At 38.5% G+C, this 57671-nt stretch carries 46 protein-coding genes (1 of these 46 cut by a window edge); 28 read left to right on the top strand and 18 right to left on the bottom strand.

Going from position 1 to position 57671, the window contains the following annotated elements; translation table 11 throughout:
* The 6 genes from FJR11_RS23310 to FJR11_RS08520 form a co-directional block, all read left to right on the top strand.
* Positions 1-233, top strand: partial view of a DUF4347 domain-containing protein gene (locus FJR11_RS23310; RefSeq protein WP_174762981.1) — the final stretch only. Its footprint begins 9340 nt before the window's first position; the window shows 233 of its 9573 coding nt (coding positions 9341-9573); the start codon falls outside the window, past its left edge; its stop codon occupies positions 231-233.
* A 130-nt stretch (positions 234-363) separates the two neighbouring features.
* Positions 364-3624, top strand: coding sequence for a 5'-nucleotidase C-terminal domain-containing protein (locus FJR11_RS23305; protein WP_174762980.1), 3261 nt, complete (start codon positions 364-366; stop codon positions 3622-3624).
* Between the two features lie 381 nt (positions 3625-4005).
* Positions 4006-5364, top strand: a complete 1359-nt coding sequence (locus FJR11_RS08535) for an NAD(P)/FAD-dependent oxidoreductase (RefSeq protein ID WP_168503280.1) — start codon at positions 4006-4008, stop codon at positions 5362-5364.
* 134 nt (positions 5365-5498) lie between these two features.
* The gene (locus tag FJR11_RS08530) at positions 5499-6032 is read left to right on the top strand and encodes a transposase (protein ID WP_168503279.1); all 534 of its coding nucleotides are present in this window, start codon (positions 5499-5501) and stop codon (positions 6030-6032) included.
* A gap of 84 nt (positions 6033-6116) precedes the next feature.
* Positions 6117-6962, top strand: coding sequence for a pentapeptide repeat-containing protein (locus tag FJR11_RS08525; protein WP_168503360.1), 846 nt, complete (start codon positions 6117-6119; stop codon positions 6960-6962).
* A gap of 144 nt (positions 6963-7106) precedes the next feature.
* Positions 7107-7874, top strand: a complete 768-nt coding sequence (locus tag FJR11_RS08520) for a Uma2 family endonuclease (RefSeq protein WP_168503278.1) — start codon at positions 7107-7109, stop codon at positions 7872-7874.
* 56 nt (positions 7875-7930) lie between these two features.
* On the opposite strand, the gene FJR11_RS08515 is transcribed toward FJR11_RS08520, so the two are convergent.
* Together FJR11_RS08515 and FJR11_RS08510 are read right to left on the bottom strand one after the other, a co-directional pair.
* Positions 7931-11098, bottom strand: coding sequence for an efflux RND transporter permease subunit (locus FJR11_RS08515; RefSeq protein ID WP_168503277.1), 3168 nt, complete (start codon positions 11096-11098; stop codon positions 7931-7933).
* A gap of 107 nt (positions 11099-11205) precedes the next feature.
* Complete coding sequence (locus FJR11_RS08510; RefSeq protein WP_168503276.1) at positions 11206-12510, bottom strand: efflux RND transporter periplasmic adaptor subunit; 1305 nt, start codon at positions 12508-12510, stop codon at positions 11206-11208.
* 281 nt (positions 12511-12791) lie between these two features.
* On the opposite strand from FJR11_RS08510, the gene FJR11_RS08505 reads away from it, so the two are divergent.
* Together FJR11_RS08505 and FJR11_RS08500 are read left to right on the top strand one after the other, a co-directional pair.
* Positions 12792-14078, top strand: a complete 1287-nt coding sequence (locus FJR11_RS08505; RefSeq protein WP_168503275.1) for an FAD-binding oxidoreductase — start codon at positions 12792-12794, stop codon at positions 14076-14078.
* A gap of 61 nt (positions 14079-14139) precedes the next feature.
* Positions 14140-15492 (top strand): (Fe-S)-binding protein, encoded by a 1353-nt coding sequence (locus FJR11_RS08500; RefSeq protein ID WP_168503274.1) that lies wholly within the window; start codon positions 14140-14142, stop codon positions 15490-15492.
* Positions 15493-15760: 268 nt separating this feature from the next.
* Here FJR11_RS08500 and FJR11_RS08495 read toward each other — a convergent pair whose 3' ends face one another.
* The 4 genes from FJR11_RS08495 to FJR11_RS23535 form a co-directional block, all read right to left on the bottom strand.
* Positions 15761-16186, bottom strand: coding sequence for a DUF29 family protein (locus tag FJR11_RS08495; protein ID WP_168503273.1), 426 nt, complete (start codon positions 16184-16186; stop codon positions 15761-15763).
* A 13-nt stretch (positions 16187-16199) separates the two neighbouring features.
* The gene (locus FJR11_RS08490; protein ID WP_168503272.1) at positions 16200-16862 is read right to left on the bottom strand and encodes a class I SAM-dependent methyltransferase; all 663 of its coding nucleotides are present in this window, start codon (positions 16860-16862) and stop codon (positions 16200-16202) included.
* 848 nt (positions 16863-17710) lie between these two features.
* Positions 17711-18676 carry a formylglycine-generating enzyme family protein gene (locus FJR11_RS23540; RefSeq protein WP_371417489.1) on the bottom strand — a complete coding sequence of 322 codons (966 nt, stop codon included), beginning with the start codon at positions 18674-18676 and terminating at the stop codon, positions 17711-17713.
* Positions 18666-19427, bottom strand: coding sequence for a serine/threonine-protein kinase (locus FJR11_RS23535; RefSeq protein WP_254444719.1), 762 nt, complete (start codon positions 19425-19427; stop codon positions 18666-18668). The genes FJR11_RS23540 and FJR11_RS23535 overlap by 11 nt, the downstream gene beginning before the upstream one ends.
* Positions 19428-19872: 445 nt before the next feature.
* Here FJR11_RS23535 and FJR11_RS08480 point away from each other — a divergent pair, with 445 nt between their 5' ends.
* The gene (locus FJR11_RS08480; protein WP_168503271.1) at positions 19873-20811 is read left to right on the top strand and encodes a phosphoribulokinase; all 939 of its coding nucleotides are present in this window, start codon (positions 19873-19875) and stop codon (positions 20809-20811) included.
* A 147-nt stretch (positions 20812-20958) separates the two neighbouring features.
* Complete coding sequence (radC, locus tag FJR11_RS08475) at positions 20959-21690, top strand: DNA repair protein RadC (RefSeq protein ID WP_168503270.1); 732 nt, start codon at positions 20959-20961, stop codon at positions 21688-21690.
* A gap of 5 nt (positions 21691-21695) precedes the next feature.
* Here the strand turns inward: radC and FJR11_RS08470 are convergent, their stop codons facing one another.
* Positions 21696-21908, bottom strand: coding sequence for a hypothetical protein (locus tag FJR11_RS08470; RefSeq protein WP_168503269.1), 213 nt, complete (start codon positions 21906-21908; stop codon positions 21696-21698).
* 218 nt (positions 21909-22126) lie between these two features.
* Here FJR11_RS08470 and FJR11_RS08465 point away from each other — a divergent pair, with 218 nt between their 5' ends.
* The 5 genes from FJR11_RS08465 (at position 22127) to FJR11_RS08445 (ending at position 26441) form a co-directional block, all read left to right on the top strand.
* A complete protein-coding gene (locus FJR11_RS08465; RefSeq protein ID WP_168503268.1) occupies positions 22127-22381 on the top strand; it encodes a SemiSWEET transporter in 255 nt (84 codons plus the stop codon).
* A gap of 16 nt (positions 22382-22397) precedes the next feature.
* A complete protein-coding gene (locus tag FJR11_RS08460; RefSeq protein WP_168503267.1) occupies positions 22398-24020 on the top strand; it encodes a radical SAM protein in 1623 nt (540 codons plus the stop codon).
* Positions 24020-24856, top strand: a complete 837-nt coding sequence (locus FJR11_RS08455; protein WP_168503266.1) for a DUF2887 domain-containing protein — start codon at positions 24020-24022, stop codon at positions 24854-24856. Before FJR11_RS08460 ends, FJR11_RS08455 begins: the two co-directional genes overlap by 1 nt.
* Positions 24857-24885: 29 nt before the next feature.
* Positions 24886-25686, top strand: a complete 801-nt coding sequence (locus FJR11_RS08450) for a PhzF family phenazine biosynthesis protein (protein ID WP_168503265.1) — start codon at positions 24886-24888, stop codon at positions 25684-25686.
* 314 nt (positions 25687-26000) lie between these two features.
* Entirely contained in the window at positions 26001-26441 is a 441-nt protein-coding gene (locus tag FJR11_RS08445; protein WP_168503264.1) for a DUF4332 domain-containing protein, read from the top strand.
* Positions 26442-26482: 41 nt separating this feature from the next.
* On the opposite strand, the gene FJR11_RS08440 is transcribed toward FJR11_RS08445, so the two are convergent.
* Positions 26483-27097 (bottom strand): TetR/AcrR family transcriptional regulator, encoded by a 615-nt coding sequence (locus FJR11_RS08440; protein ID WP_168503263.1) that lies wholly within the window; start codon positions 27095-27097, stop codon positions 26483-26485.
* 151 nt (positions 27098-27248) lie between these two features.
* Between FJR11_RS08440 and FJR11_RS08435 the strand changes: the two genes are divergently transcribed.
* Entirely contained in the window at positions 27249-28826 is a 1578-nt protein-coding gene (locus FJR11_RS08435; RefSeq protein WP_254444718.1) for a pitrilysin family protein, read from the top strand.
* A gap of 170 nt (positions 28827-28996) precedes the next feature.
* Complete coding sequence (locus FJR11_RS08430; protein ID WP_168503262.1) at positions 28997-30499, top strand: pitrilysin family protein; 1503 nt, start codon at positions 28997-28999, stop codon at positions 30497-30499.
* A 95-nt stretch (positions 30500-30594) separates the two neighbouring features.
* On the opposite strand, the gene FJR11_RS08425 is transcribed toward FJR11_RS08430, so the two are convergent.
* Positions 30595-32052 carry an ammonium transporter gene (locus FJR11_RS08425; RefSeq protein ID WP_168503261.1) on the bottom strand — a complete coding sequence of 486 codons (1458 nt, stop codon included), beginning with the start codon at positions 32050-32052 and terminating at the stop codon, positions 30595-30597.
* Positions 32053-32861: 809 nt separating this feature from the next.
* Between FJR11_RS08425 and FJR11_RS08420 the strand changes: the two genes are divergently transcribed.
* Positions 32862-34982 (top strand): cation:proton antiporter, encoded by a 2121-nt coding sequence (locus FJR11_RS08420; protein ID WP_168503260.1) that lies wholly within the window; start codon positions 32862-32864, stop codon positions 34980-34982.
* 9 nt (positions 34983-34991) lie between these two features.
* Here FJR11_RS08420 and FJR11_RS08415 read toward each other — a convergent pair whose 3' ends face one another.
* From FJR11_RS08415 to FJR11_RS08395, 5 genes are all read right to left on the bottom strand, one after another.
* Entirely contained in the window at positions 34992-35342 is a 351-nt protein-coding gene (locus tag FJR11_RS08415; RefSeq protein WP_168503259.1) for a hypothetical protein, read from the bottom strand.
* A 14-nt stretch (positions 35343-35356) separates the two neighbouring features.
* Positions 35357-36856, bottom strand: coding sequence for an EH signature domain-containing protein (locus tag FJR11_RS08410; protein WP_168503258.1), 1500 nt, complete (start codon positions 36854-36856; stop codon positions 35357-35359).
* Positions 36857-36862: 6 nt separating this feature from the next.
* A complete protein-coding gene (locus FJR11_RS08405; RefSeq protein WP_168503257.1) occupies positions 36863-37519 on the bottom strand; it encodes an OmpA family protein in 657 nt (218 codons plus the stop codon).
* A 41-nt stretch (positions 37520-37560) separates the two neighbouring features.
* Positions 37561-39558, bottom strand: coding sequence for a hypothetical protein (locus tag FJR11_RS08400; RefSeq protein WP_168503256.1), 1998 nt, complete (start codon positions 39556-39558; stop codon positions 37561-37563).
* A 379-nt stretch (positions 39559-39937) separates the two neighbouring features.
* Positions 39938-41026 carry a DNA polymerase beta superfamily protein gene (locus FJR11_RS08395; protein ID WP_168503255.1) on the bottom strand — a complete coding sequence of 363 codons (1089 nt, stop codon included), beginning with the start codon at positions 41024-41026 and terminating at the stop codon, positions 39938-39940.
* A gap of 446 nt (positions 41027-41472) precedes the next feature.
* Between FJR11_RS08395 and rplU the strand changes: the two genes are divergently transcribed.
* Positions 41473-41895 carry a 50S ribosomal protein L21 gene (gene rplU / locus FJR11_RS08390; RefSeq protein WP_168503254.1) on the top strand — a complete coding sequence of 141 codons (423 nt, stop codon included), beginning with the start codon at positions 41473-41475 and terminating at the stop codon, positions 41893-41895.
* Positions 41896-42057: 162 nt separating this feature from the next.
* Positions 42058-42342, top strand: coding sequence for a 50S ribosomal protein L27 (gene rpmA / locus FJR11_RS08385; protein WP_027403157.1), 285 nt, complete (start codon positions 42058-42060; stop codon positions 42340-42342).
* Positions 42343-42399: 57 nt separating this feature from the next.
* On the opposite strand, the gene FJR11_RS08380 is transcribed toward rpmA, so the two are convergent.
* Positions 42400-42825, bottom strand: coding sequence for a hypothetical protein (locus FJR11_RS08380; RefSeq protein WP_168503253.1), 426 nt, complete (start codon positions 42823-42825; stop codon positions 42400-42402).
* A 320-nt stretch (positions 42826-43145) separates the two neighbouring features.
* Between FJR11_RS08380 and cruF the strand changes: the two genes are divergently transcribed.
* The 4 genes from cruF (at position 43146) to ebsA (ending at position 47270) form a co-directional block, all read left to right on the top strand.
* The gene (gene cruF, locus FJR11_RS08375) at positions 43146-44057 is read left to right on the top strand and encodes a gamma-carotene 1'-hydroxylase CruF (protein ID WP_168503252.1); all 912 of its coding nucleotides are present in this window, start codon (positions 43146-43148) and stop codon (positions 44055-44057) included.
* 151 nt (positions 44058-44208) lie between these two features.
* Complete coding sequence (gene cruG / locus FJR11_RS08370) at positions 44209-45390, top strand: 2'-O-glycosyltransferase CruG (RefSeq protein WP_168503251.1); 1182 nt, start codon at positions 44209-44211, stop codon at positions 45388-45390.
* Positions 45391-45498: 108 nt separating this feature from the next.
* Positions 45499-46650, top strand: a complete 1152-nt coding sequence (locus tag FJR11_RS08365; RefSeq protein ID WP_168503250.1) for an alanine--glyoxylate aminotransferase family protein — start codon at positions 45499-45501, stop codon at positions 46648-46650.
* A gap of 233 nt (positions 46651-46883) precedes the next feature.
* Positions 46884-47270, top strand: coding sequence for a type IV pilus biogenesis protein EbsA (ebsA, locus tag FJR11_RS08360; protein WP_168503249.1), 387 nt, complete (start codon positions 46884-46886; stop codon positions 47268-47270).
* Between the two features lie 293 nt (positions 47271-47563).
* Here the strand turns inward: ebsA and dnaX are convergent, their stop codons facing one another.
* Complete coding sequence (dnaX, locus tag FJR11_RS08355; protein ID WP_168503248.1) at positions 47564-49918, bottom strand: DNA polymerase III subunit gamma/tau; 2355 nt, start codon at positions 49916-49918, stop codon at positions 47564-47566.
* Between the two features lie 216 nt (positions 49919-50134).
* On the opposite strand from dnaX, the gene FJR11_RS08350 reads away from it, so the two are divergent.
* Entirely contained in the window at positions 50135-50794 is a 660-nt protein-coding gene (locus tag FJR11_RS08350) for a hypothetical protein (RefSeq protein WP_254444717.1), read from the top strand.
* 201 nt (positions 50795-50995) lie between these two features.
* The gene (locus tag FJR11_RS08345) at positions 50996-53893 is read left to right on the top strand and encodes a tetratricopeptide repeat protein (RefSeq protein ID WP_371417487.1); all 2898 of its coding nucleotides are present in this window, start codon (positions 50996-50998) and stop codon (positions 53891-53893) included.
* Between the two features lie 30 nt (positions 53894-53923).
* Here FJR11_RS08345 and FJR11_RS08340 read toward each other — a convergent pair whose 3' ends face one another.
* Both FJR11_RS08340 and FJR11_RS08335 read right to left on the bottom strand, forming a co-directional pair.
* Entirely contained in the window at positions 53924-54682 is a 759-nt protein-coding gene (locus tag FJR11_RS08340; protein WP_174762979.1) for a cobalt-precorrin-6A reductase, read from the bottom strand.
* A 25-nt stretch (positions 54683-54707) separates the two neighbouring features.
* Positions 54708-55310 (bottom strand): hypothetical protein, encoded by a 603-nt coding sequence (locus FJR11_RS08335; protein ID WP_168503246.1) that lies wholly within the window; start codon positions 55308-55310, stop codon positions 54708-54710.
* 240 nt (positions 55311-55550) lie between these two features.
* Between FJR11_RS08335 and FJR11_RS08330 the strand changes: the two genes are divergently transcribed.
* Entirely contained in the window at positions 55551-56900 is a 1350-nt protein-coding gene (locus FJR11_RS08330) for an N-acetylmuramoyl-L-alanine amidase (protein ID WP_168503245.1), read from the top strand.
* Between the two features lie 110 nt (positions 56901-57010).
* A complete protein-coding gene (locus tag FJR11_RS08325) occupies positions 57011-57670 on the top strand; it encodes a rhomboid family intramembrane serine protease (protein WP_168503244.1) in 660 nt (219 codons plus the stop codon).
* The last annotated feature ends 1 nt before the right edge of the window (position 57671 follow it).

Genomic DNA, 57671 nt, shown 5'->3' with positions numbered 1-57671 from the left:
AATTCCGCTTTGATAGATCAAATGGAGGAATCGACCGGATCAAAGACTTTAATCGCTCAGAAGGGGACAAAATTCTAATTAATGATGTGGCTTTTGGTACAGGCGTGACTTTACAACAGTTCAGCTTCAACTACAGCACCCAATCTTTGTTCTTCAACAGTCAACAGATTGCCTTTGTAGAGAACGTCAACAGCAGTAACTTTTCTGTCACTCAAGATATCACTTTGATCTGACCTTTTTAGATTAGGACTTACACCTGAAATTAATGGGGCTACCACGCTACTGTTAATTTCAGGTTTTTAAATTGGCATGAACTACACCCTCTACATAAACCCAATTCCAATCAATCAATAAATATTAATTATGGCTGACAACATTGCTTACACCCTGCAAATTCTTCACGCTTCCAGCTTAGAAGGCGGTACTAACACTTTTCAAGAAGCTATTAATTTTACTGCCCTTGTTGATGGCTTAGAAGAGCAAATTCTCAATAGTATTACCCTATCTACAGGTGATAACTTCCTCCCCGGTCCTGTATTCTTTGCAGCCGAAGACCTGGCAATGCGGGAAGCATTGATATCAGTCTATCAACAACTGACAGGCAACGAGTTAAGCTCCCTAGAAGTTGGTTCTGGTCGCCTAGATGCTACTTTGTTGAATATTATTGGCTTAGATGCTTCCGCCCTCGGCAACCACGAACTCTCTCAAGGTACATCAACCTTTGCCGGACTGATAGGTGCAGACTTAAATGGAACAAGCATCGAAAATATCCAATGGTTAGGCACACAGTTTCCTTACCTAGCAACCAACCTAGACTTCAGCCAAGATAATAGCCTCTCAGGACTGACTACTACAGAAATTCTGACCAGCAATACCTTCCAATCTACCCCAGAACAATTGATTAGTGAAGGTGCAAAACCAAGACTTGCCCCTGCGACCATTATTGAAGAAGGGGGAGAAAAAATAGGGGTTTTAGGCGTTAGCAACCCTCTGTTTAGAGATATCACCCAAGCGGGGGGTATTCAAGTTCTAGGAGACGAAACAGCAGAGGCGATCGCTTCTGTATTGCAACCAACTATTGATATTCTTACAGATCAAGGTATTAACAAGATAATTTTGTTAAGTGACCTACCAAGTTTTGATTTAGACCAAGAGTTAATTAAACAACTTCAAGGTGTTGATGTGCTTCTTTCTGGTACTACTACCTTTTTAGCTGACGACACAGACACCTTGCGTCCTGACGACACGGTAAATGGCACTTATCCCCTACTTACTACTGATAAAGATAATAACCCTGCCCTAATTGTCACAGGTGGCAATCAATATAAATACCTTGGTCGTCTGGTTCTAGACTTTGATGCCGAAGGTAAAATTATTACCGAAAATCTAGACCCTACCATCAATGGGATGTATGCTACCACTGATGAGATGGTTCAGTCAGTCTGGGAAGGTCAAGACCCTTTAGCCTCTGGCAGCAAAGGCGCACTCGTCAAGGAACTTACGGACTCTATTACTCAACTTATTGAGTTAAAAGACACGCGCATTTTTGGTAAAACCGATGTATTACTGAATGGAGAACGCAACAGTCTTCGCACGGAAGAAACCAACTTCGGCGATATGCTTGCAGATGCTAATTTAGCAGCTGCACAAAAAATTGACCCCACTGTTGCAGTAGCAATTCAAAACGCAGGTTCTATTCGCGCTAGTTTACCAGTAGGAGAAATTTCTCAACTCGATGTGGAAACTGTCCTGCGGTTTAACAACGAATTGTTACTGGTGACAGTTACGGCTTCTGAATTAAAAACCCTGCTAGAAAATGGTGTATCTCGTGCGAGTGCAGGTGAAACTTCAGGTCGTTTTCCCCAAGTATCAGGGCTAAAATTTAGCTTTGATACTACAGATGCTGAAAGTAATACTATTCCTGTCGGGGAAAGAATTCAGACTTTAGCACTCGTGGATAACGAAGGCAACATTACCGATGTGATTGTCCAAAATGGGGAAATTGTTGGTGATGCTGACCGTTCCATTCGCGTTGTTACTCTCAAATTCCTAGCTGATGGAGGTGATGATTACGACTTCCCCAGCTTAGGTGAAAATGTAGTGAACGCAGAAATTACTGAGCAGCAGTCATTTAAAGATTTCTTAGAAGCTTATCAGGAGAATGCTTACAATGTAGGGGAAACTCTAGCATCAGAAGATTTACGCATTCAAAACCTAGATAAACGTAACGATAATATTATACCAGATGTTAATCCTGGTGATATCAATGAAACCCCCACAGATTTGAGCTTAGATAGCAGCAGGGTAGATGAAAATGTACTGAGTGGGACGGTGATTGGTAACTTCGCTACCACTGACCCAGACGTAAGTAATACTTTTGTATATAGCTTAGTCAGTGGTGATGGTAGTAGTGATAATAGTTTATTTGCAATCAGACAAAACCAACTCACAATTAATGTTGCCCCTGATTTTGAAACAAAATCAAGTTACAACATCCGTGTTCGCACTACTGACCAAAACGGACTCTTCTTGGAAAAGCCGTTACAGATTTCTGTCAATGACATAGCTGAGAATGATCCTATTACCGACGTTCCGAAGTTGACCAAGAATGGTAACGATGTCTTTAACATCAAGAGTAAGCAGTTGCAAACAACATTACAAGTTACCCTCAACGGACGAGGTTCTAGAAATGTTAACGAACTGGGCGTATTTACTGTTGATGATGGTCAAGGTAGAATCAACGGTATTGCTCCAGGTGAAAATGGCTACAATCAAGCAGCGTTAACACGAATGCAGACTTTGTTTTCCACTATTACCAATAACCCCAATGGCTTTAATCCAGAAAAATTGAGTCATATGTTTCAATTTGACTCTAATGAAAACCTGAGATTTTATTTGGTAATAAATAGTACATTAGATGCCATTCGTGCTGGAAAAACTCCAATTTCTGACGTACTATTTTCTTCTCCTGGAAATCAAAGTATCACCCCTAGCAATGATGATGGTTTCATCTTAGCTTGGCAAGATGGTTCTAATAATACTGCTAACTTCCAAGATTTGGTTGTGAAACTGCAAGCCAGCAATCAAAAATTACCTTTGGGTGCAGGGGTGCAAAATATACCTCAAGGAGAAATGATTGATTTGCGAGATGTTGCCGGACAGGTAAAAGCAGATTTTGTGGTTAACAGAGAAGCAGCTTTCAACAATTTTGTTGGCTTCTATAAAGTTGCAAATATTAATGGTGGAATTGATACAAATGGTGATGGTACTGCTGACGTAAAACCAGGTGATTCTGATTACATTCAGGCTGCTATAGGTTCTAGAGTTGCTGGCATTGAATTAACTGTTAATAATCAAGGTAAGGCTAGTTTTACTGATAAGTTTGACGGGGGTGCGCTGTATGCTCCATTTATGATTGTTAATGGTAGACCCGATATTATTTTAGATAGTAATCCTAATAACGACCCTCAAGTTTATTTCCCCTTCCTGGGTGCTAACTCTGATCGACTTGACCATGTTCGTATGTTGGGAAATAATACCTTTGGTTTTGAAGATTTAGCTGGTGGTGGTGACGGGGATTATAACGATATCATTGTACAACTGAATTTGACGCAGGTTTCCTAACACGAGAGTGATTTTTTTCGGGGGAGATGGGACTGGGCGGGCGCATTTAAGGCTTGGGAGATGCGGAAATAAGAGGAAAAACAGGTCGTCAAAGCGACCATTGACCTAAGTCAAGTGTAGATGTAACAAAGCTCCTGACTGGGCGCAGGGACTGCGCCCCTACCTTCTCACTAATTAGACATCTCCGAAAATGAATGTAGAGACCTTCTATAGAACGTCTCTACAAGGGTTTCAAACCACGCACATTTAATTACCGGAGATGTCTATTTACTACTTTAATTTTTTTTTAAGAAGTTCAAGATAAACAGAAATAATTGTGACATTTTTGATACAAATTTGTTAAGAATAGTTACAGCAGTGTCATGCAAGGAAATATTTCTTATGGTTGATCAGGTTGACAAAACACCAGTACATCAAGTTGTGATTATTGGCGGGGGCTTTGGGGGACTGTATGCCGCTAAGTCTATGGCTAAGGCCAATGTGCAAATCACTCTGATTGATAAACGCAATTTTCATCTCTTTCAACCTCTTCTGTACCAAGTAGCTACAGGTGCTTTATCCCCAGCGGATATTTCTTCTCCCTTGCGTTCTGTCCTCAGCAAGAGCAAAAATACAAAAGTGCTATTGGGTGAAGTGAATGATATTGACACCAACGCCCAAAGTGTCATGGTGGGTGAGGAAACAGTCCCCTACGATACCTTAATTGTGGCTACAGGGGCGAAGCATTCCTATTTTGGTAAGGATAACTGGGAAGAATTTGCACCGGGTTTAAAGACTGTGGAAGATGCAATTGAAATGCGTCGGCGGATTTTTATGGCTTTTGAAGGCGCTGAAAAAGAAAGTGATCCGGTTAAACGGCAGGCTTTGTTAACTTTTGTAATTGTCGGTGGTGGTCCAACTGGGGTAGAATTAGCAGGAGCGATCGCTGAATTAGCAACTAAAACCCTGAAAGAAGATTTCCGCAACATTGACACCTCAGAAACTAGAGTTTTATTGTTAGAAGGTTTAGATCGTGTGCTTCCTCCCTTTGCACCGGAATTATCTCACACAGCGGAAGCATCATTAAAGGCTTTGGGTGTAGATGTGCAAACTAAAACCTTAGTAACACATATTGAAAATGATATAGTTACGATTAAGCAAGGTGATGAAGTTAAAGAAATCGCTACGAAAACAGTGTTGTGGGCTGCGGGTGTGAAAGCCTCACCAATGGGAAAAGTTTTGACAGAAAAGACGGGAGTTGAGAGCGATCGGGCAGGTCGTGTTATCGTTGAACCAGACCTAAGTATTAAAGGATTTCCCAACATTTTCGTAGTTGGTGACTTAGCAAATTTTGCCCATCAAAATGATAAACCTTTACCGGGAGTTGCACCAGTCGCCATGCAAGAAGGCGAATATGTAGCCAAACTCATTCAAAAACGCCTCAAAGGTGAAACCTTACCCCAATTTGAATATGTAGATAGAGGTAGTCTAGCAATGATTGGGCAACACGCCGCAGTTGTTGATTTAGGATTTATCAAACTCAGAGGTTTCTTTGCCTGGTTTGTGTGGTTATTTATTCATATCTACTTCTTGATTGAATTTGATAATAAGTTAGTTGTGATGATTCAATGGTTGTGGAGTTATTTTACCCGCAATCGTGGCGCGAGATTAATTACAGGTAAGGAAGTTATTGCACCTGTACCGATTGTAAATAGTGATAATCAAACGCCAGTCATCCCAAAAAAGCCGTTGAATGTGTAGTTGCTCACTCGTTCCCAGTCTCCGACTGGGAATGCCCCCTAGAGGCTCTGCCTCGCATATTCCCTCATTATTATTAAAAAACTGCGCCTCCATATTAAAATCAAATCACCACATCTACCAAATTAAATGAAACAATGGGACGCAGCCGCTATCATGTATTAGGAACTCAACCGCATTTCCTCACCTGCACATTAGTAAATTGGATGCCATTATTTGGTAATATTGAACTTGTTCAAATTATCATAGATTCCCTCAACTTTCTCCAACGTCAGCAGCGTTTGACATTATATGGTTATGTCATCATGGAAAATCATCTTCATCTCATCGCTGCGGCTGCAAACTTATCTAAAGAAATAGGAAATTTTAAATCATTTACTGCTCGCTCTATTATTGATTTACTTCGGAAAAATAATGCTGAATATATACTTAATCAATTAGAATTTCATAAATTAAAACACAAGATAAAACAAGATTATCAACTATGGCAAGAAGGTTTTCATCCCCAAGCAATTGCTAATGAAGAAATGTTTATCCAAAAATTAGAATATATTCATAATAATCCGGTGCGACGTGGTTATGTTGATGATCCGGCTCATTGGCGTTATTCTAGTTACCGGAATTATATGGGATTACCGACTTTATTAGAGGTGGAATTGATTGATTTGTAAGGGGTGAGGCAGAGCCTCTTGATAGCATTCCTAGTCGGAGACTAGGAACGAGGAATTGTGTGTTTAGGGAATAAAATTAATACTATGTCTAATGATAATAATATAGATACACTAGGAAATTGGTTATTAGCGATAGGGGTTATATTTATTTTATTTGCAGGTGGTATTTTTTTAGGAGTTTTAAATATTGAATGTTGGACATTAAAAGAAAAGTATGAATATGGAACTAAAGCTTTAACAGCTATTGGTACAGTTTTTGGTGGAATTGCAGTATTTATCAATGCTTTCTTTGCAGCCAAAAGAGCAGCCGCTATGGAAGCAACAGCTAAGGCTGCTAATGAAAGTGCTATTGCTGCTAATAAAAATGCTGAAATTGCACAAGATAAGCAAATTACAGAACGCTTTGCTAAAGCGATAGAACAGCTTGCGAGTGAAAAAATTGAAGTCAGATTAGGCGCTATTTATACTTTAGAGCGAATTGCCAAAGATTCAGAAAAAGACCAGTGGACAATTATGGAAGTTCTTACAGCTTTTGTGCGTGAGAATGCACCTGTTAAAAAAGAAGAGAAGTCACAAAATAAAAAACCGTTAATAGATAATTTTCTAAATACTCAAAATAAAAAAGATATAGAAGAATTACCAAAACTTCGGCTTGATATTCAAGAATGTCTCACTGTAATTGGACGACGTGAACATGAAGATCCAGAAAATCAGAGACTTGATTTAAGTAATGTTCATATCAGTAAAGCCTACCTCGAAGGAGCCAACCTCATAAAAGCCTACCTCGAAGGAGCCATACTCATAAAAGCTAAACTCATGGTAGCCAATCTCACAGAAGCCAAACTCTTTGGAGCTAACCTCACAAAAGCCTATCTCCTAGAAGCTAACCTCACAGAAGCTATAATGCCTGATGGGTCAATTCATGATTAGAAAGATTTGATGCTTCTACATTCTCAATAAACAAGACTTTCTCCCTCACAAAACCGAATATTAAAAACAGACGCTACCATTTTCTAAACCGAATCATATTACTACATAATAGAAATAGAAATTCTATCTTTAGGATTGTTAAGAATGTATCAAACAGATCCGCCACTTTCCCCTAAAGAAACATTACCGACAATGTATGATCTTCCTAGCGAAGATCAAAATCAACCTGGTTTACCAGATCAATTTCATTTATTCCAACCACAATTATTAACAGACACATTTCAGCCAGCAAATTATCCATCAAAAGAGATATTTATAGGCAGTAATCTCAATCTTTATTATAATGTACGTCATCCTTTATGGTATAAAATACCAGATTGGTTTGCAGTTTTGGGAGTACCATATTTATATGAAAATAGAGATTTAAGATTAAGTTATGTAGTTTGGCAAGAAGCAGTTAATCCTTATATTGTCGTTGAATTACTCTCACCGGGAACAGAAAAAGAAGACTTAGGGCAAACATTAAGAGATCCAGAAAACCCGCCTAGTAAATGGGAAGTTTACGAACAAATTTTAAGAGTACCCTATTACGCCATCTTTGATCGTTATAAATCTGAATTTAGAATGTTTCAGTTAACTGGCGCTCGTTATGCTGAAGTAAACTTATCAGATTTCCGGTTTTGGATTCCCGAAATAGAATTAGGTTTGGGAGTGTGGCAAGGAAGTTATAAAACCGTCGAAATGCCTTGGTTACGTTGGTACGACAAAGACGGTAATTGGATGTTAACAAGCACAGAAAAGGAAAAACAAAAAGCTGAACAAGAAAAACAAAAAGCTGAACAAGAAAGGCAAAAAACCGCAAGATTAATTGCCCAACTACGTGCGCTTGGTGTTGAACCTGATTTAGAATAAACAAAATCTCTCACCCTCTTCCAGTCTAAGACTAGGAACGAGGGAACGAGAGAATATTATCTAGTTGAAACGTGATCATCTTCACGTATTTCTAAATGGGGATAGGTGCGAATCGGTTGCAAACGCTGGCGAATTTTGCCAATGATGATATAGAGAATTGGCACAATAAACAAACTTAAAAAAGTCGCCACAAACATTCCGCCAAATACCGCAGTACCCAAAGATTGACGACTCGCTGCACCTGCACCTGTGGCAGTTGCGAGGGGAAAAATCCCCAACAAAGTTGAAAAAGCCGTCATCAAAATCGGACGTAACCGACCTTGTGCTGCTTCTACCGCTGCTTTGGTAATTGATAACCCTTGTTGTTCTTGTAATTGGTTAGCAAATTCCACAATTAAAATTGCATTTTTACTTGCTAAACCAATTAACATTACCAACCCGACTTGGCAAAATACATCATTATTTAAACCCCGTAATGATTGTGATGCTAAAGCTCCCATAATCGCTAAGGGAACAGCCAGCATAATAATTAAAGGATCAACATAATTCTCATATTGAGCAGCTAACACTAAAAAGACGAAAACTAAGCCTAACCCAAAAATCAGCGGTGCTTGTCCACCAGATTCTTTTTCCTGAGCGACAATACCTGACCATTCATATCCCATACTTGTGGGTAATATCTTTTTAGCTAGTTGTTCCATAGCCAAAGTTGCTTGTCCAGAACTAAAACCAGGAGCAGGAGAACCGTTAATTTCAATGGAACGAAATAAGTTGTAATGATTAATAGTTTGCGCTCCTGTTGTGGGAGTTAATTTTACCAAACTATTTAAAGGAATCATCTGATTAGTTGCCGAACGCACATTTAATAAACCGATATCATCAGGATTGGAGCGAAACTGAGCATCGGCTTGGATATATACTCGATATGTGCGAGACAGGAAATTAAAATCATTGACATATCGTGAACCCAAATAAGTTTGCAGGGTTTTAAAAATATCGTCAATGGAAACTTGCAGAGATTTCGCTTTATTGCGGTCAACTTCAATTAAAATTTGCGGTGTATTGGCGGTAAACGTGCTAAATACAGCTTGCAGTCCGGGGGTTTTATTACCTTCCATCATGAATTGACCAACAACTCCCAGCATAGAATTTAAGCTGTTAGTTCCGGCTATATCTTGTAACTGAAATTGGAAACCGCTAAAACTACCTAAACCGCGAATTGCGGGGGGATTAACTGGGAAAACTCTAGCTTCAGTAATTCCTGAAAATGTTTTTCTTAAATTGCCAATAATACCTTGTACAGATTGATTTGGTTGTTTACGTTCGTCCCAGGATTTGAGGGTTGTGAAAATTATGCCACTGTTAGCACTATTACCACTAAAACCAAAACCACCAATGGCAAAAGTACCGACAACTTCGGGTAATTTGAGAATTTCTGTTTCTACTTCACTCATGACTTTACTGGTGTATTTGAGTGAAGAACCTTCTGGACCTTGGATAATTGTAATGAAATAACCTTGGTCTTCGTCGGGAAGAAATGCTGTGGGTACGGTCATGTAAAGCCAAGCTGTGAAACCTAATGAACCGATAAATAAGAGGAGAACAATCGCTTTTATTTTTACCAAAAATATTAAAGAGCGCTCATATCCACTTCTCATGGCTTCTAAAAACCAGTTAATTCGACCAAATACCCAGCCAAAAACCCCTCTAGGTGCGGGTCTTTGCCGTAATAACAAGGCGGAAAGCGAAGGGGTAAGGGTGAGAGCTAAAAATGTGGAAATGACGATAGAAAAGGCAATTGTCAGGGCGAATTGTTTGTAAATTTGTCCAGTTGCACCTGGGAAAAAAGCTATTGGTACAAACACTGCCATCAATACAAGGGAAGTAGCAATTACCGCCCCAAATAGCTCTTGCATGGACACGGAAGCGGCTCGTCGGGGTGACATTCCCTCTTCTTGAATTAAGCGAGAGATATTTTCCACGACAATAATTGCGTCATCAACTACCATCCCTGTGGCTAAAGTTAAACCAAACATGGTCAGGATGTTGATGGAAAAGCCAAACAGTTTGACAAAGGCAAAAGTACCAATTAAGGAGAGGGGAATGGTGATGACAGGAATTAAAGTTGTGCGCCAATCTTGTAGGAAGATAAAGATAACGAGAATTACCAGTGCGATCGCTTCTAAGAGCGTTTTGATCACTTCTGCCAAAGACTCTTCGACAATCGTAGTGGTGTCAAATGCCACTTGATATTTCATCCCTGGGGGAAAGCTTTGAGATAATCGGGCTATTTCCTTTTTGACTAAATTAGCCACGTTCAAAACATTACTTCCCGGTGTCGGAAAAATCCCAATCCCCACACCTTCATTCCCCTTAAACCGGAGAAATGAGCTATAGTTTTGAGCGCCCAGTTCCGCCCTCCCTATATCTTTTAACTTAATCAAACTACCGTCAGCAGCAGTTTTAATGACTACATTGTCAAATTCCTCAACTTCCGTCAGCCGACTCACTGCCCTCAAGTCAATTTGATACATCTGACCATCTACGGCTGGCTGTTGTCCAATTTGCCCTGCACCTACCTGTAAGTTTTGTTCATTCAGGGCATCAATAACATCATCCGTAGTTAGATTCCGACTAGCCAATTTATTCGGGTCAAGCCATAGACGCATTGCATAACGGCGCTCGCCGAAAATCCGCACCTCACTGATACCCTTAATCCGTTTCAGGGCATCTACTATATATAAATCAGCATAATTACTTAAAAAGACATTATCTAGTTGTTTGTTATCACTGTACAAACCCATCGCTAACAGAATATTATTAGACTGTTTGCTTACGGTCACACCTGTTTGCTTTACTACTTCTGGTAATTGTGGTTCAGCCGCAGTCACCCGATTCTGAACATCAACTGCGGCAATATCCTTATCCCGTGAAGCATCAAATGTCACGGTAATTGTGCTACCACCATCGTTACTACTGCTCGAAGTCATATATTTAATGCCTTCGATACCATTAATCTGTCGTTCTAAAATCGTCGTTACCGTACTTTCAACAATTTCTGCACTAGCGCCGACATAATTAGACGTGACAAGAATTTGCGTAGGACTAATTTCTGGATACTGGGCTGTGGGCAATGTGGGAATACTAATTGCACCAACTAGCAAAATGATAATAGCGCAGACACTGGTAAATACAGGCCGCTTAATAAAAAAGTCAACAAACATAAATTGGTAATTGGTGATTGGTAATTGGTAATTGGTGATTGGTGATTGGTAATTGGTAATTGGTGATTCTTCTTATTTCCTCTTAACTGTCACCTGTCACCTGTCACCTAATTTTCAGGAATTATTGGGAGTCCGTCTCTGAGATTTTGTACCCCTGAGATAATCAGTTTTTCATCTTTTTGCAATCCTGAAATTACTTGGTAATCATTACCTTTAATATTGCCTAACTTCACCTGTTTTTGTCTGGCTATTAATTGGGAAATACCTTCAGGAGATTTTCCTGTTTGAGCTACAAATACAAAGGTTTCCCCAGCTATTCGAGATATTGCTGTTGTGGGAATTAAAACTCCCGAACGCCGATTCCAAATCACTTTTGCCCGAATTAATTGATCTGCTCGCAGTTGACCGTTAGCGTTGTTATAAAGGGCTTTAACTAATATTGATTGAGAATTATTGGTAATATTGGGGGAAATAAAGAATATACTACTATTGCCTATAGTTTGACCTTGGGCGTTAATTAATTCCACTGGTAATCCTTGACGCAATTGCGTACCTTTTTCCAAGGGGACAGGAATTTTAACGTCCAAAGGTCGGTTTTGGGTGATGGTAGCCAATGGGGTGGAAGTATTGACAAAATCACCGACTTTAACGGGAATATCACCAACAGTTCCTGTAAAGGGAGCGGTTATTTTATAATATTGAAGTTGAACTTGTTGTTGTTTAATATTGGCATCAGCTTGCAGTAAGGATTTTTCTACCTGGGATATGGTAGCTAATTGGGCTTGAATGCGGGAATCTATCGCTCCTAGTTGGGCTTTTGCTGTCGCCAGTTTATTGGCATATAAATCTTGAGTTTGTCGAGATACAGCCCCTTGTGCAGCTAATTCAGAATAGCGATTATAGTCTTGTTGGTTTAAGCGCACATCTGCAACATTAGCTAACCTTTCTGCTTGCAAAGATTTCAGGGTAGCGCGAGCGTTTTCTAGTTGTGCTTGCGAACCTTGACCCGCAGCCGATAAACTACTAACTGCGGCTTGTTGTTGTCGAGAATCTATTTGGATAATTGCCGCACCGGAGGAAACTATATCTCCTGATTTGACGAATATTTGCGAAACTTGACCTTGAATTCTCGGTTGGAGATTGACTGAACGCCGTGATTCTAGACTGGCTATATATTCTGTACTATCTTCAACTGTGCCTGTTTGCACTGGTGATAGTTTAACTTTGACCCCTGGAGGTGGAGCATTAGCCACTGCTGGGCTTGGGTTTTCAGGAGTTAGCAATTTCCAAGTGATTCCGATTCCACCCCCAATTAATAATAGTGCAGCTAATAATAATCGCAGCCACCGACTTGATTTGGCGGGTGGTTGGGGAATTTCTGTAACATCGGTTTGAGGCTGAGGTAATGTCATGGCTGATAACAAGTTGAAAGAACGAATCGTTAAAACCCTATCTGTGTCCGCATTATATTGATTTTAAAATTACCCATTTAGGATGATGACACTGGAAAAAATATATGTTAACTAATTTAAATATACAGGCTTTACAATTGTTTACAATCTACCGTAAGTTAATTATAGAGATTTGGCAAGTTAATGGGACATAGTCAGCAAGGAAGAACCTAAATTCAGTATTTGCTCAATTTGCTCAGAATAACCATTACATTAATAAAAAGGATATTAAAAATAGACTGATGAATCCCATAGCATCTACCTTAACTTCTATTCTCAGCGCGGAAAACGCCGTTATATTGTGGGAAAATCTCACCCCCACCCAGCAGCAAAAAATCCAACAAGGGATAGACTCCAAAAGCCGCCCCAGTTGTATCGTTTATCCCCATAGTCAAGCAGAATTAGCCGCAGTGATAGCGATCGCTAACAGTCATCAATGGCGTGTTCTAACCTGGGGTAGCGGTAGTAAAATCAATTGGGGTGGTTTAGCTAAAAATATTGATATTATTGTCAGTACCGAAGGTATTAATCAACTCATAGAACACGCAGTTGGTGATTTAACTGTCACCGTGGAAGCAGGGATGAAATTTGCCCAGCTTCAGGAGATTTTGGCTAAACATCACCAATTTTTAGCACTTGATCCGGCTTTTTCCAATTCTGCCACTATTGGTGGTATGGTTGCTACTGCTGATACAGGTTCTCTGCGTCAACGTTATGGTGGTGTGCGTGACCAACTTTTAGGTATAACTTTTATCCGCGCAGATGGACAAATCGCTAAAGCAGGGGGAAGAGTTGTCAAAAATGTCGCTGGTTACGACTTAATGAAATTATTTACTGGCGCTTACGGCACATTAGGAATTATTAGCCAAGTCACTTTTCGAGTTTATCCTATTCCTGAAACTTCGGGAACTGTAATATTAACTGGTAAACCTGAAGCTATATCCCAAGCAGTGAGAACTTTACAAAGTTCTGAATTAACACCAACTCAAGTTGATTTATTATCAAGTAAGTTAGTAAATAATTTAAATTTGGGGACAGGAGTAGGCTTAATTGCCCGGTTTCAAAGTATTAATGAAAGTGTCCAAGAACAGTCAAAACGACTTTTGTTAATTGGCGAAAAGTTGGGTTTACATGGGGTAATTTATTCAGAAAATCAAGAAGCTGATTTATGGCAACGATTACCAGAACAAATACATTTTTCTAGTCCAGAATCTACAATTACTTGCAAAATAGGTGTATTACCAACTGCTGCGGTGGAAATTATCAATCAACTAGATATTGGTTTAATTCACGTTAGCAGTGGTTTAGGTTTGGTGCGGTTAGAAAATCAAGATCAGATTTTACCTTTGCGGAATTTATGTGCAGCAAATTCTGGTTTTTTAAGTATTTTATCTGCACCTGTTGAGTTGAAGGAAAGGTTTGATGTTTGGGGGTATAATGGTAATACTTTGGAAGTGATGCGGGGAATTAAAACACAGTTTGATCCTCACAATATTTTAAGTCCTGGTCGGTTTGTGGGTGGGATTTAAGGTTTAAGAAACGAACCGCAGAGGCACAGAGTTCACAGAGGTTAAGAGGGGAGAAATATAAATGCAAGTTTCGGAAGGTTCGGTGAATAATAATACTGCTAGTATTAAGAATTTGAAGGGTTTTGATGGCAATCATCCACCTGATCCTAAGTTAATTGATAGTTGTGTTCATTGTGGTTTTTGTTTGTCTACTTGTCCTAGTTATCGGGTATTAGGTAAGGAGATGGATTCTCCCAGGGGACGGATATATTTAATGGATGCTATTAATGAGGGTGAAATTGCTCTCAATACGGCTACTGTTGAACATTTTGATTCTTGTTTGGGTTGTCTGGCTTGTGTTTCTACTTGTCCTTCTGGTGTGCAGTATGATAAGTTAATTTCGGCTACTAGACATCAGGTGGAAAGAAATTATAATCGCAGTTTACCTGATAAGTTAGTTCGACAATTGATTTTTTCTCTGTTTCCTAATCCTGATCTTTTAAGAATTTTACTTTTTCCTTTATTAGTTTATCAAAAGTTAGGAATTTCTAAGGTATTGCAAGCAACTGGGTTAATTAAAGCTATATCTCCCCGGTTAGCAGCTATGGAATCTATTTTACCGGAAATTACTCTTAAATCTTTTCAGGATAATTTACCAGATATCATCCCAGCGAAGGGTGAAAAAAGATATCGGGTTGGTGTAATTTTAGGATGTGTGCAAAGGTTGTTTTTCTCTGGTGTCAATGAAGCGACAGTCAGGGTTTTAACAGCGAATGGTTGTGAGGTGGTAATTCCTAAGTCTCAAGGTTGTTGTGCTGCACTTCCTGAACACCAAGGACAAACTGAACAAGCGAAAGTTTTAGCAAGACAAATGATTGATAGTTTTGCTGATACTAATGTGGATTTTGTAATTATTAACGCTGCCGGTTGTGGTCATACTTTGAAGGAATATGGTCATATTTTGGCAGATGATCCAGAATATGCGGAAAAAGCCAAAGTATTCGCGGCAAAAGTTAAGGATTCACAGGAGTTTTTAGCTAATGTGGGTTTAACGGCTAAACTTTCACCTTTGACTGATAAAAATCTGACTTTAGTTTATCAGGATGCTTGTCATTTATTACATGGTCAAAAAATTAGTGTCCAACCTCGTCAACTGTTAAAACAAATTCCCGGTGTGACTTTAAAAGAACCTATAGACGCGGCTTTGTGTTGTGGTAGTGCAGGGGTTTATAATATGTTACAGCCAGAAGTTGCGGAAGAATTAGGTAAACAAAAAGCTGAGAATTTAATCAATACTGGTGCAGATTTAATTGCTTCTCCTAACCCTGGTTGTAGTTTGCAGATTAGTAAGTATTTGCAGGGGAAAACTATTTCTGTTATGCACCCAATGGAATTGTTAGATTATGCGATTCGGGGTGATAAGTTGGAGATTTAGACAATTATAATATCCAGTTTATAACCTTTCTCAATCGGCGTTGCTGAATAAAAGTATGAATTTATCTCTCGCAGAGACGCAGAGGCACAGAGAGTAAGAGTTCAAGAGATGGAATTTTCTACTTTCATACATCAATTCAGCAATGCCTCTTAATCTAATGAAGTACAAATTTATCTGCGTTTATCTGCGTCTATCCTCTTCCATCTGCGGTTAATTCCCTCCCATTATACCTCACTTGAAGAAGATAAAAAGAAGTCGGGGATCTTATTTATCGTTCCCAAATTAAGTTCATTGCCTTTTTTATGATCTCTTCTTGTTGGACTAATTTGCTTAATTCTTCTGCTTCATATTGTCCTTCAAAAGCTTCTATTGCTGCTTTTTCTAATGCTAAATCATAAGCATCTTCTAGAGTTGTTGCTAATTCTGTTTCACTCAGATAAGTTCCTTTGGCTTTTTCACGGGAATTACTGCGTTGAATTTGTTTGACAGAGTTGCGAATAGAAAGATTCCAAGACCTAGTGGTGCGATTTTCAGCAGCTTGCTTAATTAAGTGTAGAAGTAAAATGATGCCATAACTAAATATTTTATTCAGTTTATCAGATTTGCCCATTTCTTCTAATTCTTCGACAATTAATAAGGCTTCTGTGATATTTCCTTGGTGCAGGAGTTCTTTGAGGGTAAGTAGTTCTTCCATGTGGTTGATTTTCCTAATTTTTCATCGCTAGGGTTAATCCGTCTGCTATGGGAACTAAACTCAGGGTAATTCGGGAGTCTTCATGTAATTTGCGATTCAAAGCCCGAATTTTATTAGTTTGATTATCCTGTATTTCTGTTTCTGCAACTTTACCTGACCACAGTACGTTATCAATGGCAATTAATCCACCGGGACGAATTAATTCAAGACACTGCTCATAATAATTATCATAGTTACCTTTGTCAGCATCAATAAAGGCAAAATCAAAAGTTCCTGCTTCCCCTGCTGTCAATAAATTATCTAATGTTTCCAACGCTGGGGCAATATGTAAATCAATTTTATCAGCGACTCCCGCTTGTTGCCAATAACGACGCGCAATACTTGTATATTCTTCACTGACATCACAAGCCACTATTTTACCATCAGCGGGTAAAGCCAAAGCCACTACTAAGGAACTATAGCCAGTAAATACACCTACTTCTAAGGTTTTTTTTGCTCCTATCAATTTAATTAATAATGTCATAAATTGCCCCTGTTCAGGAGATATTTGCATGATAGACCTGGGCATTTGAGCGGTTTCTTGACGCAGTTCGGTTAAAATAGTTGGTTCGCGCAGGGAAACTGAAAGCAAATAATCATATAGGTTTTGTTCTAAACCCAGGGTTTGTTTGATCATGATTTATATTTATTAATTATTTAATGATAGTTCTTCCTTATCAAGTCTACGATAACAAATTTAAAATCGAATGTCAACCCCCAAATCCTCTTTTAATCCTGATAGCGAAGCGTGGCGCAAGCCATATCAGGATATCCAGGATTTGAGGATTTTCAGGATGTGATGGAAAGATTGTTTTTGAGGAAGTGGTGATTTTTTTGTCTGAATCAGGATGTTCAGGATTTCAGGATTTACAGGATGTGATGGAAAGATTGTTTTTGAGGAAGTGGTGTTTTTTTTAGTCTGAATCAGGATATCCAGGATTTGAGGATTTTCAGGATGTGATTGAAAGATTGTTTTTGAGGAAGTGGTGATTTTTGGAAGTTGGGATATTTTAAAGATGTTGTTTTATGCTCTTCTTAGATGGTTAGTTTACAGCATTTTCGCAATTACCAATTACCCATTCTGAAAATCCTGGATATCCTAATTCAGACAAAATCATCTCCAAAATCCCCACAAACAATCATCCAATAACATCCTGTAAATCCTGAAATCCTGAAAATCCTGATTCAGACAAAATTATCACCAAAATCCCCACAAACAATCATTAAACAACATCCTGAAAAATCCCAACTTCCCACAAATAATCATTAAACAACATCCTGTAAATCCTGAAATCCTGAAAATCCTGATTCAGACATTGACAAAATTATCAACTTCAATTATGCTTATGTTATAAGTGGAAAAGTATGCGCCCATATATATAAGGTTTTTGTTTATAGTATCCCTCTAATAAAAAAATTCCGCCTAACGGCGAGACAAGAGAAAAGAAAAAAGAGCAGAGGGTAAAAGAGCAAGAGTATAAAGAGCTACAGAGTACACGCAGCAGCACACACAACACGAAAACCGTAGTCGTTGCTACTGTAGTCCGCAAGGTCGTAGTTGCGACAAGCTGAACGGCAATTAGCAGGATAGCTGAACCAAGAACCACCGCGCATAACCCTATATACGCTTCGATTAATCAAAGCATTACCATTTATAGGCGCATTTATATAATTTTCCTGCCAATCATCTTCGCACCATTCCCACACATTGCCGTGCATATCATACAAACCAAAAGCGTTAGGGGGAAAAGTTCCTACATCTGTGGTTTGTTCTGGATATTGCCCTTTTAGTGCAGCAGCGTAGACATAGTTACCATCATAGTTTACTAAATCTGGGGTAATACTTTCACCAAAATAAAAAGGTGTGGTTGTTCCTGCCCTACAAGCATATTCCCATTGTGCCTCACTGGGCAACTTATACTTTTTACCTATTTTTTGGCTTAACTTTTGACAAAATGCCACTCCATCATTCCAACTCACACATTCAACAGGACGATTAGCACCTTTGAAGTAAGCACGGTTGTTTCCCATGATAACTTGATATTGTGCTTGAGTCAAAGGATATTTACCGATAAAGAAGCTGGGAACAGTAACTTGATGTTGGGGACTTTCATCATCCTCTCTTCCCGCTTCATTTTCCGGTGAACCCATGTAAAATGTTCCTGCGGGTATTTCCACCATTTCCAACTTCACCCCATTTCCCAAATCTTCCACAAAGTAATTTGCTGAGTGGTTGCGTTTGTTGATAATGCTTCCTTTCTCGTTGGTTGTGACAACTTCAAAAGTGAAAGTTTTGAGATCATTATTTTGTGATTGAATACCTAAATATTTAAACCATTCTGTAATAGACTGAGGACGGTTTTGATAATCTAATTCCATTCCTTTGAGAATAGCATCATTTACCTTTTGACTAATTTGAGAATTGTATTTTTGCGGTGGTTCAATCGCCATTTTCATATCCTAGCATAATCTTAGCATTCAGATAAGGACTAGGCAGAGGAATGAAAGGAGGTTCATGAACGGCGATAATTACATATAATGTCGCTGCTAAAGCATAAATATCTAAAGCGGGAGTGAAATTACTTCTATTTTCAAATTGTTCTGGTGGTGCAAAAACCGGAGTTTTGGCATTAGTTAAACTCATCAATTCCGCAAAATTGACTTCTCTGGCTAAACCAAAATCAATTAATATGGCTTTATTGTCAGATTCTCGCAGTAAAATATTCGCAGGTTTAATATCTCGGTGCAGATAATTACGACTATGAATATAACTTAAAGCCTCGCCAATTCCTTTAATAATTTCTAAACCTGCACTTTCACTAAAAACACCATTTGCGTATAAATATTGTTCTAAATTTTTGCCTTTGACATATTCCATCACCATACAAGATAAACCATTTTCTTGAAACAGTTCAGGATACACTTTGACAATGTGAGGATGATCAAAGGTAGCTAAGACCATCGCTTCGGTGTTAAACTTGTCCTGTTCTTCTGCTAGAAATTCTCCAAAACCTTCTGTATTCCCATATTTATCTCGATAGCGTTGTTTCAAAAAGGAGACGTTGAGACTTTTGATAGCTACTTGTTTTTTGCGTTTATGATCTTGCGCTAAATAGGTAATACCAAATCCTCCCTGTCCTAGAGTATCAATAATTTCGTATTGTCCTTTTTTGAGTAGTTGCCCTGGGGTAAAATAAACCATAAAAAAATTTAAATTGTCAGAATCAGGATGTCCAGGATTTGAGGATTTAGAGGATAAAGAGGAAAATAATTATATTGGTGTTGGAAAAGCCTATATATATGGACGCACACTTTTCCACCTATAACATAAGCATAATACAAGCTTTGAGCCTTGTCAAGTCTTGATTGTCTGAATCAGGATGTCCAGGATTTAAGGATTGACAGGATAAAGAGGAAAATCAGTTGTGTAATTCATTCTGTCTCATTAATTAAAATCTATGGCGTTTCTCAATCTCTGAGTCTCTGCGTCTCTGCGTGAAAAAAAATCATCCCATTAATCAGCAACACCAAATCCAGTTAGTTTATGTAGAGATGTTGCAAAGATAAGATTTTCTAAAAAAAGGGCTTATTTGCCCTCTAAAATTAAAGATTATTCTATAAACTTACTCGCGTCAGAGGGGGTATTCATGAGCCGTCCAATTATTCTGGGTATTGTTGGTGATAGTGCTGCTGGGAAAACAACTCTGACTAGAGGGATTGCTCAGGTACTCGGTCCAGAAAATGTGACTATTATCTGTACAGACGATTACCACCGTTACGATCGCACACAACGGGCGGAATTGGGGATTACAGCCCTGCATCCTGATTGTAACTATCTGGATATCATGCAGCAACATTTATCGCTGCTACGGACAGGACAGGCAATTCTCAAGCCGGTTTACAGCCACTCCACAGGGACATTTGAGCCGCCGCAATATATCAAACCCAGTAAATTTGTGATTATTGAAGGGTTACTAGGTTATTCTACCCGTGTAGCCCGTGATGCTTATGATGTTAAAGTCTATCTTGCCCCTCCTGAACCACTTCGCGCTGATTGGAAGGTGAAACGGGATACCCAAAAGCGCGGTTATACACCAGAACAGGTATTAGCGGAGTTAGATAAACGCGAACCAGATTCAGAAATGTATATCCGTCCTCAGCGGCAATGGTCAGATATCGTGGTCAGTTTCTATCCTCCTAATGATGAGATTGATAACACTAATGGACGTTTAAATGTGCGCTTGGTGCTGCGTCCTTCGATTCCTCACCCTGATTTTACGGAAATTATTCACGCTGGTCATAGTGATACCCAGTCAGCTATCCGCTTGGGACTAGATAGAGATATGGGAAAACCGGTGGATGTTTTAGAGGTTGACGGTCATGCAACCCTGGAACAGGTGAATAAAATCGAACGGATTATGTGTAACGATATGCCGCATTTAAATAGTGTATGTGATCGGGAAAGTAATCCAGAATTGGGTAAAATTGCGGGGACAACTGGAGAAACCTTGCAAAGTTACCCCCTCGCCCTGACTCAGTTGATTATTACTTACCATATGCTCAAAGCTACGCAAATCTACCAATAAGTAATTCGCGCTGATAGTTCAGTATTACGTAGGTAATTTCCACAAAAAATAAAGATTTTGTCAAGGAGGAATAATTGTGACCGGCAATAAGGGATAAATAAATAATGGCTCTACCCAATTATTCCCCATCCAAAATCCCCAATTGGTATGACTTATTGCCTGAGAATAGCCGATTTACCGGAAAATGAACGCCCTCGTGAAAGGTTAATGACTCACGGACCGAAGATTTTAGCTACAGCGGAATTAATTGCTATCTTGCTGGGTACTGGTCAAGGCCCTGGTAAATTATCCGCAGTTGGTTTAGGGCAATATATATTACAGCAATTGGGCAAAGGTCAGTGTGACCCCTTAGCTGCTTTACGAGATGTTTCCCCTGCTGAATTAATGGAAATCCCTGGTGTGGGACCAGCCAAAGCCACAACTATTTTGGCTGCAATTGAATTGGGTAAACGGACTTTTTTATCCCGTCCCTCCGACGGAACAGTGATTGATAGTCCCATTGCTGCGGCTGCGGTGCTGAGTCAAGACTTGATGTGGCAAAATCAAGAAAGATTTGCTGTGTTGTTACTGGATGTGAAAAACAAGTTATTAGGAACAAAGGTAATTACCATTGGGACAGCCACGGAAACTTTAGTCTCTCCCCGTGATATTTTTCGAGAAGTCATTCGTCAAGGTGCTACCAGGGTAATAGTTGCCCATAATCACCCTTCTGGGAGTTTAGAACCCAGTGAAGCAGATATAGAATTAACTCGTCAATTATTAGCCGGCTCTGAACTGTTAGCCATTCCCATTTTAGATCATTTAATCTTAGGTAATGGGACTCATCAGAGTTTAAGAGAAATTACAACTTTGTGGGATAATTGTCCGCAAGTTGATTAATATTTCTACCTTTTTTGGTCTAATTCTTCTAGTTGTTTCTCTGTGCGTGCATTAGGGTTTTTAGGACGCTTAACAGTGGGAAATAGGTTTAGAGCAAAGTTATTTAAAGCTATGCGGGTTTGAATGCTGGATTTCCCTAAATCCCCTGGTAGTACCTTATCTCCCACTGTTACAAAGAGAATAAAGCCAATAATAAAAAAGGGTATGTATCGTTTCATATTCGATTCCTCATGGATTAGCAATTGTAATTTATCTCTATCTCTCTAGGATGCCCTAATTATCAGGAAAACAATAACTTACACATAATATTCTTTTTTTAATCTCAGATTCAAATAACATCATCTATCAAAACTTATTCAAGAGTTAATTTTCCCTATTTGGCTAAATATATCGAATTAATGGAGTACAATCTGGAAATTAAGGATATTTTTTAAATATGGATTTTATTACCATTTTAGGATTAGTTGCAGGTGCATTAACTACAGTCGCATTTTTACCGCAAATGTTCCAAATATGGCGCACAAAATCGGCTAAAGATGTTTCTTATGTAATGCTGATTATCTTCATGAGTGGCTTACTATTGTGGTTAACCTATGGGATTATTCTCGGTGCTTTACCAGTTATTATTGCCAACGCGGTGACATTATTTTTTAACTTGATCATTCTATGGCTTAAAATTAAATATAAATAACTTTCCCAAAAAAGCTGTGACCTCATCTGTATTTGACTCGGAACGCCTGCTATTTAGCCCTGCAACCCCCAATCATGACGCTATCCCCGTAATTTTTGCCTTTCCCAATGAGTACACGGTGGGGATAACTAGCCTGGGTTATCAGGTGGTGTGGGCAACTTTGGCTATGCGTGAGGATTTGCAGGTCAGTCGCTTATTTACTGATATTCGGGAACAACTTCCTAGACATCCAGAATTATTAGGTTTTTCGATGTCTTGGGAATTAGATTATGTGAATATTTTTAATCTTTTGGAATCTTTAGAAATTCCCATTCGGGCTAATTCCCGCAATCACAATCATCCTTTGATTTTTGGTGGTGGCCCAGTTCTCACAGCTAACCCTGAACCTTATGCAGAATTTTTTGATGTGATTTTATTAGGAGACGGTGAAAATCTCCTTGGTGATTTTATAGATACTTATAAAAAAGTTAGAAAGGCTGATAGAGAAACTCAATTAAAAACTTTAGCCCAAGTTCCCGGAATTTATATTCCTAGTTTATATGTAGTAGAATATATTAGCCCAGATGGGGAAATAAAATCAATTAATCCGATTTCAGCGGAAATTCCGCCAATTATCCAAAAGCAAACTTATCGAGGTAATACTCTTTCTGCTTCTACTGTTGTGACAGAAAAAGCCGCTTGGGAAAATATTTATATGGTGGAAGTGGTGCGAAGTTGTCCCGAAATGTGCCGCTTTTGTTTAGCCAGTTATTTAACTTTGCCTTTTAGAACTGCGAGTTTAGAAACTTCTTTAATTCCGGGAATTGAACGCGGTTTAAAAGTTACAAATCGTTTGGGTTTATTGGGGGCTTCTGTTACCCAACATCCAGAATTTACAGAATTATTAGATTATATTAGTCAGCCAAAATATGAGGATGTGCGGTTAAGTGTTGCGTCGGTGAGAACCAATACAGTTACAGTTAAATTAGCCGAAACTTTGGTGAAACGCGATACCAGATCATTAACAATTGCGGTTGAAAGTGGTTCAGAAAAAGTCCGGAAAATTGTCAATAAAAAATTGGATAATGATGAAATTATCCAAGCTGCTATCAATGCAAAAGCTGGTGGTTTATCTAGTTTAAAACTCTATGGAATGGTGGGAATTCCTGGGGAAGAAGCCGAAGATATAGACGCAACTGTACAAATGATGCAAAGTGTTAAAAAAGCTGCTCCTGGTTTGCGGTTAACACTGGGATGCAGTACCTTTGTTCCCAAGTCCCATACTCCATTTCAATGGTTTGGGGTAAATAAGCAAGCTGAGAAGCGGTTACAATTATTACAAAAGCAAATCAAACCCCAAGGGATAGAGTTTAGACCAGAAAGCTATAATTGGTCAATTATACAGGCTTTGTTGTCCAGAGGCGATCGCCGACTTTGCCAATTATTAGAATTAACCCGTGATTTTGGTGACTCTTTGGGAAGTTACAAACGCGCTTTCAAACAACTAAAAGGACAAATTCCCGACTTAGATTTTTATGTTCATAGTAATTGGTCAACTGAGAAAATTCTACCTTGGAATCACTTACAAGGACCTTTACCACAGTCTACACTAATTAAACATTTAGCAGAAGCTACAAACTGGGAATTACATCATCAATAATGCACACAGATACCATATTCTACCAAATCTTCCTCACCTTCCATACTCTATTATTTGAACTACTGGGACAACCAACCGAAAATGCGGAAGGTTATCAATTTACTTCTGTAGAAGTCAAAGAAAAAGCCTTTCGATTTGATGGGATATTTATGCCAGATAGTTTAGAAAAACCCATCTATTTTGTAGAGGTACAATTTCAAAACAAACCAGAGTTTTACTGGGAATTAATTACAGAAATCAACATTTATCTTAATCAATATAAACCCGAACAAGATTGGCAAGCAGTAGCTTTATTTGCGAAACGGAGTTTGGATGTAGAGAAATTAACTAATTACCAACAAGAATTAGTCAATAGTGGTCGAATCAAACGAATTTATTTAGATGAAATACCATCAGGGTCAATAGGGATGGGATTAATTGAATTAATTGTCAGTAAAGAAAACCAATCACAGGAATTGGTGAAAAACTTGATGACAAGAACAAAGACAGAAGTTAGCAATGATAGTGAAAGACAAGGTATTATAGAATTACTGGAAAGTGTGTTGATGTCAAAGTTTTCACAATTAAGCCGTCAGGAGATAGAAGCCATGTTTTTAGTGAGTGATATTAAGCAAACAAGGGTATATCAAGAAGCTAAACAGGAAGGTGAACAAGAAGGTGAGAAAAACTTACTGCTGCGGATATTATCGAAGAGATTTGGAAAATTGGGAGATGCGTATATCAAAAACATCAATAGCTTGACAATAGCACAGCTAGAAGACCTGGGAGAAGCATTATTAGACTTTGTAGAAATTAGCGACTTGGAACAATGGCTAAAATCCCGCACAGAATTATAGATTTAGAGATTTCTACCTTCTGACTGAAAATGAATCAAATTATTACTCAAGTAGACGCTTTCACTAATACCCCATTTAAAGGAAATCCTGCGGCTGTCTGTGTTTTAGATAGCCCAAAATCTGAATCATGGATGCAAAATATTGCCCAGGAAATGAATTTATCAGAAACCGCTTTTTTAATAAAACAAGATGACGGTTTTAATTTACGGTGGTTTACACCAACAACAGAAGTTCCCCTGTGTGGACACGCAACTTTAGCCAGCGCCCATGTATTATGGTCACAAGGGCATTTATTACCAAATCAAGAAGCGCGTTTTTATACAAAAAGTGGTATACTGATAGCTAAACTAGAAAATGATTGGATTCAGTTAGATTTTCCAGTCAATTTTTCCCAAGCTGTAGAATCACCTCTAGAATTAAGTCAAGTTTTAGGAGTAACTTGTAAATCTGTTGTTCAAAATTCTCTCGGTTATTTAGTAGAAGTAGAATCTGAGCAACTAGTCAGAGAAATGCAGCCGAATTTCCAGCAGATGAAAACCTTAACTAAGGCTGATATTATCGTTACTAGCATCGCCAATTCTGACTCAGAATATGATTTTATCTCCCGCTTTTTTGCCCCAGGTTTAGGGATTGATGAAGATCCGGTAACAGGTGCAGCACACTGTTGTTTAGCACCATTTTGGCGGGATAAATTGGGAAAAGATGAATTTTTAGCCTATCAAGCTTCTAGTCGGGGTGGAGTGGTGAAAGTGAATTATCCAGGAGCAACCCGCGTCTTTATATCTGGACAAGCTGTAACAGTAATGCGAGGAAAATTAACTATAGATTAAGGATTGATAATAACAGATCAGATCCCTGACTTCTTTAAGAAGTCGGGGATCTCAGACAATGATTAGGTTAATATTTGTAATGAAAATTTTAGATTTAATCTGATACTTATCGGGCATTATTGACTGTGAACATCCTTTAATGCAGGAAGTTGGGCAATAAATAAATTGAGGTTTCCATTTTTTATAGGTGATAATGTTAGTAATACCGTCCTAAAGAAGGATGGCCATTTGATAAAAATGTTAGAATTCAGAAAGTAAAATCCCAGTAAATCCTGAATTTTTACATAAATAAACCCATACTAAAAACTGAAAAAATGACCCTTAACCGTACAAATAATAGAAATTTACTTCAAAAATCCGATTGGCCTGTAAAAGACTTACCAGGATTAAGCCCAGAAGATCAAGCTCAACTGAAAAATTGTGGCATTAATACCACAGAAGAACTAATTAAAAGAGGAAAAACTCCAGAAGAAAGAATAGTATTAGCAGGTAAATTACAGGTAAATATCCATTCTGTGAATAAATGGGTAGTTTTGGCAGGTTTAGCCCGTGTTCCCAGTGTAGGAACTCAATATTGCGGTATATTGCTTCACGCTGGCGTTATTTCTATAGCGCAATTAGCGCAAACTCCCACTCACAGATTGCATAGACAGGTTATGCGCTTACAGGTAGCAACTTTACACAGCCGCGATATGTGTCCAGCAGTTGAATTAGTGCAACAATGGAGTCATCAAGCGCAAGCAATGGGTAATTAGTCAGTTGTCAGTGGTAATAATTATTTCCCCTTGCCTCTTGCCTATTCCTTTGCTAAGACACCGTTAAGAAATATATCCGCTAGTCCCTCCGCCATTTTTTGCATTTCTTGGGGGGAGGCGTTGGGGTCTATGAGGGTATGATCAGAAAACCCGGCAATTGCAAATAAACCCAAAAATACTTTAGCTCCAAGCTTGGCATCCATCTGACGATAGATGCCTTTATCTATTGCAGTTTGAAAAAATGCTTCAGCAACGGCTGTCATTTTATCAATAACTTCTGTTTGAATGCGATCGCGCAAATCTGGGTGAAATTGCACTTCCATAAAGCAAACACGCATAATATCGGCATTTTTTTGTAAATTCCACATCCGACGACGCATTAATTGGGCTATAGCCTTATAGCTCGCCATTTCGCTGAGTTCTGTCAGTAAATCTGTGAGAATATCCACCCAACCGCTAGTGGCCACTTCCACCAAAATTGCTTTTTTATTGGCAAAATGACGAAAGAGAGTTCCCTCAGCTACCCCTGCGGTTTGTGCTAACTCACGGGTGGTAGTTCCCTCGAACCCTTTAGCAGCAAACAACCGTTGTGCTGCTTGCAAAATACGTGTGCGCGTCTGTGCTTCTGATGATGGAGGAGAATGAAAAACTCGCATAGTAGTTATTTTGATATCTCCAAAACAAGATTTGTAGCCTTATTGTGCAACATCAAATGCAAAAAAAACAGAAAGCTTAATAGAAGGTTAACTGGAACTGTGTTAATTACGCTATTTCTCAAGTAATGTAAATTTACTTTAACTTTTGTTCATGCACCAGACAATTTTAGATTTCTTCATGGGTAGCCTTAAAAAATCCCTATTTCGTCGGCTATTAGCCACCACTTTGGCGTTGATAGTATTTAGTGGGGGATTGATCCCAGAAACAGCTTTAGCCCTGCAAAAATCCCCAAATTCTATTCAACCTTACCTAGAACGAGTAATTAATCAATTAACAGAATTTCGCCTCGATAATGGGCTAAAATTCATCGTTTTAGAAAGACATCAAGCCCCAGTAGTTTCCTTTCTCACTTATGCTGATGTTGGTGGGATTGATGAACCCGATGGACAAACAGGGGTAGCGCACTTTCTCGAACATCTAGCATTTAAAGGAACAAAGCGCATCGGTACTACAGACTATAAAGCTGAAGCACCACTTTTAGAAAAGTTAGAAAAGCTAGATAACCAAATCAAAACCACAAAAACTAGTGGAAAAAAAGATGAAATAGCCCGGTTAGAAACTGAATTTAAGTCTATAGAATCCCAAGCCCTCAAATTAGTTAAACAAAACGAAATGGGGCAAATAGTCGAACAAGCTGGAGGTGTGGGTTTAAATGCAACTACTTCCTCCGAAGCCACTCGCTATTTTTACAGCTTTCCAGCCAATAAATTAGAACTGTGGATGTCTCTAGAATCAGATCGGTTTTTAGATCCTGTATTTCGGGAATTCTATAAAGAAAAAGATGTAATTTTGGAAGAAAGACGGCTGCGAGTAGAAAATTCTCCTATCGGCCAGATGGTAGAAAAATTCACAGATGCTGCTTTCAAAGTTCATCCTTATAGACGACCAGTAATTGGTTATGATCAAGATATTCGCAACTTAACACCGGAGAATGTTAGGAAGTTTTTTGATGCTTATTATGCTCCCAGTAATTTAACAATTGCTGTTGTGGGAGATGTGAATCCTGCGGAAGTGAAAAAACTCGCCCAAACTTATTTTGGACGTTATCAAGCTAAACCCAAACCCCAGCAAAAACTACCCGTAGAACCCCAGCAAACCGCCACAAGGGAAGTTACTTTAGAATTACCTACCCAACCTTGGTATTTAGAAGGTTATCATCGTCCCGCTATTACCGATCCTGACAATGCAGTTTATGAACTGATTGGTAGTTTATTGAGTGACGGGAGAACATCAAGACTGTTTAAGTCTTTGGTAGAAAAACAAGGTTTAGCTCTGAATGCTCAAGGTTCTAGTGGCTTTCCAGGAGATAAATATCCTAATCTCATCTTCTTTTATGCTCTCACATCTCCAGGGAAAACAGTAGATCAAGTAGCGATCGCCTTAAGGCAAGAAATTGATAAATTGAAAACTGAACCTGTCTCTGCAATAGAATTGGAAAGACTAAAAACCCAAGCTAGAGCCGGGTTATTACGCAGCCTTGATTCTAATTCAGGTATGGCAGCACAGTTGTTAGAATATGAAGTGAAAACAGGTTCTTGGCGCAATTTATTTCAGCAATTAGACAAAATTGCCGCAGTCACTCCTGAAGATATTCAAAGAGTTGCCAAGGTAACTTTTACGCCCGAAAATCGCATAGTTGGGAAGTTGTTGTCAAAACAGCCAGGATAGTACCGCAAGGCGGAATTAAAAATTAATAATTAAAAATTAAAAAAGCAAATTATCCAAGCTTTTTGGAGATTTTTAATAATTGTTTAATTTACGCCGTGTTGTCTAGAAATTCTTAAATTCAAACAGGATTAATCTTGCAATCCTGATCCAAAATTGAAGACAGAAAAGATATGTTGAGGTTTGATTTGAAAAGCAAAAAATTCCAGTTTTCCAAGGGACAAAGATTTGTTTTTACCTTGGTGATTGTTGTGGCTTGTTTGCTCGTAAATTTGAATTTTTCTTGGGCAGCAACAACAGCAAAGCATTACACTGATTTAAAATTTCCGCCAGGTTCGGCAGTTAAATTACCCAAGTATGAAAGATATGTACTGGAAAATGGCTTGGTAGTTTATTTGATGGAAGATCATGAACTACCATTGGTAACTGGTACAGCATTGATCAGAACAGGTAGCCGGTTGGAAGGAGAAAAAGCAGGTTTAGCTAGTTTAGTGGGTTCTACATTGCGAAGTGGTGGCACTAAAAAGCATTCTGCTGATGAACTAAATGAGATATTAGAACAGCGAGCCGCTTCTGTGGAAACAGATATGGGAGAAGCTGCCGGTAGTGCTAGTTTTGCAGCCCTGAGTGAAGATATAGAAATGGCATTTGGGCTATTTACTGAGGTATTACGAGAACCGGCTTTTGCACAGGAAAAGTTGGATTTGGAAAAAACTCAAATTCGCGGTGGTATTGCTCGTCGTAATGATAGCCCTAACAGCATTGCCAGTCGAGAATTCAGAAAATTAATTTATGGGCAAGAAAGTCCTTATGCGCGTACAGTTGAGTATGCAACTTTAGATAAAATTTCCCGTGAGGATTTGCTGAAGTTCTATCAGCAATATTTTCACCCCAATAATATGATTTTAGGGATTGTGGGCGATTTTGATGCTCAAAAAATGCGATCGCTCATTCAAGCCAAATTTGGTGACTGGAAAGCAAATACTCAAATTGCGAAAACCCAATTACCACAAGTTACACAAGCTAATTTAGGCGGTGTATTTTTTGTTAATCAACCCCAACTCACCCAAAGTAGTGTCTTAATTGGGCATTTGGGCGGCAAATTCGATAGTCCTGACTATCCAGCCTTGGACGTAATGAATGACGTTCTCAATGGCTTTGGGGGACGCTTATTTAATGAATTGCGATCGCGTCAAGGTTTAGCTTATTCTGTCTATGGTATGTGGAGTCCCCGGTTCGACTATCCAGGAACATTTGTTGCTGGAGGACAAACTCGCACAGAAACAACAGTTCAATTCATCAAATCACTGGAAACAGAAATCAAACGGTTACAAACTCAAACCGTTACAAACAAAGAATTAAATAATGCCAAAAACTCGACATTAAACTCCTTTGTTTTCAACTTTCAAAATCCTAGTCAAACATTATCTAGGTTAATGCGATACGAATATTATGGTTATCCTGCTGATTTCCTATTTCGCTATCAAAAAGCCATTACTGCTACTACAGCAGCAGATGTTAAACGGGTGGCACAAAAATACCTGAAACCAGAAAATTTAGTCACCTTAGTAGTCGGAAATCAAACAGGTATGAAACAACCATTAACCGATTTAGCCGCCAAGGTAATAACCATAGATATTACTATTCCTGGTACTCAACCAGCAGCCCAGAAATAAAGGCAGGGGGCAGGGAGCAGGGAGCAGGGAGCAGGGAGCAGGGGGAGAAATTTTCTCTAACTCCTGACTCCTGACTCCTGACTCCTGACTCCTAACTATGCGTCAACTTGAGTATTTCTTAAGTGATTTTTCTCCTCTTCTACAAACTCCTCAACTGCATAAACATCAGGCCAAACAGTTGCACCGTGTTCATAGTTATCAATCCCAACTTTATCAGCTTCAGGATTAACACGCAGTCTACCAATAGCATTGAGTCCAGTGAACATTAAAAGGGCAAAAGCAATAGTAAAAACTGATATTGCAACTACCCCCAAAATCTGTACACCCAACAAATCAAAACCACCACCTAAAAACAGTCCAGCTTTTTTATTCAAAGTCAATTCTGATTGACCTAAAAAGCCTACTGCCAGTGTACCCATCATGCCATTAATACCATGAACTGCAAAAGCTCCCACAGGGTCATCAATTTTGCAAGATTCAATAATATCAATGCCCAAAATTACTAAAATTCCACCAGTTAAGCCAATGACAACCGCAGCCCAAGGGGCGACAAAAGCGCAACCTGCGGTAATACCTACCAAACCAGCTAAAGAACCATTCAGACAATAGGTTAAATCCCATTTACCGGAACGTTGGTATTGATAAAATAACGCTGATAACGCTCCACCACCAGCACCCAGGGTAGTATTTAAGGTAATCAAACCAATTAACCCAGGATTACCAGCACCGAGAGTTGAACCAGGGTTAAAGCCATACCAGCCAAACCAGAGAATCATTGTTCCCATAGCTGCTAAACCTAAGTTATGGGCGGGGGGAATTTGTCCCCAAGGAGTCCGTCCAGGACGGGGGCCAAGTAAAAAAGCCCCAACTAAGGCTGTCCAACCGCCAACGGTGTGAACTACGGTACTACCAGCAAAGTCATGAAAACCCAATTTCCCTAACCAGCCGCTGGAATTCCACACCCAATGAACCATTAAGGGATAGCTGAACGCACCCATAATGGCACTGTAGATTAAATCACCAACAAAGTCTGTTCTCCCAGCCATTGCCCCAGTAGTAATCGTACTGGCAGTAGCCGCAAAGGCAAACTGGAAAAAGAACAAGGTATAAGCATTGAGTCCAGAAGCTATTCCCGGTACACCAGCATTGGTAAAAGCGCCGTCAACGGGTAGTTGACTTAGGAAAAAGGTGTCTGTACCAATAAACCCACCAGCACTTGTGCCAAAGGCAATTCCAAAGCCCACACCCCACCACACTAAAATGGTGACAGCAGCATCAATAAAGTTTTCCAATAGGGCATTAACTACACCTCTTTGACGTAGCAAACCTGCTTCTAACATCGAAAAACCAGTCTGCATGAAGAATACTAAAAAGCCTGTGAGTAATACCCAGGTAGTATCAATAGAAATCTGTAATTGTTTGGTTGTTGCGTCTAAGGATTCCAGTGTTACAGGGTCTGCGGCCTGGACAACTGTGGGCGCAAAAATTGCCAAAACCATTGAACCTATAGCTAGTGCTAGAAGGCGATACAAGGGGCGAATACGTTTATTCATTGCTGTTTTTCCTGCTAGAAAAGCTGTAATTAAGTTAGGCTTTTTATCTCATCTTTATGTTTGCAAATCTGTCACACTTGTTCAATATGGTTATAAAAAATAAACATAGAACATTAACAGAAATTTATTGGATAATTTCTGCTTTTAGTTGAGTGGAACAGTCATCAACTTGAATGTCGGCAGAAATCAAAATTTAATTCCGACTTCTGAATTATTTCTTAATAAAGTTGGTTGATTTTGTATTTAATAAAAGTAAATATTCTGTATCAGAAAATACATTTTTTTTGTAATTATGTGAATTATCAACTCTGCAAGAATACATAAAATTCCTCTATCGTTCATACTATCGGCGTTTGCTGTGATCTGGATCTCATGATCACGGCTTAAATATTGTTATATACAGAAAACTGATACTTGTAAAGCAAATATATATGTAATATTTATGTATGACGGTTTTGTCGGTTAGGTTAAGGAAATCCCACAACTATCATTTGTCAGAAATGGCTTACGCCACGCTTTGCGAACAGGATATCCAGGATTTAAGGATTTACAGGATAGGATATTTGTTAGGATCATGTCTTTCCTATTCGTTGCTATAAATGACTCGTTTTATCCATGACATCAGAAGTTTCTTAAACAGTTAGGAAAATGGGAAATATGCAGTTTTATGTCTCAAAATTATTTCTGTCAAAAGATTATATCCGACTGTAAATAATTACACCTGACGATAGAGGAACTAGGAAGATAGTAAACAGTATACTGTGTTTGCTTTGTTAAAACCCGCCTATTTAAAATCAGAACTTATCATTATGTTTTTATTAGAAGTACCAGTAAATTTTCTCGCTGAACCGATCATTTCTTTTACAATTCTCCTCACAGCTATTTTTATTGTTCCGCCCCTATTTGAGAAATTAAAATTACCAGGATTAGTGGGTTTGCTATTAGCAGGTGTAATCCTCGGTCCCAATGGACTAAATTTCCTCAACTCTAAATCTGAAACTATCAAACTCCTCTCAGATATGGGTAAGGTTTATTTAATGTTTGTAGCAGGTTTAGAGATTGACATTGAGCAGTTTCGCCAAACTAAAAATCGCTCAATGGGGTTTGGCTTTCTGACTTTCTTAATGCCCTTAATTGCTGGGATTATTACGGGACGTTTATTTAATCTTAGCTGGAATTCTTCTGTTCTGATTGGTTCTTTACTTGCTTCCCATACTCTTTTGGCATACCCCATTGTCAGTCGGTTGGGAGTTATAGGAAATGAAGCCGTAACTGTGACAATTGGGGCGACAATCTTCACTGATACAGGTGCTTTGTTATTACTAGCAATTTGTGTGGGTATTCATGGAGGAGATTTCACTATTTTTAAATTAGTTACTCTGTTGGGTGGATTAGCTATTTATTCAGTTGTGATCTTATTTGGTTTTAATAAAGTAGGAAAAGAGTTCTTTCGCCGCACTGGGGATGAAGAAAGTAATCAATTTTTGTTTATCTTGCTGGCATTATTTTTGGCATCTGTAGGGGCGGAGCTAATTGGTATTGAAAAAATTGTGGGTGCGTTCCTTGCAGGTTTAGCAGTAAACGGCGTTTTGGGAAATAGCCCGGTTAAAGAAAAGGTAGAATTTGTTGGTAGTGTTTTATTTATCCCTTGTTTCTTCGTGGACATGGGATTATTAATTGATATACCTGCTTTTATCAAAACTTTGAGTTCCATTGGTCTGACAGCGGTAATTGTTGTGGCACTGATTAGCAGTAAATTTGTGGCGGCATTCCTAGCCAAAATATTTTATCGCTACAGCAATTCAGAGATGCTGACAATGTGGTCATTATCGCTGCCGCAAGTAGCAGCCACACTAGCAGCAGCCTTAGTTGCTTATCAAACCGTAAATCCTGCGGGTGAGAGGCTAATCGGGGAGGATGTCTTAAACAGTATCATTGTCCTGATGTTGGTTACTGCTATCATTGGTCCAGTCATTACAGCCAAAGTTGCCAGAACTTTACAAGTCGTCCCCGATACGGGCTGGAAAACAGACAGTTTATCGGTGTGGTGGGAAAGTTATGAACAGGTGATAGAAGCACCAGAAAATGGAGAGAACCTTTTACAGCAAGATTACCCACCATTTATTGTTGTGGTTCCCATTTATAACCCGGTGACTCAACGCTATTTACTGGAAATGGCAGCCCTGCTGGCTCGTCATGAATCTGGACAGATTATGCCATTAGCGATTACTCAAGCCCACGTAAATATGGATGATCCATTATTAGTAACGGCTCTGGAAAAAAGTAAGGAAAGATTGAGATTAGCTTTAGAAATAAGTCAAGAATTTGATGTAGAAGTATCACCAAAAATTCGCATTGATGATGATGTAGCTTTGGGAATTAGTCACGCTAGTCGGGAACAAAATGCTAGTTTAGTGGTGATGGGTTGGGGAGATACTAGAAATTTACGCGCCCGTTTATTTGGTAGTGTTATTGATAAGGTTTTTTGGTCTTCTCAGTGTCCGGTAGCTGTAACACGCCTATTAAGAAGTCCTACGGAAATAAAGCGGATTCTTGTTCCTGTTGGTGACTTAATGAGGGTGACTATCGGGACTATTAGATTTGCCCAAATTTTAGCTGATGTTAATCAAGCTGAAGTGGTTTTATTGCACGTAAAAGATCGTCTAACACCTGCTCGTCAAGTTACCAATTTCACATCTAAATTGTCAGATATTGCCAATCAAAGCAGGTTGCAAGTAAATACAAATATCCTCACAATTGTTGGTGATGATATTGCCAAAGTTATCATTGAGCAAGCTCAGGGATTCGATTTAGTAGTCTTGCGTTCTGTGCGCTACCGCACCGCTGGAGGATTAGCGGTTAGTGAGGTGACAACCCAGGTAATTAATAATTTGAAATGTTCGATTGTGATGCTAGGACAGCCTCAATAATGCTTCAGTTTAAATCATGGGGTTTTTAAGTTTTATAATTTCTGCTTCAGTAAGTAATTTTTTGGCAACTCTTACAGGTAAATGTTCAGCATTGCAACGGTTATTTATAGGTTTACGCAACTGTAAACTATATAAATCTTCTCCTGCTTGTTCAGAAGTTTCTCGATCTATTTTTAGATAAACTTCCTCTGGATAACTTTGCAATAATCGTATTTGTAAACATCCTTTCAAATCTCTTGCACTTTGAGCTAAAGGATTATCATCTCCAAATAATTCTACAGCAGCTTTCCAGCTATGATTTAAAGCCACAATTTCATTAACTAAAGTTGCTAATGAAGGTTTTTCAAAAATATCTGTCATAAAATTATACTTGTTTAAAGTTGTGATTGTGTAGCTTCTAATTCTAATTTTCTAATTTCATCTAGCCATTTTATTTTCTTTCTTTCTCGCCTTTTTAGTTTATCAAAAGGTGGTTCTAATAAACCATATTGAGAAGTATATGATAGTTTTTGCTCCGTGAACTCTATAACTTGATTTCCTTTGAGGATTGGTTTATTTGATTCTTGATTTGATGTTTTAATAGAGAAAATGGTAAATGAATTAGTTCCTTTATTAGCTAAAATATTATATTTTTCCCTTAACCATTTTTCACAAGCCCATTGCCACAAATAAACATGATCATGTGCTTCACCTCCTAATGCTCTGAGTTTTTTTACTGATAATGATTCTTCAGCAAATAAAAGTTTTTCTACATGATAATTCTTAGCAAAGAATCTTATTTCACTTCCCTTACCTCTAAAAAATTCAACAATAAAACCTTTATCTCCTAAATCAAATATACATACTTCCGTTGGTTCACTTCCATCAAATTCTAATTTTTGAATATCTTGATCTTCTCTAAGATCATTATTAATGATTTTATAAGACTGATTAGGAAGCAAAATTTTAAGTCTTACAAAACTATTACTGTAATTAGCCCAAAAACTTTGACGATTTTTTAACTGTTTTATCTCTGTTTTATTAAGTGATATATTATTAATAATTAAATTTACCAATTTATGAAAGTCTTGATAATTAATTGCTCCAATCCAATCTCTCAATTTTTGTCTAGCTGAAGATGATAATTCTAATTGTTTTTGAGAATTATTATAGTTCTTTTTTAACCAGTTAACTAACTCAGGAAATGTATCAGCTATTGCGGTAGAAACATGATTTAATACATAGTCAACTGAGGTTATTTGTGTTTTTTCATCCATTTCATCAAAACAACGTAATAACCAGTTAACTTTATCTAAAGTAACAGGATGTATTTTGTGAAAATAAGGAGAAATTTCTATAACATAATCTTGTAAAATCGGAATATTTGGCAAAACATTATTTATCTTTCTTAATAACTCATTCCGAGTCAAATTTTGATTACAGCTAATTTTTACAAGTTCTTGTTTAGGATCATTTTTTCCTAAAGCTACGAGAATGTTAATTGCAAGGTTTTCTTTCAAAAAACTGGAACTGCTCCAAATCTGAAAACTATTTACTAAAGAAGATGCAATCACATCTTTTTTATCAGTGTAAAACCAAGCTAATCTACGAATTAAAGTAAAATGTAACCATTCTATTTTTAAAGAAAGATTCCAAATCTTTTCTGATAATTCAATTTGTTCTAATTCAGATATTTTTTGCCAAGGTTGATCATTATCAATACACCATATCCATTCTAGAAAAGTAATTTCATTGATTCTATTACCATTGATTTTTTCTCTTAATCCTAATATACAGAGATTAATATTACCTACTTTCTGTTTATTAGCAAGAGCGATTAAATTATGGGGTTTATGATCAGGTTCAATGATTTTATTGAGAATTTTATTAAGCATAAATTTTTACTTTTTAGATGTATTTAAATTCCCTAAATCTTGTCCCTTAAATTGAATGCGAAACACTACTTTACGATCTTTTGCTAAATCTCCTGGTTTTGCATCATTTTTACCTCTTCCTACTACCATAATTTTCTTCTCTAATTTTGATTTATGAGATTTATTTTTAAATGGCATTTTGTATAAAGTATAGTTACAAACTTCCCATGCTCTCATTAAACTTAATTGCATATTAAAATCAGACTTACCATAAGCACTGGTATGACCTTCAATAATGACTCGTTCAACTTGATCTTTAACTCTTGGAGTTTCAAAAATTACTTTACTATAAACTGGTATTAGTTTTTGTAATGTTTTTTGACCTTGAGGATTTAATTTAGCACTATTAGTTTCAAATAGGATGTTATCTCTCAAGCTGATATCACCAGTGTTAGGATCAATTTCTGCGGCAATATTATTAGCTTTTAGTTGACCTTCTAATTCACCTATTAAAATTCTAGTAATATCTTTTTGAGCTTCATTGAGTTGAATTAAAGCAGTAATAAAAAGCAGAGCAAAAAACATCAGTAACCCTGACATTAAATCACCAATAGAAAGATAAGTTGCTGAACTTTCTTCATCTTGATTATCATGATTATTTTGGAAGTTTAAAGGATTTAGCATTGGATAATTTACCTGATTGTATTATGTTCGTAACTTTAAAATTAGTCTTGATTACTCATTAACCTACGATCTTTTTCAATTGTCACTAAAACATTAGCAGTTTCTAATAAACCACTACATATTTGTCCCATTGAACTATCTGCTTCTTTGAAAAAGTCAGTTTGCCATTGTGTAGAAGTCTTCATATAGTTATTAAGATGTTCTTCCCAACTATGAAGAAGATGATTAAAATCTTGAGTTGTTGTCCCAATATTCCGAGATAATTCTTGTAATTGGGTTAATCTTTCTCCTGAGTTTAAACCCATTGCCGCAGTTAGTTGTTGTATATCTCTAATTCTATTTTGCATGGCTATACTTACTTGATCAATTTCATGAATACCACGCTGAACTTGATTCATAGTATTGCTCAAATCATTCATTAATGATTGTCTACGTTGGGTTTCTTCCGCGAAAGCATTACGTAAATCAGTAACAACTTCTGATAAAGCGTCTCTTTGTGTGCCTAGTGTACTTTCTAATAATTGATTTTGATCATTAAAGAATTGAGTTAAACTATCTTGATACTGGATTCTAAATGTTTCTAATTCCTGTTGCACCGTCACACGAGTATTTTGCAAAGTATCATCAATATTAGTTAATGTACTTTCTAAGTTATCCTTAGCATGATTCATTAATTGTGATGCTTCTCTACCAACTGTTTCTAAAGTTTGAGTTTGGGTTGTAAAGTTTTCATTAGCTTGATTTAGTATTCTAGAGAATACAGAATACACTCTCTGTAACATTTGTTTTTGCTGTTCAGCTTGAGTTGTTAAAGATTGTTCTAAATCTTCTCGAATACCTGTAAATGTATTTCCAGCTTGTTCTGCACTGGCTTCAAATGCTTGACGTTGAGATTCCATTCCTTTAATACTTTCATTAACTGCATTACTAATAGAAATTGCAGTTGTTTCCAAAACGCCTTTTGTATCATTTTGAAAATCATTTAAAGTTGATTTTAAACTATTGGCAAAATTATTTAATTCTCCTAATGTATCTTGTTGAAACTGCTGAATAGTGACAATTGAATTTGCTAATTTTTCAGAAATCCCCCCTAATTCATTATTCAACTTAGTTACAGCTTGTGATGCTTCTTTAGTTAAAGTTGCACTTTGTTCTAGTCTTTCAACTACTGGGATAATTAATTGATTTTTCATTTCACTAATCAAATTTTCCAGGACATCTCTTTGAATAGTTGCAACTTGAGTTAGTGTTTCTTGAGATACAAGAATATTATCGAATACAGGAGTTAATTTCGTTTCAATGGTACTATCTAATTGACTACCAACAGCATTTCCTACTTCCCTACCAATAATTTTTGGATCAAGATTTTTAGCAACTCTCTCTAATACTTGAGATGCTCTTGCATTAGCATTAAAATCAAACTTTTTAAAACTTTCAGCTATTTCTTTCAAGCTATTGACAGCATCATCACGACTATCTTTTTTGGTACTGGTAATTTTATGTAAACTTATTCTAAGTTGATCATACTTTGATTGTCTAATGGAGTCAGTTATAAACAGAAAAATCGTAAATGCACTTCCAAATCCTAATCCCATTAAAGAAGTAGAAAATGCAGTTTTCATTCCGTCTAATAATCCGGTTACTCCTGCCATTAAAGACTGTGTATTACTGAAATTACCTAAAGGAATACCTCCTATTCCTGCTTGAATACCATAAAATGTTCCTAGTACACCAATAGATGTACACAGAGTACCAATAAAACGTAAGTTACTACGAGTAGGGTCGTTAAAAATATCTGGATATTGCTTGAGTATATATTTACCATTAATTTTGATAGGTTTATTATTGTCTATTTCTAAATGCTCATTAATCCAGTCTGAATTTTTAGTGGTATTTCCATTTTTTTCTAATTCTTTGATTGCTTCTTGATCCTTATTAGATCGTTTACAGTATTTTTTTACTGTGATTATTTCCCAATATCCTCCTGCTATAACAACTGTAATAACTGCCAAATAAAAAACTATAGAAATCCCCTGCATATTTCCCTACACCCTCTAAATTAGTTCTCACAACAAAAACAGCATATTATGGGTAAAATTTGATCATTAAATTGCTTTGTCAAATCATACAATTACCCAAATATTCAGATACTTGAAACTAAGTCAAGTTATTACTTAATCAAAGATAAAATACCAAAACCATAACTTGTTTTGATAAATCGTACTTTAATAACTTTGTAACTCCTTTTGTTTAGCTTAGTCTTAATTATATAAATAATATCATGATTAATACTGATACAAACAGTAATTTTACTAATTTTTTGACAATTTAGTTACTACATATTAATACTTATATTAAATTACTCATAAAATACCCAAATTCTGAAAAAATCTGGGTATTTGCAAAAAATCAACTTTCTTACCAACCTTGCATTTCTACCAACTGCATACACAAATCATTAATTTGTTCCAAATCAGGACGATGTGGTAAACTAGATTGCTCATAAAAAACATCCATATCAGCAACCAAATCTTCAGCCATTTTCATCAATTGCTCATAACTATAATCACCCCGCAGAATAGCCTTTAAATCATCAATATCACCAGCTAAATTTCTATCTACAGTCACTTCTCCCCGCTGCAAAATTTCCAACCCACTGCGTAGCAATCTAATGCAGTGCATTCCATGTTTTAAATCATAACCTGATTTTTTTTCCATTTCCGCTCTAGCGGGATTTCTATTTTCCTGCCAAGATATATAAGCCTTCCATTCTCTCAAAGCATTTTGATAACTTTGACTTTTTTGTAATAAGCGAATAAAATCTTTACGTCCATGAGTTAAATTTTGGGTATATGCTAAAGTTTCATCTGCTAAAGTGTACTGTTTCAAAACACCTTTAAAATCAATATCCGCAGTCAGCAATTTATATAACTGTTCTGATTCTTCCAGAAACTCAATTTTACCCCTAATCAAAAGATAAAGATATTCTAAAAAAGCATTTAACTCATCTTTGCTTAAAGGGATTTCATCAGTAATATCAAAATCAGCAGGAAGAGGTTTTTTAGTAGGTGGATTTAACAACCATTTACGATGAGTTTCCATTTTCTTGATTTGAGCAAAAGCATAACCAGAATAAGTATGCTTTACCTTCTTACTCAAAAACAAACTGCGGTGATTAATTAAATGTTGTCCGACATTTGTTAAAAAAGGATAATTCGTTAACCAAAGCAACTCTAAAACATTGGGATTTGCCCCAGCTAATAAATGAATAACCTTCCTTAATTCATAAATAACCGTATCTTCATTACCATCTATAAACGGAAATATCCCCGGTTCATCCCAACCTGTATCTTTTTGTTCAATACTATCAAATCCCAAATAATAGCGTTTAGGAGCAATAAATACACCCCGATAATCATAATCAGATTCTGGACGATTCAAACCATAACCATGACTACCAGCCAAACCCACAAAAATGCTTCTTTGTTCAACTTCAATTCTTTTCATATTGAGCTAATAAAATTATCACCTATTGACAATATAGCAATCCTTAAAGAAGATATTAAAATCTCCTTCTTCTCTTCCTCTGCGCTCTCTGCGTCTCTGCGGTTCGTTAAAAAAAATATTGTTATATAACTCTTAAAGTGAATATGCAAAAAAAATCTGAGCAGCCCTATTAAGTCACTCAGATTAGTTAAAAAATTTTCCGTCTGTGTCACGGTTAACTACAAACACCAGAATTATCTTTTCGGAAATCAGCGATAAATAAAATTATATTTTCTCAAAGGTTGACTGATTAGCTATCAATCAGGTAATATAGTAGATTGTCTGTCTAATTCCTGCTCGGATCAGGTAGACATACTGCAAAAGCTGGCAAAAGCTATAAATAATAGCGTCTCTACAGGAGATTATACCCAGCTACCTGTACGGCAACCTCAAGGACGATTTAATTAATGACTTACGCGATTATTGAAACTGGCGGTAAACAAATGAAAGTAGAAGCAGGTCGCTTTTACGACATTGAACTACTAACCGCTGAACCAGATGAAAAAGTTACTATCAACGCAGTATTACTTGTACATCACGAAGGCGCAGTTTCCATTGGACAACCTTTAGTAGAAGGCGCAACAGTGGAAGGGACAATCATGCGACACTTTAGAGGTCGCAAAGTCCTGGTGTATAAGATGAAACCTAAAAAGAAAACCCGCAAAAAACGGGGACATCGCCAGGAAATCACCAGATTTTTGATTAATTCTATCAATCTCAACGGCGAAGTTTTAGCTTACGAAGAATCACCAACGATGGCTGAAACTCCCGTTATTATTGATACTGATTTCGTGGAAGAAACCGCTGACGAATCATCCGAAGAATCATAAAAAAGGTTTAAGTTGCTAGTTAGGGAAGAGGTAATAGGTTACAGGTAATACAGAGTAATTACCAATTACCAATTCCAATTACCTTGATCCCAGCCTAAACTAGATAACTAGCAACCTGGGATAAATCCTGGGATAAATAAAGTAAATAGAAAAGAGGGAATCATGGCTCATAAGAAGGGAACTGGTAGTACGCGTAACGGTCGTGACTCGAATGCTCAACGGCTGGGTGTAAAGCGTTATGGTGGACAAACTGTACGCGCAGGTAATATTCTTGTCCGTCAACGTGGTACTAAGGTTCACCCTGGTAACAACGTTGGTATTGGTAGTGATGATACCTTGTTTGCGCTAGTTGATGGTGTAGTTACCTTTGAAAGAAGAGGTAAAAGCCAGAAGAAAGTTAGCGTTTATCCAGTAGCGGTAGAACTTGTAGAAGCTGTAGCCAGCTAGTTAGTTATTAGTCATTGGTCTATTACTCATTAACTAATTAATGACCAGTGACTAATTTTAAACGTAGTAATTGATAAGTGCGCCCATTCCTAAACCTAGTATTGAGCAAAAAGATATACAGCCAAAAGTTAGTGCTGGTTTTAAACCAACTGCTTGAAAGTCTATTTTGGCTAAGATAGTCGCGCACAGAATGAGTAAAGTATCAAGAAATACCCGAAACCAGGCAATCATTAGAAAAAACAGGAAAGCTGCTAAGATAGCCACAAAAAAAGTCCTAGCGTTTGACTTGAAGAAAACATGAGAATAATCATCTAGTTTTAGCCAAGGGTTAGTGACCAATACCAGGGACAGCAGGATAGTTACCGCAGTTATCAGCCGTACATACCACGGGGCTTTTTCTTCAAATATTATCCAGCCCAATGTACTGTAACTCAGTAATATAAGTGTTAAGGAAAACCAAGGAATCTTTTGAAAAATTGACATATAGCAAAAGTCCGGAGTCGGGAGTCAGTGGGAAGGAAAAAGGAAATTTCTCTCCTGGTTTGCATAAACTTGGTGGTTGCTATAACTTTAAAAGTTCTGTACCTTACTCAGTTACAAATCGTTATATACTGATGTTCTCAGTATCGGTTTCATTCATTATTTCACAGGTTTACTGAACTCATCAGGTTTCTAAATGTTGAATTTCATCCCTAATTCCCAATTTGAGAGAATAAAGATCAACATTTAGTTAAATATGTTCATAAATATTTGTAAACTGTTAGCAGTTGAGTAGCCATGTGGCATATCATTAAGGATTGATCATGAGACAACTTGTTATCGTCGAGCGCGTATGCCTAATTGGTCATATCGTTTCTATGGTATTTGGACTGGTGGGGATATTGATTGTTATTCCCAATGCTGAACTAATTGTCAGCTTATCAGAAGTCGGACAGAGCGTCATGCAGTGGAGTATGGCGGGCGGTGGTGTGGTATATATGATTTTAGGGGCGCTGGGAGTGTTCCTTTATGCTTACCGAACTTTAGGTTTAGCACGCGCTTTAGGATTTTTAATCCCATCTTTATCAATTTCCCTAACTAGCGAATTACTAGGAACTAGCACAGGCTTTCCCTTTGGTGGCTACAGCTATTTAAGTGGTTTGGGTTATAAAATTTCCGGTTTAGTCCCTTTTACAATTCCCCTTTCCTGGTTTTATGTGGGATTAGTTTCTTATGTGTTGGCTCGTGCGGGTTTAGAAGTAGATAAAAAACCTAGCCTATTCCGTCACGTGGGAGCAATTGGTTTAGGGGCTTTACTGCTCACTTCTTGGGATTTTGTCCTTGACCCAGCCATGAGTCAAACTTCCCTCCCCTTCTGGTATTGGCACCAACCAGGGGCTTTCTTTGGAATGCCTTACCAAAACTTTGCCGGTTGGATGGGTACTGGTTCGTTATTTATGACAGTAGCAGCTTTATTATGGAGCAAAAACCCGATTAAGTTAGACCATTACCAACTGAATGTACCTTTATTAGTTTATTTGGGTAACTTTGGTTTTGCCACAGTCATGAGTTTAGCGGCTGGGTTTCCTATCCCCATATTACTAGGTGTGGCCTTGGGTGTAGCTCCTGCTGTGCTGTTGTGGTCTAAAGGTTCTAGTACCCCTGCAACGGTGAATATTGAAGCAGCTACTAAAGAAGTTGCTGTTGCTAATGTGAAAGTTGCTTTCAACAAATAGGGAAGAGGGAAGAGGGAATAGGAGAAGAAATTCTTCCAATTGCCTCTTTCCCAATTACAGAAAAATATAGATAACTAATAATTTAAGTTAATTTACATAAATTGCGAGAAAATTTAAACTAGCTAGTTTATACAAAAAGTCAGGGTTAAAATTGCTAAATATTATTCCCCTCCTATTGCTGCTTATCCAAGTACCTGCAACAGCCATTTTACTTTCCCGGTTGCTCAAAGGTCCAAGACGTTATCCAGCCCTGGAACCACAACAACCTACACCGGATCTTTTAGGAACTGTGAGTGTAGTTGTACCCACATTAAATGAGGCATTGCGGATTAGTCCGCTGTTAGCTGGTTTAAGTCGCCAAAGTTACGAAGTTCAAGAAATTATTGTGGTTGATAGTCGCTCTCAAGATGGTACTCCCGACTTAGTGAAAACCGCAGCAGTAAGCGACCCCCGCTTTCGGGTAATGACAGATGACCCTTTACCTTCTGGCTGGGTTGGTCGTCCTTGGGCGTTGCATAATGGCTTTTTATTCACTGCGGAGGGGAGTGAGTGGTTTTTGGGCATGGACGCGGATATTCAACCCCATCCTGGTTTGGTGGCGAGTTTAGTTAAAACTGCGATCGCCCAAGGTTATGATTTAGTATCATTATCACCGCAGTTTATTCTCAAGTATCCGGGGGAATGCTGGTTACAACCGGCTTTGTTGATGACGTTATTGTATAGGTTTGATCCTACAGGTATTTATACTGAACAACCAGAACGGGTCATGGCCAATGGGCAGTGTTTTTTGTGTCGTCGCTCTGTATTAAAGGCTGTGGATGGCTATAGCAGCGCGAAAGGTTCTTTTTGTGATGATGTGACCTTGGCGCGGAATATTGCCTCTGAGGGCTTTAAGGTGGGCTTTTTGGATGGGGCTAAGGTGCTAAAGGTGAGGATGTATGAAGGGGCTTTAGAAACTTGGAAGGAATGGGGACGCAGCCTAGATTTGAAAGATGCAACTTCCCGCGCTCAGGTCTGGGGGGATTTATGGCTATTATCTGCGGTGCAGGGTTTACCGTTATTCATTTTACTGGGTTATTTATTGCTGCCTTCTTTGGTTTTTACACTGCCGTTAATGCTGTTGTTAGGATTGAATATATTTTTGGTGGTGATTCGCTTTGCTCTATTATTAGCGATCGCTCCCTCTTATGATCGTAAAGATGCCACTGGTGGTTGGTTATTCTGGCTTTCACCCTTGGCTGACCCTTTAGCTGTGCTGCGAATCTTCTTATCTGCATTCCACACTCCCAAAGAATGGCGGGGGCGGAAATATGGTGTAGGTAAAGACAATTAAAATGGGCGGGCTAGAAGCCCACCCCACAATACTATTTGATATTTATTTCAGCCCATCTACTTATCGCTTTATCATGTAATTAATTAGAATTTAATCTCACATAAGTTTATGACATTCGCTTTTTCCATCAACGATAGTCAGCGTCTAGGCCTTGAACCCTTAGATGTCCCCCACCGTCTATTATTGGGGCCAGGTCCCTCTAACGCTTATCCAGCGGTATTACAGGCGATGAATACTAAACCTGTAGGGCATTTAGATCCGGCTTTTTTAACTCTGATGGATGAGATTCAATCGCTGTTGCGTTACACATGGCAAACGGAAAACCCCCATACTATTGCTGTCAGTGGCACGGGTACAGCCGCTATGGAAGCTACTTTGGCTAATTCTGTAGAACCGGGTGATGTGGTATTAATTGGTGTGGCTGGTTATTTCGGTAATCGCTTGGTAGATATGGCAGGCAGATATGGCGCAGATGTGCGAACTATTACTAAGCCCTGGGGGCAGGTTTTCAATTTGGAGGAAATCAGTGCCGCCGTTGCTACCCATAAACCCGCAATTTTAGCCTTAGTTCATGCAGAAACTTCCACCGGCGCACGTCAACCTTTGGAAGGGGTGGGTGAGTTGTGTCTTCAACATGGAACATTGCTATTAGTGGATACCGTTACCAGTTTAGGTGGTGTTCCCATCTTTTTGGACGAGTGGGGCGTTGATTTAGCTTATAGCTGTAGTCAAAAAGGTTTGGGTTGCTCTCCCGGTGCGTCCCCCTTTACCATGAGTCCACGGGCATTGGAGAAGTTACACAAGCGTCAATCTAAGGTAGCAAACTGGTATTTAGATATGACGTTGTTGGGAAAATATTGGGGGGCTGAACGCACATATCACCACACCGCACCGATTAATTTATATTATGGTTTACGGGAAGCTTTGCGTTTAGTGGCGGAGGAAGGTTTAGCAAGTTGTTGGCAACGTCATCAAAAAAATGTCGAGTATCTGTGGGAAGGATTGGAAGACATGGGTTTAAAAATGCACGTTGAGAAGGAATACCGTTTACCAACTTTAACTACTGTTTGTATTCCGGAAGGGGTAAATGGTAAATCTATTGCTAGGCAGTTATTACTTGAGCATAATATTGAGATTGGTGGCGGTTTGGGTGAACTTGCTGGTAAGGTTTGGCGTGTGGGTTTAATGGGTTTTAATAGTCGTCCTGAAAGTGTGGATAAGTTGATAGCTGCACTGGGAACAATGATCTCTAATAATTAGTTTGTTTGTAGTTGGGCTTGAGTATAATTTCAGAACTAAAGCCCAACTACAGGATTGTTATGGCAATTTGTAACTTTTAAAACTGATATACAACCTAGAATCTGAATTTGAATGCTATTTTATATACATAATCACGAAATAGGAACTACACAGCAAATACATTCTACGGCGGAATAATATTAAGGAAAACTATAGGCTTGCCAATTCTCAGTTATCTTAAGGAATCAACAACGATGTCTGGTAATACGTCTTTTGATCAACTCCAACCTGCGACTCCACAACAAGCTACCGTGTATTTACCGTATATTCAGGGTAGTAAGCGAACTTTATTACCCTATGCTATCAGTCTTTATCAAAAAGGCGTGTTAGAGGGACACCGCAAAATTGAAGGTAGTGACAATATTCCCTTTGCTGCGACTTGGAATGTTGCCACCTTACCATCAGACTTAACCCGTTGCCGAATGCAGTTTGATGCTAACTCTGACCTAACTTATGAAGTAATGATGGCTAGTTTTGAATTTATTAGTTTTTTAATTGAACTGATGGAAAATTATAAGCGACATCGTGTTACCGATTTTTCTAAACCTTTTTACCGCAAACTCTTACGCGCAGACGATTAAAGCCAATGGGGAATTAGGAATTAATTATTCCCTATTCCCTCAAATTCTTATTTAGGGCTTGCTGATAGCGTAGCGTGGCGTAAGCCATATAAACCAAAAATCTATATATATCAATAGTTTGAAGGTTAAAAATGTGAATAAGCTGCAAGGAATAAGCGTTGAAACCGTTCATTTACCTATCACTTTCCCAGATTCAAGACTATTCTGACCTCCTCCTGACTCCTGACTCCTGACTCCTGACTCCTGACTCCTGACTCCTGACTCGGTGACTCCTGACTCGGTGACTCCTAGCCCTAAGTATATTCATCATCAACATAGGATTCATATATCTCAGGTATTTCAGTAGCTGTGACAGAATCCGATAGCTGGAAAGTATCATCTGTCATCCTGATGATTTCTCCAGAAAAGAATTTGGCTAAACTTTCCGCAGCTTTAACTACACCATCATGATCCCAGCTTGATGGAGGTGGTTGCACTGGTGGCGCTGGTGGCGCAGAAATAGTTGCGACTGGGGCTGTATTAGTCACTATAGCCTCAGTTTGGATTTGTGCTGGTGGCGGTGTATATGTTGGCTGTGGTGTGGCTGGGGGCGGCTGTGGTGTAGGTTGTGCTAGTGGAGGCGGCTGATTGGATATAGGTTCGGGTGGTTGTTGAACAGGAGGAGAATTTTGTGGTGGTGGATTTCTTCTCGTTGATGTGGCGTTTGCTGTGGTGGCTTTTTCGAGAGTGACTTGAATTTCCTGTTGGAAGGTTTGTCTAAAAGCTGTGGTGATCACAGGTAGATAGGACTTCACTTTGTCATACCAAACCGCTTTTACACCTACAATAGCTATAGAACCATTAAAATCAATTAAATGGCACATTTGACCCAGCAATGCTTGTGTAGGTAGCTGCTGAATATGTCCACGGACTTGTTGCCAAAGTTGAATTAAATCGTATTGTGATCCTTCTCCTACTGGCTGTACTGGTGCAGGTTGATTGTTAGTAGGTGGTGGTGCTACAGGTTCTGGCGTGGGTGGTGGTGGAGAATTGTTGTGATTGGTGGGCGAATATACTGGTTGCGGTGCAGCAACGGCAGCATAAGCTGGGGCTACAGCATTTGTATGAATTCGCTGGGGAATATTTGCGGGTTGGATCTGAATATTGGCACTGGGCAATAATCCGAGTAAGGTTACTTCTAACCATAACCGGGGTTGAGTGGTATTTTTTAGTTGTAATTCTGCTGTTCTCAGGTGTTGTTGTCCTAGCAAGATTGTACTTAGTTCAAATTTTTGGGCAAAGTCAACTAATGATGTCCAGGTTGACTGAGTACAAGCAACTAAATCTTGGCGATTAGGGGCGGTTTTGGCGATGAGGAAATCTCGATAAAAAGCGGCGAGATTTTGGAGAATAATTAGGGGTTCTCGTCCTCGATCTAGGATTTTCCGGGTAGATTCCAGAACTATTTCTGCATGATCTTGCGAAATTGCTTCTAATAGTCCAAATAAGTCTTTTTCGCTGACTGAACCCACCAAATCCCAAACTTTATCCGGTGTCACTTCCCCTGCGACTAAAGCTAATTGATCAAGTAAACTTTCTGCATCTCTTAATCCCCCTTGGGCAATTTGTCCGACGAGGGTGAGGGAATCATGAGAAATATTAATACTTTCCTCAGAGGCAATATAAGTTAAATGTTTTACCATTGCCTCTAACTGAATCCGTCGAAAATCAAACCTTTGACAACGAGAAATAATGGTTGGCAATACTCTTTGTGCGTCTGTGGTGGCGAGAACGAAAACAACGTGCTTAGGTGGTTCTTCTAGGGTTTTAAGTAACGCATTGAAGGCTGCGGTACTTAACATATGGCAGTTATGTACTAGTAATCCATTAGCTACAAAGTTATGATTATCCTCAACTTCAAGATCATAAACTCGCTCAACTCCAGCGAGGTGAACAGATTCTACCTTCTCCAAATTTGTAAATGAGCGTGTCGCATCCGCATTCACAGGGGATAGTATCTTCATTCCTTCTTTTACGTCTTTTGCTGCTATCCATCCCTGATCAGTCCTGATCAAATGATTACTTGTACACTTAATTTCTCTGTGAGTAGTCTTGATAACTAAAGTTTGCTTTTCTCCTTGGTCTAACCAACGGACAACTTTTTTAAATTCCCATTTTTCAGAGGAGTCATTGTAAGTCAGAACTCTCTGACCTTTAATATTCGAGTTATCAATGCGGACAAGTCCGGCATCGGTAAGAATTAATGAGTCTCCAGTCAGGCATTCATCAATCACATAAACTTTATACCGACACTGCATCGGGGCAAACTGCGCCCTTTCAATCAGTTCACGAATATTATCAACACCCGTATTACTAGCAGCGTCAATTTCAATGACATCTGTAGAATAGCCTTTAGTAATGCCCTGACAGATTTCACAAACGCCGCAGGGTTGAGGGGTTGGCTGGTTGCCTTGGAGACAATTGAGAGATTTAGCCAGAATTCTAGCACTAGAAGTTTTTCCTGTACCTCTGGGGCCAGTGAACAAATAGGCAGGGGCGATTTTCGCTGAAAGAATGGCATTAGTCAGGGTGGTAGCGATCGCCTCTTGACCCACCAGTTCAGCAAAACTTTTTGGCCGATACTTATGGTGCAGGGGTTCGTAAGACATGGAGACAGGTTTAAATCCGTATATCCCAGGTAAATTTAGGGTTTTATCATTCTAACAACTCATGGCAATTTCGCTCATAGATAGACCCTAGAACACCACGGCGTAAGTCAAATAAGTATTAAAAGTTCCCAAGAAACCTTGTGTAATCTGCTTTTTAATTTTTAATTCTGCACTGGGGAGTCACCGACATCGCTAAAATTTTAATAAGCAACATTCATGGTGCATCAGATGCTCAAGCGGCTAATTCAATGGCTTAAAAAATTTTTCCGGCGTTTGTTTGGTGGTAAACAAAATCTGACCCCAGGGGGAGAAAATATCTCCAAACCAGTGCCACCACCCCTCAGTGATACAGATTTAGAACTTCTTTTTACAGAACTGTTAGAAGGAGTCCATCAAGCCAAGGGACAAGCTTGGGCGCAAAAATGGCTACATAATCTTAACCATCGTGTCAGTACAGAACGCTGGTTAGAATGGTTAAATCGTTTTGGTGAAAGATTATTAGCATCCTCTAAACCTCATAATGAATTAGCCGCCAGATTAGTCCAACTGGGTGAGTTGGGTATTGGGGAAGTCGGCAATCTTGCCTACGATATAGGCATGAAAGTCTTAACACGCAATCCAGGAGAACCAGTTTGGGAATATGATGGGCCTGATGCTGTTCAGAATCATCCCCCAACACCTAGCAAGGATGAGGAAAATTCCGCAGAAGGAGAATACAAAACTGTTACTCTAGATGAGTTATTGATCATGTTGCAGCAGGATGAAAACCTATGTCAGCAAGTTGCCCAACAACTAGGCATAGAAACAGATAATCCAGAAGTGATTATTCAAGCCTTGGTTAATCAGTATAATGAAGGGAATGAATCTTCTACATAATCAGGACTAGGGGCTGAGAAGAACTTTTAACTAAATCTCCCTATGACTCAGTTATATTTGTTGAAGGTAGCTATCAGTATTTTTACGGACATAGATAGAGAGTTTGTAGTCCATTCCGTAATTAATAATTTTTTTGACACAACGATAGCTACAATCTAGGAGAAAGAAAATCCAATAAAGTGGCAGATGTTCAGGTGGCTTTTGCAGTGGCTTAACAAATTTTTACAGTCCCCCTTTGGCAGTCTTGGGATCAATGATCCCCAAGCTAGTCAAAGCAACCTGGTGGCAGATAAACCACCAGAACTCACGAATGCTGATCTAGAGTTGTTATTTAATGAACTACTAGAAGGAGTGCATCAAGCGCGAGGACAGCAGTGGGCATTGAAGTATTTACAGCGGATGGAACCGCGAATTACAGTTGACCGTTGGATAGATTGGCTGTTGGTATTTGGTGACAAATTACTAGCCTCTCCTGCGCCCAATCATCAGTTAGCTAAACGCCTGATGCAACTGGGTGAGTTGGCTATTGGTGATGTTAGTAACCTGGCTTATGATATTGGGATGCAGCTATTGCGGCGTAATCTTAACCAGGAATATGACCACAAGCAAGAGTCACAGGAGTTGGATATCTCCATACCAACAGTAGAGGAGTTAAATAGTCCGGGTCAAGAATTGCTTCGCCAATTTGGTGAACAACTCTGGGAATATCAAGAAGTGGATGCTATGACTAATCCGTCAGCATCCCAAATGATTGAGGATTTGTTAACTGGTGACTCTCTAGGGTTAAGTGATGAGTCTTTAGCAACAGATATGATTGAGGATACACATCTTGATCATGTCTATGAATTAGCAGAAAATGACTATCGCAGTTATGAGTATGCAATTGAGGATCTACCAGAGAATGTGACGGAAGTAATTCCCGATCCAGTATCTCCACCACCAGAAAGCCGGAATCAGTCTTTGGTGAATGTAGAACCGGATTTAACATACACCTTAGATGAGTTGGTAGTGCGGTTGGAACAAAGTACCAATCTTGCCCAGCAGTTAGCTTCAGAATTAGCGATTCGTGATAGTCAAATTGTTCAGCAACCTACATCAAAAATAGTTGTTACTAATCAGGCGGAAATTTTCTTTTACGAAGGTTTGAAGCAAGCTAAATCAGGGGATTTATTAACGGCTTTAGCTTTGTATGAACGGGCAAGTCAATTGCAACCTGAAGTTTATGAATATTGGTTTAATCAGGGATTGACACTATCTTATTTGCAACGGTTCACCGAGGCGATCGCGGCTTATGACCAAACACTGGCACTAAAACCTAACTTGTACAAAGTTTGGTACAGTCGGGGCGGTATTCTCGGCGAGTTGGGAGACTTTGACGCGGCCATTGCTTCTTTTGATCAAGCGATCGCTATTAAACCAGATTACCAAGAAGCTTGGTCTAGCAGGGGTTTAGCATTACTGAAGTTAGGTTTAATCTGGGAAGCCATTTCCAGTTATGATCAAGCCCTGGATCTCCAACCCCAAGACCCAGAAACCTGGTATTACAGGGGTATAGCTTTAGCTGTGGGGGAACAATATCCAGAAGCTATTGCTAGTTATGATCAAGCCCTCAATCTCCAGCCTGATTATCATGAAGTCTGGATTGACCGGGGTGTGGTGCTATTTAATTTAAAACAATGGTTAGAAGCCATTGAGTCTTGGGATCAAGCCCTTTCTATTCAACCTGAATTTTATCTAGCTTGGTACAACCGAGGTGTGTCCTTTGAAAATCTAGGTCGTCGGGAAGATGCAATCACTTCCTATCAGCAAGCCATAGCTATCAAACCCGATTTCCACCCCGCATGGTATAACCAAGCCGTAGCCCTATTTTACTTAGATCGGTTCGCCCAAGCTATTGCCTGCTATGACAGTGCTTTAGAAATTAAACTAGACTACTGGGAAGCTTGGCTTGGTCGGGGTGCGGCTGCTGGTAATCTCACACCTTACCAATCATCACTGATTGTAGTGAGTAGCATTTCCACATCGAACCCTGCTCTTAATTTAGGCGGCTATGAAGGCAAATTAGCCAGTTATCAAGAGGGTTTGAAACATCTCCGCCCAGATACTCACCCAGAAGGCTGGGGAAGATTACATATAGCTGTTGGTAATACTTATTACGAGCAAGGAAAAAAAGAAACCGCACCTCGTGATTATTGGCATCATGCCATGTCTGAATACCAATTGGCACTATCCACGCTCACGCCAGAAGATTTCCCAGAATTGCATCTAGAAATTTTGCAATCTCTGACCAAAGTGCTGGTCTGTTTAGGAGAAACAACAACTGCACAGGAATTACAAAAATGGGGTATTGAATTATTACAACAATTACTCACTAACCCCACTCGTACCGATGAAAACAAAAAGCAACTGGTACTAAAGTTCACAGGTTTGGGACAATTAGCCGTTGATTTAGCGGTAAATACAGGAGATTTAGTAGAAGCTTGGGAAATCGCTGAACAAGGTAAAAATAATTGTTTACAGTGGTTGATGCCTGATTTAAATCATCAACTTCAATCCAAGGATTATACCTCTATTCAAAAATTACTCAATCCCTCCACAGCCATAATTTATTGGCATCTTAGCCCAGCAGCTTTACACACATTTATTATCAAAGATCAAGCCCCATCTCCTATTCTCCTGTTTACACCTATACAAGATATAGAAGCAATTCCAGAAGCAGCAAGACGCTTAATTGAATTTGAACATTGGTTAGCCGATTGGCAAAAATCAGCAACAATATCAAAATTGTTACAGTTGCAAAATATCTTGAACATTTCCACAATTATTCAAGAATTGGAAGGGGTAGATACAATCATTTTAATTCCCCACCGTGACTTGTACAAATTACCTTTGCACAGTTTATTTAATCTGTCTTTTTCTTCAGTATCTTCTGGGAATACGGTAAATTACAATATTACCTATTTACCTAGTGTTGCCATGGGAATTTCTTTCCAGGAGGATCATGGTAGTAGGGTTTATTCTCAGCTTAAATCTGATGAATTAGCATCAGAAATTGTCAGTGAAACATTTGCTATTTCTAGAGATTTTCTCAATTATTAATGGGTGATTAGTGATTGGGAAATTTTGCCCCTATTTCCTCTTCCCTATTCCCTGTTTCATCTCTAACCATTTCACAGCACTTTCTACATCTGGAACTTGTTCTCCTGGAGGTACGGGTGGACGATTCACCATCACAACTTTTATCCCTAGTTTCCGGGCGGCGATAATTTTGGGATAGGTGGCACTACCACCGCTATTTTTGCTAACAATTGTATCTATATTGTATTTGAGCAAAATTTCCTGTTCTTTTTCTAAACTAAAAGGACCGCGATCGCATAAAATCAAACCTGGAGGCACGACAACATCAGTATTTGGTGGATCAATCATCCGCATTAAAAACCAAATTGCCGACAAATGTGCAAAAGTCGCAATTTCTTGTCTGCCAATTGTTAAAAATACTCGTTGGGACTGATTGAATAAAACTGTCGCTGCGGCTATATTATTTTCTACCTCTAACCAGTGATCATCCTCTAGTTTTTCCCAAGGTGGACGAATTACCATTAATCGAGGAATACCTACTTCCTGTGTCGCTGCGGCTGCATTCGCAGAAATCTGATCAGCAAAAGGATGAGTAGCATCAATTAATATATCAATTTGCATTTCTCGCAGATAACTAACTAATCCGGCTACACCACCAAAACCACCAATCCGCACATTACCAACGGGAGTAGCAGGTTCACGGGTACGACCTGCTAAAGATGCAATTGTCTCAATCCCCGGAATATTTGCTACCTTAGCAGCCAATTCTGCTGCATCACCAATGCCACCGAGAATTAAAACGCGCAACATATCAATTTTAGATTTTAGATTTTAACTAACGTTGATTAATACTAGATTCTAGAGTTTTAACTTGTTTTTGTAATTTTTCTACCCGTTGCAAATGGGATTGCTGCAATGAATAATTTAGCCAAATAAAACTACCACTAAACATTGTTACTAATGCTACTAAAATACTTATTAGCAATTTTACCTGAAAATGAAGATATTTGATCTCATCAATTTGATTCTGGTCTGAAACCTGGGAACTAGAAACTATATTTGTAGTTTCATTTTCTACCACTACTTCTATGTTACGTTCTTCTGCTCTGGTAAATGTAACTTTACTTTGTAACCATCCAGCAATTAAGTTAGGGCAATTATTTTTAAACCATTTCCAAGCTAATATTTTGAATGCTGGTTTAGATATTTTGGTAATAACTTTCAAAGTTTTATTAAGAGTTCCCAACTGAAACTTGTAGTTGATAAAATTAGTTGCACCGATATCATAAAGACAATCTATAATTAACTTAATTGTAATTTCCTTCTCATAAATCAAAGTTTTTACTAAAAGAAGGACTTCACCCATCAGTTTTTCTTCTTTGATTTTTTCTGGAGACTGTTGTGTTAAGTGATTTGATATTTTTACTGGTTTAGACATATTTCAAGTATAAATTTTGTTTTTTTAATTTATTCTTAATACCAATCTGGTTTCATTAAGAAAATTATAGTTTGGGTTAAGTGACAACGCAACCGCATCTAATCAAAGTTTTTGTTAATTTTTTTCAGCTTAACTAAATTTTATTATTTTTAAAGCAATAGACATCAATAACTTTAATAACCCAGGCAACGGTGCGATAAAATTACAATTGCTGGGACTTAACAACGGAAATAGCAAAAAATGGGACGGATTTTTATTTCTGCGGCACACGGTGGCACAGAAGCGGGTAAGAATGACCCTGGGGCGATCGCTGGTGGGACAACAGAAGCAAAGGAAATGATTCTCTTGCGGGATTTGGTAGTCATAGAACTCCGCACTCGTAATTTAGAAGTTTTAGCCGTTCCTGACGATTTGAGTGCGGCTCAAACCATAGCTTGGATTAATTCCCGCGCTAATGCCAAGGATGTGGCACTAGAAATTCAAGCTAATGCTGCTAGTAGCCCATCTGTGCGGGGAGCAAGTGCATTCTATATTGCCAAAAATGAGCAACGTAAACAAAATGCAGAAATGGTATTAATAGGGCTTTTGCGCCGTGTCCCTCAATTACCGAACCGGGGAGTTAAACCAGATACAGATAGTGGCTTGGGTAATTTGCAATTTTGTCGTCAAACTAAGATTGCGGCTTTATTACTACAAGTCGGTTTCTTGAGTAGTCCTGAAGATCGGGCTTTGTTGCAAAGTCGTCGGCGTGATTTTGCCATAGGAATAGCGGAAGGACTCGCTACGTGGAGTCAAGCCAATGACCCTCAGCAACCAACGACCCAAACTAATTATTCAAATATTAATATCAATATCAATGGGCAAAATTACTCAGAACAAGGATTATTAATTAATGGGAATGCTTACATCCCCATTGATTTAGTAGATCGGTTACGGATTGATCCCTCAAAATCTGTTGATTTTCGGCGGATTACTTATCGCCAAGTAGTTTATATTAAAGCAGTAGAACTTCGAGATTCTCATGTTTCTATTGGTTGGGATAGTGCCACACGCACTGTAAAATTACGTTCAATTTTAGCAGTTTGTCCCGGACAGATTGAGCAAATTATCTCCAATGGCAATACATCAGAATTACAGCTACAACTATTTCTGAAAAATAATAATGAAAATGCCATCACCCAGTTTCCTGATATTCCCAAACTATATCGGGAAGAAGCAACTATCGAGGGCATAAATCATGATATTGCTTTTTGTCAAATGTGTTTAGAAACTGGATTTCTCCGGTTTGGTACTGATATTAAATCCCAGCAAAATAACTTTGCCGGCTTGGGTGGAGTTGGTGGTGGCGCGGAAGGAGTATCATTTCCTAGTGCCAGGATTGGCGTGAGAGCGCATATTCAACATTTAAAAGCCTACGCTAGTTTAGAACCTTTGGTACAGCAAGAAGTAGATCCTCGATTTCGCTTTGTTACCAGGGGTGTGGCTGCGTCAGTTCATCAATTATCGGGGCGTTGGTCTGCGGATTTAGATTACGGAATCAAGATTACAGCCATCCTCCGAAGACTCTATGAATCTGCAAATCTTTTGTAACTAATAGCGAAGAACGTGGCAGGTGACAGAAAATCGAGAATCAGGAATATCTAACTTCTAACTTCTAACTCCTGCTATAGTGCTATTAATGATGATTAGGAACAATATTTGTGTTTCCCCTCTATGATGAAAACCCAACCCGAATCACTCCATTTTTAACCTATGGGTTGATTGGGGTAAATGTTCTAGTTTTTCTCCATGAAGTAAGTTTGTCAAATGTACAACTAGAACAATTCTTCCAATTGTATGCTGTAATACCTCAAGAATTAACCACCAACTGGATTGGGGAATGGACAACCTTATTTACCTCACAATTTTTGCATGGAGGTTGGTGGCACTTGATATCAAATATGGTCTATCTGTGGGTTTTTGGTAACAATATTGAAGACCGCTTAGGGCATTTCAAATATCTATTTTTTTATTTGACCTGTGGTGCTTTAGCGGCTCTATGTCAATGGTTTATTGGCATGAACTCTGATATTCCTTCTTTGGGAGCAAGTGGGGCAATTTCTGGAGTTTTAGGTGCGTATTTAATCTGGTTTCCCCACGCAAGAATTACCACTTTAATCTTTTTAGGTTTTTTCATTACTACAATTAATGTTCCCGCATTAGTAATTATTGGTATTTTCTTTATTCAAAATCTCATCTCTGGTTTTGCTAGTCTCCAAGCAGCAGCTAACATGAGCGTAGAAACTGGGGGAGTTGCTTACTGGGCGCATCTTGGTGGTTTTTTTGTGGGGACAATTTATGCACTGGGAAATAGGGAATAGG

It is taken from the genome of Anabaena sp. UHCC 0187 (assembly GCF_009712035.1).
Lineage (GTDB): Bacteria > Cyanobacteriota > Cyanobacteriia > Cyanobacteriales > Nostocaceae > Dolichospermum.
The sequence above is the reverse complement of the archived record's forward strand: the minus strand, read 5'-3'. Positions and strand labels throughout refer to the sequence as shown.

Coding starts and splice junctions, on each gene's coding strand:
- FJR11_RS23305 (WP_174762980.1), top strand. CDS start 364: ATGGCTGACAACATTGCTTACACCCTGCAAATTCTTCACGCTTCCAGC.
- FJR11_RS08535 (WP_168503280.1), top strand. CDS start 4,006: ATGGTTGATCAGGTTGACAAAACACCAGTACATCAAGTTGTGATTATT.
- FJR11_RS08530 (WP_168503279.1), top strand. CDS start 5,499: ATGGGACGCAGCCGCTATCATGTATTAGGAACTCAACCGCATTTCCTC.
- FJR11_RS08525 (WP_168503360.1), top strand. CDS start 6,117: ATGTCTAATGATAATAATATAGATACACTAGGAAATTGGTTATTAGCG.
- FJR11_RS08520 (WP_168503278.1), top strand. CDS start 7,107: ATGTATCAAACAGATCCGCCACTTTCCCCTAAAGAAACATTACCGACA.
- FJR11_RS08515 (WP_168503277.1), bottom strand. CDS start 11,098: ATGTTTGTTGACTTTTTTATTAAGCGGCCTGTATTTACCAGTGTCTGC.
- FJR11_RS08510 (WP_168503276.1), bottom strand. CDS start 12,510: ATGACATTACCTCAGCCTCAAACCGATGTTACAGAAATTCCCCAACCA.
- FJR11_RS08505 (WP_168503275.1), top strand. CDS start 12,792: ATGAATCCCATAGCATCTACCTTAACTTCTATTCTCAGCGCGGAAAAC.
- FJR11_RS08500 (WP_168503274.1), top strand. CDS start 14,140: ATGCAAGTTTCGGAAGGTTCGGTGAATAATAATACTGCTAGTATTAAG.
- FJR11_RS08495 (WP_168503273.1), bottom strand. CDS start 16,186: ATGGAAGAACTACTTACCCTCAAAGAACTCCTGCACCAAGGAAATATC.
- FJR11_RS08490 (WP_168503272.1), bottom strand. CDS start 16,862: ATGATCAAACAAACCCTGGGTTTAGAACAAAACCTATATGATTATTTG.
- FJR11_RS23540 (WP_371417489.1), bottom strand. CDS start 18,676: ATGGCGATTGAACCACCGCAAAAATACAATTCTCAAATTAGTCAAAAG.
- FJR11_RS23535 (WP_254444719.1), bottom strand. CDS start 19,427: ATGGTTTATTTTACCCCAGGGCAACTACTCAAAAAAGGACAATACGAA.
- FJR11_RS08480 (WP_168503271.1), top strand. CDS start 19,873: ATGAGCCGTCCAATTATTCTGGGTATTGTTGGTGATAGTGCTGCTGGG.
- radC (WP_168503270.1), top strand. CDS start 20,959: ATGACTTATTGCCTGAGAATAGCCGATTTACCGGAAAATGAACGCCCT.
- FJR11_RS08470 (WP_168503269.1), bottom strand. CDS start 21,908: ATGAAACGATACATACCCTTTTTTATTATTGGCTTTATTCTCTTTGTA.
- FJR11_RS08465 (WP_168503268.1), top strand. CDS start 22,127: ATGGATTTTATTACCATTTTAGGATTAGTTGCAGGTGCATTAACTACA.
- FJR11_RS08455 (WP_168503266.1), top strand. CDS start 24,020: ATGCACACAGATACCATATTCTACCAAATCTTCCTCACCTTCCATACT.
- FJR11_RS08450 (WP_168503265.1), top strand. CDS start 24,886: ATGAATCAAATTATTACTCAAGTAGACGCTTTCACTAATACCCCATTT.
- FJR11_RS08445 (WP_168503264.1), top strand. CDS start 26,001: ATGACCCTTAACCGTACAAATAATAGAAATTTACTTCAAAAATCCGAT.
- FJR11_RS08440 (WP_168503263.1), bottom strand. CDS start 27,097: ATGCGAGTTTTTCATTCTCCTCCATCATCAGAAGCACAGACGCGCACA.
- FJR11_RS08435 (WP_254444718.1), top strand. CDS start 27,249: ATGCACCAGACAATTTTAGATTTCTTCATGGGTAGCCTTAAAAAATCC.
- FJR11_RS08430 (WP_168503262.1), top strand. CDS start 28,997: ATGTTGAGGTTTGATTTGAAAAGCAAAAAATTCCAGTTTTCCAAGGGA.
- FJR11_RS08425 (WP_168503261.1), bottom strand. CDS start 32,052: ATGAATAAACGTATTCGCCCCTTGTATCGCCTTCTAGCACTAGCTATA.
- FJR11_RS08420 (WP_168503260.1), top strand. CDS start 32,862: ATGTTTTTATTAGAAGTACCAGTAAATTTTCTCGCTGAACCGATCATT.
- FJR11_RS08415 (WP_168503259.1), bottom strand. CDS start 35,342: ATGACAGATATTTTTGAAAAACCTTCATTAGCAACTTTAGTTAATGAA.
- FJR11_RS08410 (WP_168503258.1), bottom strand. CDS start 36,856: ATGCTTAATAAAATTCTCAATAAAATCATTGAACCTGATCATAAACCC.
- FJR11_RS08405 (WP_168503257.1), bottom strand. CDS start 37,519: ATGCTAAATCCTTTAAACTTCCAAAATAATCATGATAATCAAGATGAA.
- FJR11_RS08400 (WP_168503256.1), bottom strand. CDS start 39,558: ATGCAGGGGATTTCTATAGTTTTTTATTTGGCAGTTATTACAGTTGTT.
- FJR11_RS08395 (WP_168503255.1), bottom strand. CDS start 41,026: ATGAAAAGAATTGAAGTTGAACAAAGAAGCATTTTTGTGGGTTTGGCT.
- rplU (WP_168503254.1), top strand. CDS start 41,473: ATGACTTACGCGATTATTGAAACTGGCGGTAAACAAATGAAAGTAGAA.
- rpmA (WP_027403157.1), top strand. CDS start 42,058: ATGGCTCATAAGAAGGGAACTGGTAGTACGCGTAACGGTCGTGACTCG.
- FJR11_RS08380 (WP_168503253.1), bottom strand. CDS start 42,825: ATGTCAATTTTTCAAAAGATTCCTTGGTTTTCCTTAACACTTATATTA.
- cruF (WP_168503252.1), top strand. CDS start 43,146: ATGAGACAACTTGTTATCGTCGAGCGCGTATGCCTAATTGGTCATATC.
- FJR11_RS08365 (WP_168503250.1), top strand. CDS start 45,499: ATGACATTCGCTTTTTCCATCAACGATAGTCAGCGTCTAGGCCTTGAA.
- ebsA (WP_168503249.1), top strand. CDS start 46,884: ATGTCTGGTAATACGTCTTTTGATCAACTCCAACCTGCGACTCCACAA.
- dnaX (WP_168503248.1), bottom strand. CDS start 49,918: ATGTCTTACGAACCCCTGCACCATAAGTATCGGCCAAAAAGTTTTGCT.
- FJR11_RS08350 (WP_254444717.1), top strand. CDS start 50,135: ATGGTGCATCAGATGCTCAAGCGGCTAATTCAATGGCTTAAAAAATTT.
- FJR11_RS08340 (WP_174762979.1), bottom strand. CDS start 54,682: ATGTTGCGCGTTTTAATTCTCGGTGGCATTGGTGATGCAGCAGAATTG.
- FJR11_RS08335 (WP_168503246.1), bottom strand. CDS start 55,310: ATGTCTAAACCAGTAAAAATATCAAATCACTTAACACAACAGTCTCCA.
- FJR11_RS08330 (WP_168503245.1), top strand. CDS start 55,551: ATGGGACGGATTTTTATTTCTGCGGCACACGGTGGCACAGAAGCGGGT.